The following is a 55,693-nucleotide window of genomic DNA, read 5'->3' on the forward strand; positions in this document are numbered from 1 at the left end:
TGGCCTTCAACGAACTGCTGCCGATCATCCCGCTCTGGGAGCGCTACGGTAACAACCCGGCGCTCGAGGGCAAGCGGGTGGCGAAGTTCCCGGCCGACGACGACCCGATCCTGAAGAACGCGCCGTACGCGGACAACTTCGTGATCATGTACATGTACCAGGGCAAGGTCGCGCCGGTTTAATGGTTGGCGTCTGACCTGCCGGTTTCGGCTAGGGTCGGCCGGGTGATCTGCGTACGTGAGATCGACCCGGCCGACCTGGCCTTGTTCGACGAGTGGTACGACGCCTTCCGGGCCGGCGCGGTCGCCGGACGGGAGGCGCCACTGGTCGAGGCGCGTTCGGCGATGGCGTACGCGCTGCGCAATCCGGGAACGCTGAAGCAGCGGATCGCGGTCGGCGCGTTCGAGGACGACCGGGTGCTCGGCGGGATGCTGTTCGAGTACCGGCTGACCGACAACCTGGACACGGTCGAGGTCGAGATCGACGTACCGCCGGAGCACCGGCGGCGGGGGATCGGCACCGCGTTGTGGCAGTGGGCGGTCACCCGGGCCGCGCAGCTCGGGCGGACCATCGTCCAGACCGAACTCGCCGTACCTTCCGATCCGTGGCCTGGAGCGCTCTTCGCCGAGCGACTCGGCTTCGTGGTCGAGCATGTCGAGGAGCATCTCGTCGTACCGCTGCCGTACGACGATCTGTTGCTCGACGATCTGCGGTCCTCCGTCGGCCGGCTGGAGGGTTATCGGCTGACGTCGTGGGCCGGGGTGTGCCCACCCGAACACCAGCAGGCGTACGCCGACCTGCACAGCGCGATGGACCTCGACGTACCGACCGGCGGCATGACCCGCGAGGTCGTCCCGTGGACAGTCGAAAAACTGCAGGCCAGCGAGGCAAGGGTCGACCGCAACTACCTGGCACTCGTCACGATGGCCCACACCGCGTCCGGCGCCCCGGCCGGCTACACCCTCATCTACTTGCCCAGAGCAAACACCGACCACGCCCAGCAGGACGACACCCTGGTCCTACGAGACCACCGAGGCCACAACCTGGGCACCCACCTGAAACTCGCGAACCTGGTGCAGTTGTCCAAGCACCGCACAACCCAACGCTATCTACACACCTGGACCGCTCTGACCAACTCTCCTATGCGCAGGGTCAACACCCGCTTCGGCTTCCGCCCAGTAGAACAACACCGCGAGCTGGAACTCAGGCTGCCGACGAGGTGATACTTCGGGCCACCTCTTGGGTGGGGTCGGTGCCGCCCGGACCGGTCGCGGCGGTAGGTTCGGCGTATGCGTTCTTCTCAGCTCGGTGACCTGACCGTTTCCAGCCTCGGCCTCGGCTGCATGGGGATGTCCCAGTCGTACGGCGTGCGCGCCGACGACGCGGAGTCGATCGCGACCATCCATGCGGCGATCGACGCCGGCTGCACGTTCATCGACACCGCCGACGTGTACGGCGACGGCGCGAACGAGGAGCTGGTCGGCCGCGCGCTGGCCGGCCGCCGCGACGAGGTCGTGCTCGCGACCAAGTTCGGGTTCAAGCGCCCGGCCTCCGCGGCCGACGTACCGACGGTCGTCGACGGCTCGCCTTCCTACGCACGGCAGGCGCTGGACGCGTCGCTGCGGCGGCTCGGCGTGGACCACGTCGACCTCTGGTACCTGCACCGGCGCGACCCGCAGGTACCGATCGAGGAGACGGTCGGCGCGATGGCTTCGATGGTCGAGGCGGGCAAGGTGCGGTACCTCGGGCTGTCCGAGGTGAACGGCGACACGGTGCGCGCGGCCCACGCCGTACACCCGATCAGCGCCGTCCAGAGCGAGTGGTCGCTGTGGACCCGCGACCCGGAGACCGTCGTACTGCCGACGCTGCGGGAGCTCGGTGTCGGGTTCGTGCCGTTCAGCCCGCTCGGACGTGGGTTCCTGACCGGGCAGATCAAGTCGCCCGCCGACTTCCCTGAGGACGACATGCGGCGCGGGTTGCCGCGGTTCCAGGGCGAGAACTTCCAGCGCAATCTCGACCTGGTCGCGCAGGTGCAGTCGCTGGCCGCGGCGAAGGGCGTGACGCCGGGCCAGCTCGCGCTCGCCTGGTTGCTTGCTCAGGGCAATGACGTGGCGCCGATCCCGGGGACCAAGCGGCGGACGTACCTGGCCGAGAACCTCGGCGCGCTGGACGTCGAGCTGACCGCTTCCGAGCTGGCGGAGCTCGACGCGGCGTTCCCGCCGGACGCGGTGGCCGGGCAGCGGTACCAGCAGGGTGGGATGGACCTGGTGGGCAAGTGATCGGCATCACCGGCGCGACCGGGCAGCTCGGATCGCGGATCGTGTCCCGGCTGGCCGGCGTACCGTTGCGGCTGATCGTCAGGGACCCGGCCCGGGCGCCCTCGGTACCAGGCGCGTCGGTGGCGCGGGCGGCGTACGGGGAACATGCGGCGCTGCTCTCTGCACTGGACGGGGTCGACGTACTGATGTTGCTCAGCGCAACGGAGTCGGCGGACCGGGTCGCGTTGCACAAGGCAACCGTCGACGCGGCGGTGGCCGCCGGGGTGCAGCGGATCGTGTACACCTCGTTCGTCGGGGCGGCGCCGGGTGCGACGTTCACGTTCGCGCGGGACCACTGGCACACCGAGCAGCACATCCGTTCGACCGGGGTGGACTTCACGTTTCTGCGGGACAACCTGTACCTCGACTTCGTGCCCGGGTTCGTCGGCGCGGACGGCGTGATCCGCGGGCCGGCGGGGGACGGGCGAACCGCCGCTGTCACCCGCGACGACGTCGCCGCGGTCGCCGCCGCGGTCCTCCGCACTGCCGGAGCTTCGCCCGCACCCGACCAGCACTCGGGCGCCACCTACGACCTCACTGGTCCCTCGGCGTTCACCCTCGCCGAGGCCGCCGCGCTCCTCACCGACGCCTGGGGCCGCACGATCCGCTACGAGCCGGAGACCCTCGACGAGGCGTATCGCTCCCGGGAGTCGTACGGCGCCCCCGCCTGGGAGGTCGCCGGCTGGGTCACGTCGTACGCCGCCATCGCCAGCGGCGAACTCAGCCACGTGTCCACCGCCGTCCGCGACATCACCGGGGTCGAGCCAACCAGCCTGGAACAGTATGTCCGCGCTCAATGAGACACTGGTGGGGTGCCGCTCTACCGGGATCAGGCGATCGTGCTGCGCACCCAGAAGCTGGGTGAGGCGGACCGGATCGCCACGCTGCTGACCCGCGCCAACGGCAAGGTCCGCGCGGTCGCCAAGGGCGTCCGGCGTACGTCGTCCCGCTTCGGCGCCCGGCTCGAGCCGTTCAGCCACGTCGACCTGCAACTCGCCACCGGCCGTACCCTCGACGTCGTCACCCAGGCCGAATCGATAGCGGCGTACGGCGAGGGAATCGTCGGCGACTACGCTCGGTACACGGCGGGCACCGTGCTCCTGGAGACCGCCGACCGCCTGGTGGTGGAGGAGAAGGAACCCGCCACCCAGCAACACCTCCTGCTGGCCGGCGCCCTCCGGGTCCTCTCGACCGGCGAACGTTCGCCGGCTCTCGTCCTCGACTCGTTCCTGCTGCGCTCGCTCTCGATCTCCGGCTACGCCCCGTCCTTCGATGACTGCGCCCGCTGCGGCGAACCAGGCCCGCACCGAGCTTTCAACCCCGCCGCCGGCGGCATGGTCTGCACCACCTGCCGCCCCCCGGCCTCAGCCATGCCCGCCCAATCCACCGTCACCCACCTGGCCGCCCTCCTCACCGGCGACTGGCCCACCGCCCTACAAGCCGACCCCAGAACCCGCCGAGAAGCCACGGGCTTGATAGCCGCCTTCTTCACCTACCACCAAGAAAACCAACTCCGCTCCCTCCCCCACCTAGACCTGACCACAGGACGGCCCTGATGCCCCCCGCCCGCGCCATCGACCGCCTCAATGCCGACCAGCGCCGTCAACTGGACAACCTGATCGCGTCCTGGCGGATGGAGAACATGCCCCTGAGCGACCCCGAGATCGAGGTCCTGGCTCGCTACGTTCTCGGCGAGATCGACGCCGCCGAACGGCGCCGCCTGCTGGACGACCTGCCCTGATGCCGACGTTCGAGAACTGGGGCGACTACTTCTGGCCCGGGCAGATCGACGACTGCAAGATCAACAAGCTCGGCATCCACGACGCCACTCGCCTGGAGAACGCCGAACGCATCCGGACCGCCGAACGTGCCGCCGAGCTCATCGTGGGCGAGGCCGAGATCCCACGGACGTTCGATCTCGACCATCTGCGGGCGATCCACCGGCACCTGTTCCAGGACGTGTACGACTGGGCCGGCGAACTGCGGACCACCGAACTGGTCCGACCGGCCCAGGACCCGAACGCGCCCCCGAACGAGTTCGTCAAACCGGAGGACATCGAACGCCTCGCACCGGTCGTCTTCTCCCAACTCGGCGACCCGGCCGAGCTACGAAACCGGCCCACCGCCGAGGTCGTCGACGTGCTCGCGAGGACGTACGCCGGGGTCAACGTGCTGCACCCCTTCGTCGAGGGCAACGGCCGAACCCAGCGCATCTTCCTCGACCACGTCGCCGAAGCCGCGGGCTACCGCATCGACTGGACCCGCATCGCCGACCGTCAGAACGAGGTAATGGCCGAGGCCTTCGGCGTCGGCGCGGAACCCGTTCGCGAGGCGCTGTCGGAGTGCATCGAACCAATCTCCGACGCGAAGGCACGCCAGGACACCGAGCACTCCCTCCGCCTGACAACCGAGGGGCTGGTCACTCCCCGAGCTGTCCCAGCCCCGGCATCAACCAACGCGAATCCGTCAGCCGCACGCCGAGCCCCCAACACCCGCGACCACGCCCCGGACGAACGCCACTAACCTAGCCCGGAGTCCTTGCCAGTCCGTCGCTTACTGCACCGACAACCCGTGCTCGTCGCCTCGGCGAGTACCGAACGCCTTCCGCGACCGTCTGGTCGGTCACCACGAGGTCGCCGGCCGCGAGCTCGAGCTGAGGCACCGACAGCGCGTGATGCCCCGGTTGACGCGACCGCCCTTGCGGCCCCGCAGCGCTCACGTCTCCTGCTCGGCGCCTCCGCGCGACATGCCTGCGCAGCACATCCGGAGCCAAGGCGACCGCACCCTCTGCCCGCTCGATGGGCAGCGCCGTCCAGAGCGGGATGACTGTCACCGCCCGCCGGGCTTCCACGGCCTCGAGCATGCGCCGCACCACGGGATACACGGCCACCGCGACATTCTCCAGGTACGCCATCCGACCCGATCCACCTGACCGACCGACCCATCAGCCGTCGGCATCGCCTAGACGAGATCCTCGGCGCGACCCACTTCGAACCGCAGCGCGGTCAACGAATCAGCACTCGCCCGCAGCCGGCGCGACCGTACCGCCCCCGTTCGGATCAACAAGCACCGGCACAGCCTCCCCAATCCGCAGTTGGGTCGCGGCCTGCTGTGTCATCGAGATCTGCCCGTTGTCCCCGAGCGTGCTCTCCCAGGTGATATCCCACTGCGCCACAGCAGTCACCGGGTACTTGCAGTTCGGAAGCTTGTGAGAGGTCTTCACATACCGATGCCCACAAGTAGGCGAGAACTTAACCCCCATCGACTTGTCATACGGCGTCCCCGGCCCCTCACACCGCACAGTCGTACCATCCCCCATCGACCAGTCGATCGCCTTCACCTGAGCAGTCGCCGTAACCGACAACCCAGGAACACTCGCACTACGAACAATCGGCCCCCAGGTGTTCTCGCTCTTCGTCACCCACATCCAAACCGGCATATTCACCAGCCCAATCTGACCAGCCGAGGGCGCAGTCTCAATCTGCGGCGGCGCAAGCTGCATCTCCGCGATCGCCTCATATACCAGCGTCATTGGATCGATAACAACCGTATCGGGCCGCCCCGGCAGCCACACCCACTCGGTCACAATGTGCCTGCCCTGGTCATAACCCTGTTCGCGGGTACAGGCCCAGACACTCCCGTCGGTGTGCCCTTGCCATCGCTCGTCGCCTGGTGGCGGCTGTGGTTCTTCGCGCTTCATGTAGCACTGGTGGCTGTTGGACCAACTCCCGAGTTCCGGATCGACGCAAGGCACCAGCGCACCGCGAAACTTGCATTCAACGCTTGTAGTCTTCCCGTGGGTTCCAGGAGTTCCGGGTTCGGTCGGCTCGGTTGTTGTGGTCTTCTCGCCCACGAGCATCCACTGACAGATGTTGCCGAAACATATCCACTCATAGCCCGGCCCCGGCGGAGGGCCGGTCGGCGGGTACGCCGTTGCGTTACCTGTACAGAGAACAAGGCTCAGCAAGCATCCCGCGGCGACACGCCGGCCGAGCCTCGCCATGTTCAGCATGGTCCCTTGTCCTCATCGGAGATGAGGAACCACAACTTCTTGTTATCAGCGCCTAGTGCAAACCGCAGATGTGAGGTGACCTGTCGGCGCGTTGCGCTGCCAGGGCCGGATGGCACAGGCTTGCCGTTGCTTTTGAATCTCATGACCTGCTTCGAACTGTCGAGGCAGTTCAGGAGAACGACTTCAGGCTGGGCCTGCTTCAGCTTCACCGAAACGACCGTTGTTTTGGCAATCTGTACATTTCCGGTCAGGTACAAGCCGTTCCTTACCAATGTTCTTGCCTGATCAACAATGGTGATGATCCGCTGACCGCTCAGCCCGGCCTTCTCGAGCGCCGGTCGATCTAGCGCCGACGGATTTGTGAATGTCCGATCTATGGCGGCGGTTGCTACGGCATACCGTGACTTGGCGGCGGTGATGGCGGCCTGTTGTTCGGGGGTCCAGGTTGGCGTTGAGGGGGCCGATGGCGTCGGGCTAGGGGTGGTGGAGGTCGAGGGAGGTGCTGTGTTGGGCCGGCCGGCTTCGGGGGAGCCGTTGCAGGCGGTCAGCAGGAGGAGGGTGCTGAGCGTGGTAGCGGCTGCTGCTAGCGGTCGGCGGGGCATGGGATAGGGCTCCGTTCTTGAGTGCTGTTGGTGTAAGGGTTGCATACGGAGGGTGTTCGGAGAGGGGGTTATCCACAGGTTGCAGGTTGTTGCAGCTGGGTGGGATGGAAGACTGCGGGGTATGTCGCCTATTGGTCGTCGTCGGGAGCGGGGTCGGGGATTGGGGTCGCGAGGGGCGGCTTCCGCGGAGGGGCGGCGGGAGAAGGGGGTGGTGGCGCCTGAGGCGCATCCTTCGGGGGCTCGGGTGCCGGAGGTGCCTAAGGAGTTGGTGCCGAAGCACGTGGCGATTGTTATGGATGGGAATGGGCGGTGGGCCAAGCAGCGGGGGTTGGCTCGGACCGAGGGGCATCGGGCGGGGGAGGCGAGCCTGCTGGATGTGATCAAGGGTGGGATCGAGATCGGGGTGAAGTACATCTCGGCGTACGCGTTCTCGACGGAGAACTGGGCGCGGTCGCCGGAAGAGGTGCGGTTCCTGATGGGGTTCAACCGCGAGGTCATCCACCGGCGGCGCGACGAGCTGGACGCGATGGGTGTCCGGGTGGTGTGGTCGGGGCGGCGGCCGCGGTTGTGGAAGAGCGTGATCGACGAGCTCGAGTACGCGCAGGAGCGGACCAAGCACAACGACACGATCACGCTGCAGTTCTGCGTGAACTACGGCGGCCGGGCCGAGCTGGCGGACGCGATGCGGTCGATCGCGCGGGAGGTTGCCGAGGGCAAGCTCAAGCCGGACCGGATCTCCGAGCAGACGATCGCGCGGCACCTGTACGCGCCGGACATCCCCGAGGTCGACCTGTTCGTCCGGTCGTCGGGGGAGCAGCGGACGAGCAATTTCCTGGTGTGGCAGCTGGCGTACGCCGAGATGGTGTTCCTGGACACGCTCTGGCCGGACTTCGACCGGCGGGACCTGTGGCGGGCGATCGAGATCTACGCGCAGCGCGACCGGCGGTACGGCGGCGCCGTACCGAACGAGGTGACCGCCGAACCTGAGGCGCCTCTCAGCTAACACCCTGACAGGGAACGGAAATCGGCCCCGCACCGTCTAGGCTCGTTGCAAGTGTCAACGACATGAACGGGTGATGGACGATGCCGGACCAGCCGGCGGAGGAGACTCCGCAACAGATCGTGGAACGCGAACTACGCGCCGCGCAGGAGCAGGTCCGGAGAGTGGCTGACAGAATGCGCGCCGCACTCGCCGAGGAAGAGGCGAAGGAAGCGACGAAGGAAGCGGCCGAGGAAGAGAACAGCACGAAGGACGAGGGCTGATGGCGAACGAGGCGGAATACGCCGGCTGGACGAACCGGGTCGCGCAGGCGATGTTCGACACGCAGCGGTCGCTGGATTCGTTGTCCGGCCACCTCGGCAACGACCTCGGCCGGGCGCTTGACCGGCGACGGGACGAACTCGACATGCTACGGCCGGGTATCCGGAGTCTGGCTGCGGCCGAGCACGATTACGACCAGGCCCAGGGCGCCGCGAAGGACCCGGCGAGGGAGCGGATCTACTCGACGTACCGGTCGTACCAGAGCGACGCGGGACTGCTGTCGAACCAGCTCGGCGGGATCAAGGCGGAGTTGGCAGGCCACAACGAGGCGTTGGCACAGCGGGCGGAGTCCCTCAAGGACGCCATGAGAGATCTGGACCGGATCAAGGAGTTGCCCGGCCGCGACACGCCGGAGCTCGCGAAGCTCCGCGAGGGAGTCGAGTACTTCCGGGCAGTCGTCAACTCCGTCGGGCCGCGCGTGCAGGCGATGGTGAACGAGATGCAGACCGCTCAGCAGGCGGCGCGCGCGTTCGCCGACGGAGCGGCCTCGGTCGGCACCCAGGCGCATTCTGCCAACATCGGCAGGGTTGTCGGTCAGCTCGAGGACTCGCTCGCCCAGACCGAGGCGCGCGGCGGCGCGCTGCGCAAGGATCTCACCGACAACCGCGCGTCCTTCGGCCTGGTGACGGACTACGGCGTCGGTATCGCCAACCGTGCAACGGACGAGCGCAACCTGGCGGACAAACAGGCTGCCCAGTTGGCCGACTCCATGCGCGCGGGCGTGAATCCGACCCGCCCCGCCGACCAGCGCCCGGTCGCGAACCTGGCGGAGTCCGACCTCAGTCGTCGACTGGACGGACCGGCTCAGGAGACCGGCCGGACCGTCTAACGGCCGGGTGACGGGAGCAGGCCGCGTTCTATTGCGACGGTGACGGCTCGGGTTCGGTCGTCTACGTCTAGTTTGGCGAAGAGGCGTTGTAGGTGGGTTTTGACGGTGGCTTCGCCGATGAAGAGTTCGCGGCCGATTTCGGCGTTGCTGAGGCCGCGGGCCACGGCGGCCAAGACCTCGAGTTCGCGCGGGGAGGGCAAAGCGGCCGCCGGTGCTGCCGGCGTACGGAGCCGGGACATCAGGCGGGCCGCGACCGGTGGGGCCAGGACGGTTTCGCCGCGGGCGGCGGCGCGGATGCCGTTGAGGAGGTCCGCGTGCGGGGTGTCCTTCAGCAGGTAGCCCGCGGCGCCCGCTTCGACCGCGTGCAGGATGTCGGTGTCGGTGTCGTACGTCGTCAGCACCAGCACCCGCGTCGACGGGTACGTGGACACGATCGCCCCGGTCGCCGCCACCCCGTCCATCCGGGGCATCCGCAGATCCATCAGTACGACGTCCGGACCGGTCGACTCGACCAGCGCGAGCGCCTCCGCACCGTCGCCGGCCTCGCCGACCACCGTGATGTCCTCGGTCACCGACAGCATCCCGGACAGGCCGGAGCGCACCACCGGATGGTCGTCGACCACCAGAACCCGAATCACACATCCTCCTGGACCGCTGGGATCAGTACCTGAACTCGTGTCCCCTGGCCGGGAGTGCTCTCGATCTGAACGCTACCGCCGGACTCCTCGACCCGCCCGCGCATCGCGTTCAGGCCGAAACCGCTGGACGCCGACGCGGGCGTGAACCCTGACCCGTCGTCCCGGATCTCGATCCACACGCCGCCGTCCGACAAACCGAGCGTGATCAGCACCTGCGTCGCGGCCGCATGCTTGCGGACGTTGGCCAGCGCCTCCTGGGCCGACCGCAACAGCACGACCTGCTGCGCCTGCGGCAGCGCCGCCACCTCGTCGTCGGGCAGGTCGAGCGACACCTGTACGTCGACACCGGTCTCGGCGGCGAACCGCTCCGCCTGCCGTCGCAGTACTTCGGTCAACGTTGCCCCCGACAACGCCACCGGGGTGAACGCGGCAACCAACGCCCGCGCCTCGGCGAGGTTCTCCCGCGCAGTGTCCTCGATCGCCGCCAACCGCGCCGCCATACCGGCCGCACCGCCCTGGGACAGCTCGGCGGCAGCGGCCTGCGAGAGCATCACGATCGACGTCATCCCCTGCGCGAGCGTGTCGTGGATCTCCCGCGCCATCCGCTCCCGCTCGGCCATCACACCGGCACTGTGGTGCGCCTCGGCGAGCTCGTCCCGGGCCGACTCGAGCTGCTCGATCAGATCGGCCCGCTGCTGACTCTGCGTGATCACCTTCTCGATCCAGATCCCGAACAGCAGGCTGACCACGAGGCTGACCAGCATCCACGGCAGGATGTTCCAGAACGCGGCCCAGCCCCATCCCGCGCTCCACAACTGCGCCGTACCGACGCCGATCACCAGCAGCAGGCTGAGCCCGACCCCTTCGCGGGCGTCCTCGTTGAGCAGCCAGATCTGCGCCGACGCGATGAACATCAGGAACACCGACTGCGGGTAGATCCCGATCAGCACGACCAGTGAGGCGATCAGCACCAGCCGATAGGCGTACGACGGGAGCGCCCGGCCGGACCGGATCGCGGGCAGGCCGACGAACTGGTACGCCGCCCCGAGCACCACGACCGTACCGGTGAAGACGAGCTGCCGGACCGTACCGAGATGGCCGAGGAACGACAGCGCCAGCGTCATGCCGAGCAGCACCCAGAACACGATGTGCCAGCCGACCAGCGTCCGTGACCAGACCGGCTGCCCGGCGCCACCGCGTGTGTTCTGCACGGACCCCATCTTCCTCCACGCGAGGATCCACAGCCGAGGCCCGCTCCACACGGGCTCCTCGGCAGCACGCCGCGCCGGGAGCCCGTTCATCAGCCCGCGTCCCGCCGGGTCCAGCGGAACACCCGCTGCGCGAGGACCAGGCCGACGACCAGCCAGACGCCGAGCACGATCGCGCCGGTGCCCAGCTGCCACGACCCGCCCGGCTCGTGCACCTGGAACCCGTCCGGCAGGAACACCGACCGCATGCCCTGTGCGAGCCACTTGAGCGGGAAGAACTCCGCGACGGTCCGCATCCACGCGGGCAGGCTGCTGTAGACGAAGTACACGCCGGAGATGAATTGCAGCAGCAGGACGACCGGGGTGACGACGGCGGATGCGGCCCGCCCGGACTTCGGTACGACGGAGAACGCGATCCCGAGCACCGAGCCGGACGCGGTACCGAGGACGAAGATCCACAGGAAGTTCAGCCACTTGCCCGGCGCGGTCGGGATGTCGACGCCGAGCAGCAGGCCGGCGATCGCGAGCAGCAGTGCGAACTGCAGGATCGAGGTGATCAGGACCATCCCGATCTTGCCGATGAAGTACGACTGCGGCGACATCGGCGTACCACGGAGCCGTTTCAGCACGTCCTGGTCGCGCTCGATCGCGATCGCGATGGCCAGTGACTGGAAGCTGGTCAGGAAGATGCCGGAGGCAATCATTCCGGGGGTGAAGTACGTCGCCGCGGTGACGCCGCCGGAGAAGTCGGTACCGCTGAACACGGCGGAGAAGATACCCAGGAAGATGATCGGGAAGAAGAACGTGAAGATCAGCTGCTCGCGTTCGCGGAAGAACTCCTTCACCTCGATCCCGGTGCGGGACAGGCCGACCTTCAGCGGCGAGGGCAGTACGGCGCTCACTTCGAGGCTCCTTCCAGTACGCGGGCGGTGCTGACCGACCCGATGAGTTCCAGGTAGATGTCTTCCAGGCTCGGCCGCCGTACTTCGAGCTCCGGCACTTCCGACCCCCCGAACGCCGCCATCAGCCGGGCGACCTCGGCGGTCGGCTCGTCGGTGCGTACTTCGCGCGGGCCGTCGGCGGACAGCCAGGAGACTCGCGCGGTCCGGGCGCCGCGGCCGCCGAGCGTTTCCGGGGTCGCGACCTCGAGCATCCGGCCGTCCGCGATCACGCCGACCCGGTCGGCGAGGTGCTCGGCCTCGTCCAGGTAGTGGGTGGTGAGCAGGATCGTGGTGCCCTCGGTGCGGAGCTCCTCGATCAGGGTCCAGAACTGCCGGCGCGCCTCCGGGTCGAACCCGGTGGTCGGCTCGTCCAGGAACAGCAGTTCCGGGTTGCCGATCACGCCGAGCGCGACGTCCAGGCGACGGCGCTGTCCGCCGGACAGGCTGCGGACCCGGGCCTTGCGCTTGTCCTGCAGGCCGACGGCGGCGATCACCTGCGCCGGGTCGCGCGGGTTCGGGTAGTACCCGGCGAAGTGCGTGACCATCTCGGCGACCGAGAGCACGGCCTCGTCCCGGGTGGTCTGCGCGACGATCCCGATCCGGGACCGCCAGACCCGGTCGGCGCGTGCCGGGTCCGACCCGAGCACGCTGATCTCGCCGGCGTCGGCGTGGCGATACCCCTCCAGGATCTCCACGGTCGTGGTCTTACCGGCCCCGTTCGGGCCGAGCAGGGCGAACACCTCGCCCCGGTGGATGTCCAGATCGACACCGTCGACCGCGACCTTGTCGGGGTACCGCTTGACCAGGCCGCGCACCCTCACTGCGTTGTCGTTCTCCATGCCTCCACTCTCCCGTCGCGGACCGGTCCGCCGGGAGCACCGCCCGGCGGACCGGTTGTCCCCCGACCGGTGGACAGAAGGGTGTACGCCGCAGGGCCGAGGCGGTTAGGTTCGGACGCATGGCTCAGACGGTGCGTGGTGTGGTGGCGGCGACCAAGGGTGCGCCGGTGACGATCGAGCAGATCACGATCCCGGACCCCGGACCGGGCGAAGCGGTCGTGCAGGTGCAGGCGTGCGGCGTCTGCCATACGGACCTGCACTACCGCGAGGGCGGGATCAACGACGACTTCCCGTTCCTGCTCGGGCATGAGGCTGCGGGGATCGTGGAGGCGGTCGGCGACGGCGTCACCGACGTACAGCCGGGTGATTTCGTCGTACTGAACTGGCGGGCGGTCTGCGGCAACTGTCGCGCCTGCCTGCGCGGCCGCCCGTGGTACTGCTTCAACACGCACAACGCCCAACAGAAGATGACGCTCGCGGACGGTACCGAGCTGAGCCCGGCGCTCGGCATCGGGGCGTTCGCGGAGAAGACCCTGGTCGCGGCCGGGCAGTGCACGAAGGTCGACCCGGCGGCCAAGCCCGAGGTCGCGGGCCTGCTCGGCTGCGGCGTGATGGCCGGCCTCGGCGCGGCGCTCAACACCGGGAACGTCGGCCGCGGCGACACGGTCGCGGTGATCGGCTCAGGTGGCGTCGGTACGGCGGCCGTGGTCGGTGCCCGGCTCGCCGGAGCCGCGAAGGTGATCGCGATCGACCTCGACGAACGCAAGCTGACCACCGCCCAGGAGTTGGGCGCCACCAACACGATCAACTCGAAGGACCTCGACCACGAGGGCGTCGTCGCGGCGGTGCAGGAGCTGACCGGTGGGTTCGGCGCCGATGTGGTGATCGACGCCGTCGGGCGGCCGGAAACGTGGAAGCAGGCCTTCTACGCGCGCGACCTCGCGGGCACCGTCGTACTGGTCGGCGTACCGACGCCGGAGATGCGGATCGAGATGCCGTTGCTGGACTTCTTCGGCCGCGGTGGCTCGCTGAAGTCCAGCTGGTACGGCGATTGTCTCCCGACCCGCGACTTCCCGATGCTGATCGACCTGCACCTTCAGGGCCGGTTGCCGCTGGACCGGTTCGTCTCCGAGACGATCGCGCTCGAGGACGTCGAGGACGCGTTCACGAAGATGCACCACGGAGACGTACTGCGGTCGGTCGTGCTGTTCTAGCAAGTGCGCCGGCGGCGACGATGCCGGCCACCGCTGTCAGCGCGACCGCCCGATGCGTCACCGGGAACGAGTGCGTCGACAGGTACACCGTGCCGAAGATCGTGACGCCGCCGACCTGGCTGAGCTGCATCGCGGTGGTGAGGATGCCGCTCGCGTCGGCGGCCCGGGGGAGCGGGACGTTGACCAGGGCCTGGGTGACCAGCGGGCTCGCCGACAGGCCCATGCCCGCGCCGGCCACGACCATGGCGGGCCAGACGAACGTTCCGACGCCCGCATACCCGATGGCGCACAGCGCGAGACCTACCGGTACGACGAGGTGGTGGAACCGGCCGGGGACGGACCGCCAGAAGAATCCGACCAGGCCGAACGTCACCGCGAACGGGAGCCAGGTCAGCCCGGCCCGCATCGCTGACTCACGGAGCTCGACCTGCAGATGCAGGGTGAACGCGAACAGGAACCCACCGAGCGCGAGGATCGTGAACGCCATCGTCGCCAGACCCGTGGGCAGCCCACGAGCGCGCAGAACCTCGAGGTTGAGCAGCGGGTCGACCGTACGACGCTCGTACTGGACGAAGACCGCGGCAAGCACGACGCCGGCTGCCATGCACCCGAACGTCCACAGCGGCCACCCGATCTCGTGACCGACCACCGCCGGCAGCACTAGCAGCAGTACGGCGCACGTCGACAACGCCAACCCGACGAGGTCGAGACGCCGTGCGCACGAAGGACGGTCCGCCGGCATCACGCGCGGTACCAGGATCGCCAGGCAGATGCCGACCGGGACGTTGACCAGGAACACCGGTCGCCAGCCGGAGCCGAGCAGGTTCGCGCCGACGAGCAGGCCGCCCGCGATCAGCCCGGCGACCTGGCCGGCCGACAGCGTCACGCCGTACGCCGACAACGCCTTGGCGCGGGCCGGTCCGGAGAAGTGCGCCTGGATCAGGCTCATGATTTGCGGCACCATGATCGCCGCGGCGACACCCTGGACGAACCGGAACAGCACCAGCGGCAGGATCGCGGGCGCCAGCCCGCAGGCGAGTGAGGCGAGCGTGAACAGGATCGCGCCGGTCAGGAACATCCGGCGGCGGCCGTACAGATCGCCGAGCCGGGCGCCGGTGATCAGGGTCATCGCATACGCGACCAGGTAGCCGCCGACGACCAGTTGCAGCCACGCACCGGAGGCGTGGTAGCCGGCGCCGATGGCGGGCATCGCGACGTTCACGATCGAGGTGTCGAGCAGAGCCATGAACTGGCCGAGCAGGAGCACGGCGAGCATCAGCCCACGCCGGGTATCGGCGGCGCGATCAGTGATAACAGCGGTCATCAGGTTCTCCCTTGTCTGCACCGGACGTGGGGGTATACCTGGCGGGTCCGCAGGATTCATCGGTGCCGGACCGATGATTTTCGCGCGGTCACGCAGTACGTACTCGTGACCTGTGGGAGGGTGACGACGATGGACCGTGACGATTTCGACCGGCTGACCGAGCCGCACCGGCACGAACTGCTGGTGCACTGCTACCGCATGCTCGGATCGATCCACGACGCCGAGGACCTGGTGCAGGAGACCCTGCTGCGGGCGTGGCGCGCCGCCGAGACGTACGACGAGCAGCGGGCGTCGATGCGGACCTGGCTCTACCGGATCGCCACCAACGCCTGCCTGACCGCTCTCAAAGGCAGAGCGCGGCGAGCTCTGCCCTCGGGTCTGGTGAGCGCGAGCGAGGACACCCAGGTACCGATCGAGCTGTCGACCGAGGTGTCCTGGCTGCAGCCGTTCCCGACCGATCCGGCGTCGGCGACGGTCGCGCAGGGCAGTCTGCGGCTGGCGCTGATCGCTGCGATGCAGTACCTCCCGGCCCGGCAGCGCGCGGTCCTGGTCCTGCGCGATGTCCTCGACTGGCCGGTCGCCGACATCGCCGAGGCCCTCGAGACCACCGCGGCGAGCGTGAACAGCGCACTGCAACGCGCGCGGGCCAAGCTCGCCGAGATCGACATCACCGAGGACGACGTCGACGAGCCCGACGACCGGCAGGTCAAGTCCGTCATCGAGGACTACATGCGCGCCTTCGAGGCGGCCGATGTGAAAGGCCTGACCCGGCTGCTCACCGACCAGGTCGTCCTCGAGATGCCGCCCGCGCCGCTGTGGTACGTCGGCCGCGACGCGTACGGCGAATTCATGGAGCGCGTGTACGCGATGCGCGGACCGGATTGGCGACTACTGCCGACCGTGGCGAACGAACAGCCCGCCATCGGCGCGTACGTGCGCGGGGACGACGGACGCTTCCACGCGCACAGCCTGCAGGTGTTCACGGTCACCAGGGCCGGCATCACGCACAACGTGGTCTTCTTCGGCCAGGAGCTCTTCGCGTACTTCGAGCTGCCCTCAGACCTTGAATGAGATCCACACGTCAGGAGTGGCGTCCGGCCGGCCGACGATCGGACGCTCCTCCTGCGTCCACGCGTCGCCGGACACCTCGGTCGCGACCCGCTGCCAGAACCGGACCGCTGTCTCGTTGTTCCGCTGGAAGGCCACGTCGCACGGACCAGAATGATGTGCCAGCACCTGCTGCACCGCCTGTAGCCCGTACCCGTGCCGCCGCGCCGGACGCACCAGGAAGAACGCGTTGAGTACGTGCACCGGTTGCTGCAGCGCGCGCAGGAAGCAGAAGCCGATCGGCACCTCGCCCAGCGAGATCAGGTAGCCGGCCCACTCCGGGTGGCCGGTCAGCACGTTCTCCAGCCACTCGCTGCGGTAGCTGCCGTCAGGACGCGGGAGCTGGCCCTGGAACTCGGACAGGTCGTGCCGGAACATCAGCCACAGCCGCTCCATCAGGACGCGGTCGGACGGCTGCACTCGGCGCACCAGCAGATCGGACATCGGTCTCCTCACCAAAGATGTGTGAACGCAGAAAAGCCTCCCGCCGGAAGTCCGGTGGAAGGCTTACTGCTGAGCAGTTTATCAGTTCTGCGCCGCGGTCTCCCCGGCGACCCAGCTCATGTCGGCGTACCGGGTGCCGACCGGGGTCAGCTTCGACAGCGCCTCGACGTCGTCCGCGGACAGCTGGACGTCGAGCGCCGCCCAGTTCTCCTCCAGGTACTTGCGCCGCTTCGTCCCCGGGATCGGCGCCACATCGTTGCCCTGCGCAAGCACCCACGCGAGCGCGATCTGCCCCGGCGTCGCGTCGTACCGGCTCGCGACCGCGCGGATCTCCTCGACCAGCTTGAGGTTGGCGTCGAGGTTGTCCCCGGAGAACCGCGGCAGGGTACGGCGGAAGTCGTCGGCCGCCAGCTCCGTCGGCAGCGCGCCGGTGAGCATGCCGCGGCCGAGCGGCGAGTACGGCACCAGGCCGATGCCGAGCTCGCGGAGCACCGGCAGCACCGACTCCTCGATGTCCCGGCTGAACAGCGACCACTCGCTCTGGACGGCGGTGATCGGGTGCACGACGTGCGCCCGGCGGATCGTCTCCGCCGACGCCTCGGACAGCCCGAGGTACCGGACCTTGCCGGCCTGGACGAGCTCGGCCATCGCGCCGACCGTCTCCTCGATCGGCACGTTCGGGTCCATCCGGTGCTGGTAGTACAGGTCCACGTGGTCGACGCCGAGCCGCTGCAGCGACGCGTCGATCGCGGACCGGACGTACTCGGGCGAACCGTTCACGTCGCGCGCCGCAGGATTCCGCGGATCGCCGACGATGCCGAACTTCGTCGCCAGGAACACCTCGTCGCGGCGGTCCGCGATCGTCCGGCCGACCAGCTCCTCGTTCGCGCCGAAGCCGTACATGTCGGCGGTGTCGAGGAACGTGATGCCGAGGTCCAGGGCGCGGCGCAGGGTCGCGACCGACTCGTTCTCGTCGGCGGCGCCGTACGCGAAGCTCATTCCCATACAGCCGAGTCCGAGCCGGCTGACCTCGGCGCCTTGGTTACCCAGTTTCATCTGTTTTCTCCCATCACAAACCGGCCGAGCCGTGCGTGACGGTCGGCTGGATCGAGTTGTTGTTTACGGAGCGGCAGTGCCGCCGTAGACGGCGATCTTGTAGTCGGTCACCGCAAGGGCGAGCTGCAGGTCCCGCAGCTGCCGCTGGATCCGGTCGCGGTGCTCCTGCATCAGGGCGAGCCGCTGCGGTTCGGTGTGGTCGCCCTCGGACACCAGCTCCAGGTAGTGGCTGATCGCGCCGATCGACATCCCGGAGGCGCGCAACCGGCTGATGAACACGATTCGCGACATCGCCCGCCGGTCGTAGCTGCGGTAGCCGGCCGCGTCCCGGCGGACGTCGACCAGGCCGATCCGCTCGTAGTACCGCAGGGTGTGAGCGGTCAGGCCGGTGAGCTCGGCGGCCTCGGCGATCGAGAGGTCGTCGGGCAGGTCCTCCGGCAGCTCCAGCAGACAGAGCAGGTCGGGGTCCACCGGTTCCGGCTCGGGGTGGTACGCCGCGATCGCAGTGCGGCGGTCCACCAGCTCGGTCGTGTTCATGACTACGACCGTATGCCTTCGAGTGCGCTCAAAGGCAAAGGTGAGCTAGATCACTTGACTGTCACTTCGACTGGCAGTCGGCGCAGGTGCCGAAGATCTCCAGGGTGTGGCTGATGTCGGCGTAGCCGTGCTCGGCGGCGACCTTGTCGGCCCAGCGCTCCACGGCCGGGCCTTCCACCTCCACGGTGCGCCCGCAGTTGCGGCAGACCAGGTGGTGGTGATGCCCCTTCGAGCAGCGCCGGTACGCCGTCTCTCCGTCGGCGGTGCGCAGTACGTCGACCTCACGCGAGTCCGCGAGCGCCTGCAGCGTGCGGTACACCGTGGTCAGGCCGACGGCCTCACCGGCGGACCGGAGCTCCAGGTGGATCTCCTGGGCGGTCCGGAATTCGTCGATCTTGTCGAGCGCGTGCGCGACCGCCGCGCGCTGACGGGTCGAGCGTGTTCCGATGGCCACCGTTCCTCCTGTCGTCTCCATAGCGCCCTCCAGTCTCTCAGAAGTCAGCAAGCTAGTGCTCGTCCCAGTGATCGCCGTGTGCCGCGTGCAGATGCCCGTCGTGCACGTAGTCGACATGGTCTCCGTGGTCGACCTTCTTGTGACCACAGTCCTGGCTGTGCGCATGCGGGTGTCCAGCACTCACCACATGCGGCTCCGGCGCCGGTACGCCGACCTCCGGCTCCTCGTCCGCCAGCGGACGCCCGGCGCGGCGGCGGAGCAACGTCCCGACGGTCGCAGCCACGACGAACCCGGCCAGCGCCAGGACGACGATGGTGGCGCCCGGTGCGACGTTGGCGTTGTACGACGTCACGATGCCGGCCAGACACGCCAGTACGCCGATGATGCACGCGGTGACGAACGTACTGCGGAAGGACCGCGTGATCTGCTGCGCGGTCGCCACGGGGACCACCATGAGCGCGCTGACGAGCAGGAGTCCCACAGTACGCATCGCTACCGTCACGGTGACCGCGGCCATCACGGCGATCACCAGGTTGAGCAGCTGAACCCGGAGTCCCGTCGTACGGGCGAACTCCTCGTCCTGGCAGACCGCGAACAGCTGCGGGCCCAGGCCGATCGCTACGACCAGTACGGCGACGGCCAGGCCGACGACGACGTACAGGTCGCTCTGGGAGACCGTCGTGAGTGAACCGAACAGGTACGTGTTCAGTGTGGCTGCGCCTTGACCTGCCAGTCCGATGAGCAGCACACCGCCCGCGATGCCGCCGTAGAACAGCAGGGCGAGCGCTACGTCGCCGGTGGCCTTGCCGCGGGCGCGCACGAGTTCGATGGCAGTCGCGCCGGCGATCGACACGATCACCGCGGTCAGCACCGGAGCACTCCCGGTCAGCAGACCGAGCGCGACACCGGTGATCGCGATGTGGCCGATCCCGTCGCCCATCAGCGACAGGCGGCGCTGCACCAGATACGTCCCGATCGCCGGCGCGGACAGTCCGGTGAGCAGACCCGCGATCAGTGCGCGCTGCATGAACTCGAGCTCGAACATGGTCATGAGGGCAGCCACCCCGGTTCGTCGTCGGCGGTGTGCGAGTGGTGGACGTGGGCGTGCGTCTGGGAGGCGTGCGGTGGGCCGTCGTACACGATCCGGCCGCGGCGCATCACCACCGAGCGGTCGATCAGCGCGTCCATCGGGCCGAGGTCGTGGCTCACCATCACCACGGTCGTGCCGCGTTCGACCCGCTCGCGGATCGCGTCGGCGAAGATCTGCTGGCTGGCCAGGTCGACCCCGGCGGTCGGCTCGTCGAGGATCAGCAGCTCCGGATCGGACACCAGTGCCCGCGCGATCAGCACCCGCTGCTGCTGCCCGCCGGACAGCTCGGCGACCGCGTCCTTGCGCCGGTCGGCCATGTCCACGACCTGCAACGCGTCCTCGATCGCTTGCTTGCCCACGGCACCGAGTGGCGCGAACAGCCGCCGCTTGGAGAGCAGCCCGGACGAGACCACCTCGTACACGGTCGCCGGTACGCCGCCGGCCGCGGTGATCCGCTGCGGTACGTACCCGACGCGGCGCCAGTCGCGGAAGCGGGGGACCGCCGTACCGAACAGGCGGACCTCGCCGCGGGCCGCGGGCAACAGACCGACGACGGTCTTGATCAGCGTGGACTTGCCGGACCCGTTGGTACCGAGCACGGCGACAACCTCGCCCTGCCGGACCCGCAGGTCGATTCCCCGGAGCACCAGGCGGCCGCCCAGATCGACGGACAGGTCGTCGACCTGGACAGCCAGGGTGTTGTCAGTTGTCACGAGCAACCATTCGCGGTCCGGAGCTCCTGCAGGTTCTCCTGCATGAGCGTCAGGTAGGTTTCCTTGGAGTTGGCGTCGGACAGCCCCTCGATCGGGCTCAGTACGGCGGTCTTGACGCCGACGTCGTGGGCGATCGTCTCGGCCACCTTCGGGCTGACCAGCTCCTCGTAGAAGATCGTGGTCACGTGCTGGGCCTTCACGATGTCCTGGACCTCCTTGATCCGGGTCGGTGTCGGCTCGGCGTCCGGCGTGAACCCGGCGATCCCGACCATCGTCAGACCGTATCGCTTGGCCATGTACGCGAACGCCTCGTGGCTGGTCACGAACGTCTTCAGCTTGCAGTTCGCCAGACCGGTCTTGTACTCGGTGTCGAGCTTGCCGACCTGGGCGAGCAGCGCCTGCGCGCGCTCGTGGTAGCCGGCCGCGTTCTTGCTGTCGACGCTTGCGAGCTTCTCCTCGACCGCCTTGACGACCGCCGCGTACCGCACCGGATCGAGCCAGAAGTGCGGGTCGAGCGCGTTGTCCTTGTGCGCGGCCTCGGCGGCGCCGTCCTGGTGCTCCTCGAAGTTCGCGCCGGTGTCCTCGAGCTGGGCGGCCGGGGCGACGTCGAACCCGGCGTCCTTCGCGTTCTGCGCGACGGCCTCGTCGACGGCCGGCTGCAGGGTCTTCTCGTACACGACGACCTTGGCCTCGGCGATCGTGGCGACCTGCTTCGGGGTCAGCTCGAGGTCGTGCGGCTCGACGCCGGGCGCGGTCAGGGTGGTCACGTGCACCGCGTCGCCGCCGATTGACCGGGCGATGAACTCGAGCGGGTAGAACGAGGCGACGACGTCGAGCTTCCCGTCGGCGGTGCCGTCGGCGGCCGGACCACCGCACCCGGCCAGGGCGACGGTGGCCACCGCGGCGGCACCGGCGATAATTGCTCGAAGACCAGTTCTCATGACAATCATTTTCATCTTAGTTGGAACTGATTGTCAAAACAGGGAGTTCGCGATGGCCAGCCGCAACGTCGGGCGACGGCGTGCCGACCGTAGACCCAACCGCCGCCGCGCGGTCGAAATTCCGCGCGGTCATGGGCACGGCCACGGTCATGCGCACGGTCATGGGCACGGCGATCACGTGGTCGACACCTCGGTGGTGAACTCGGACGCGATCGTCGCGCGGCGCGTCCGGATCGTCGTCGCCGCCGTCCTCGTCCCGCTGATCGTGGCCGCGGTGGTTTCGCTGATCGTGTTGTGGCCGGGCGGTGACGTGAAGGTCGCGTCCTATCAGACGAGCAGCGCGCGTGGTCAGATCACTGCGCTGAAGCCCTGCGCGGACGCCAGGGACAAGTGCAACCTCGCCACGGTGAAGCTGAGCAACGGCGCGGACAAGGGGAAGGCCGTGCCGGTCCAGGTACCCAAGGCCGGCGGGGCGCCGATCCCGGTCAAGGTCGGCCAGGAGGTGATGCTCGCCGTCCAGAAGGACGCGCCGCCGGACCAGAAGTACCAGTATGTCGACCACGACCGGATCAAGCCGCTGTTGATCCTCGCGGTGATCTTCGCGGTCGCGGTGGTCGCGCTGTCCCGGTGGCGCGGGTTCGCGGCCCTGATCGCGCTCGCGGTGACGGCTGTGATGCTGACCCAGTTCATCCTGCCGGCGATCCTGCGGGGCTCGAACCCGCTGCTCGTCGCGGTAGTCGGCGGCGCGGTGATCATGACGATCGCGGTCTTCCTGACCCACGGGATCAATGCCGAGTCCTCGATCGCGCTCGCCGGGACGATCGCCGCGCTCGGCCTGACCGTACTCCTCGGCTGGTTCTTCACCGGGTTCTCGCAGTTGAGTGGCCTGGCGGCCGAGGGGGCGTCCACCGCGCAGCAGTTCTCACCGCACCTCGATCTGGCCGGATTGCTGGTGGCCGGGATGGTGATCGGCGCGCTCGGAGTTCTCGACGACGTCACGGTCACCCAGGCAGCCGCGGTGTGGGAGCTGTCCGCGGCCAACCCCGCTGCGAGCCGGCGTGAGCTGATGTCGGCCGGTCTGCGGATCGGCCGGACGCACGTCGCGTCGGTGGTGAACACGCTGGTTCTCGCATACGCCGGTGCCGCGATGCCGGTGCTGCTCGTGTTCGCGATCCAGGACCTGCCAGTGGTGACGGTGATCTCTACCGAGGCGGTCGCGATGGAGGTTGTCCGCGGTCTGGTCGGCAGCCTCGGCATCATCGCAGCCGTTCCGCTGACGACCGCGCTGGCCGCGATGGCGGTCGCGGACCGCTCGCGTGACCTGGTCGGCACGCCAGAACCTGTCGCATAACCCCCACACCTCTTACCCTGCAGATAAGTCACGGAAAGTCCGTCAGCAATCACCTTCCGTGGCCTCACGGGGTGAGGAGTTGTTGATGAGGTTCCGTCATCGGGACGGGTCGACCGTCCATCTGGGGTACTGCGCGACCGTGCATCCGGCAGCCGAGCTGGACGAGCTCGTCGCGGAGCTCGACGGCTGTGCAAGCCCGGTCCGGTCGGCTCTCGACGTACCCCTGCTCGGCGTCGGGCTGTGGTTCCCGCACCGGCTGGCCGATCGGCTGGCGAACTCGCCCGCGTCGCTGAGCAAGCTGCGCCGCGCGCTGCATCGCAACCGGCTCGAGGTCGTCACCCTGAACGGCATCGCGCATGCGAACGATCTGACCGGGACGAGCGTGTACTGCCCGGACTGGACCGAGCCCGAGCGGCTGCGGTACACCCTCGACCTGATCGACGTACTCGCGGACCTGCTGCCGGACGATGCGACGTACGGCTCGATCTCGACGGTGCCGCTCGGGTGGCGGGTTCCGTGGTCGAAGGCGCGCAACCTGGCCGCGCGGGAGGCGTTCGACCGGGTCGAGCAGCACCTGGCCCGGACCGAGGCCCGTACCGGCCGGCGGATCCGCGTGGCCGTCGAGACCGAGCCTGGGTGTGTCCTTGAGATGGTCGGGCAGGCCGCGGCTTGGCTGGATCGCTACTCGAGCCCGTACGGCGGTATGTCGCTGGTCGGGCTGGGGCTCGACACGTGTCATCTCGCCGTGCAGTTCGAGGACCCTGCCCAGTCGTTCGAGCTGCTGTGGCGGGCGGGCGTCGACGTGGTCAAGGCGCAGCTCTCGGTGGCTCCGACGCTGGTGGACCCGGGGGATGCGTCGGGGCGGTACGTGCTCGGCCAGCTCGGCGTACCTCGGTATCTGAGGCAAGTGCGCGAGTGGGGTGGGCCAGGGGTGGACGACGTCGCGCAGTCATCGCAGCTGTCGGGTCATGCGGCGTGGCGGATGCATGCGCATCTGGCGGCGCACGCTGCGCCACCAGATCCGCTCAGTGCGACGACCGGGGTGCTGGACGACTGCCTGGCTCGTCTGGTCGGTGGTGGGCATCCGCTGACGCACCACTTGGAGTCAGAGGTGTACGTGTGGCCACGGACGCCCAAAACCCAGCAGGCGTTGGCGAAACGGATCACCAAGGAGCTGTCGTGGCTCCGCGACCGGCTGACCGCTCTCGGGCTGGACGAGGTCTGAGCCTCGGTTCAGCCGTTGGCGATCCGGGAGACCGCGAAGAGCAGGATCAGCACGATCGAGAAGATGCGCAGGAACTTCGGTCCGCCGGTCACCGCGGGCCATGACAGGAACGCCAGCCAGCCCAGTAGGAGCGCCAGCAGCACCAGCGCGGGCACACCTACCGGAAGCGGCGCGAACACCCCCGCCAGCGCCAGCACCAGGGTGATGCCTGGCAGAGTCAGCTTGGGCGCGGCGTGCAGCTTGGCGACGTACGGATAACTCACTTTGGTAATCCGCTGCCGCATCGGGCTGCTGGGGGTGCTCATGCGCCTATTGTTCCAGGTGGTTCCAGGTCGTTTCAGGGGGTCAGCTCGTAGAACCTCCAGAACGGGTGGTCGATCGGTAGTACGTCGACCTTGGTGAAGCCCGCGTGCTCTGCCAGGTGGCGTAGCTGGTGCGGTCGCATGATGGCGCCGACGATGTCGGAGTCCTCGTCCACGCGGCCTTGCGGCGTACACCAGATGGTGCTGGCCGCGGCGAGGAACCGTTGTACTTCGTCACCAGGTGCCTGCAGCTGCTCGTCGGCCCGCTCGTCCATCACGAGCACGCGGCCGCCTGGTGCGAGCGCGGTACGGGCTGCGACGAGTGCTTCGACGGGATGGGCGAAGTCGTGGACGCATTCGAAGAACGTGATCAGGTCGTACTGCGTGCCGCCCGCAAGGACCTCGGTGATGTCGCGTACCTCGAAGCCGACGCGGTCCGCGACGCCTTGCTCGGCGGCGTTCCGGCGCGCCCGGGTGATCGAGTCCTCGTCGTTGTCGTAGCCGTCGACGTGGACCGCCGGGTAGGCCTTCGCCAGTTCGATCGCCGACCAGCCGGCGCCGGTACCGAGGTCCGCGACGCGTGCACCCTTGGTGAGCAGGTCGTGCAGCCCGGGTACGTTCGGGATCCACTCGGCCGCCAACGAGTTCACGTACGCGGGGCGGTTCAGCATCTCCTGTGCGGCCACGGCCTCTTCGCCGTACGCCGCGTAGGGCACGCCCGCCCCACTCTTGAACGCGGCGACCACCTGCGGGAACGACCGCCCGACCGCAGGCACGATGGCCGCCAGGCCACCGGCGTACACCGGACTCGTCGGCTCCAGCAGTGCCACCCGCACGCCCGGCGCCAGGTCGAACCTGTCCGTCCAGACGTCCGATCCGTCGATGGTCAACAACCCACTGATCGCCTGCGACTGCAGCCATTCGACCAGGTACCGATGGTCCAGCCCGGTCCGCTCCGCCAACTCGCTCGCGGTGATCGGCCCGGCCTCGTCGATCGCCCGGTAAATCCCGTGCACCTCCCCGAGATAGACCGTGAACAACTCCGCCGCCCCCAACGCCGCCCCGAACAACCGCCCCATCAACGCCCCCGCGGCCTCCGCCGCCGTGCCGTCCGCCGCCGTGCTCGGACCCGCCGCGTTTGCGGCGTCGCCGGTTGTGTCTGTGCCGGGGATGTTTGTCGTGGTCATCGTGCCCCTCCTCGTGTAGTTGCTTTCACCCCTCAGGCGCCAGGTGTGGACTGGCAATGCCAGGTGACGTCGTTCTCCGGCTCGTACCGGCACTGGCGGCCGGTGCGGATGGACGCGCGGAGGTGCCGGCCGAGCGCCGGATGTACCCGCTCGATCGCCTTCACCGCAACGCCGATCCGCATCGACACCGCCTTCCGGCTCCGTTCCACCGGATCACCCGCCACCCGCGCCCGCCCACCGAGCCCGAGCGCCCCCGCCAACTCCCGCACCAGGAACTCCCGCTCCACCCGGAGCTTCTCCAGCCGCCCGAGGTCGTTCCCGTCCTCCGCCTCGGCGAGCTCCTCCTCCAACTCCCGCACCCGCTCGCGGTAAGCCGCCCGCGCCTGCCCGTCGATCACCGGTCCGAGATCCCCGCCCAGCACCTGCCCGGAGAGCTCCACGACACTCACGTCCTGCCGCGGCCGCCCCAGCAACACCGCAAGATCCCGAACCCCTTTGCCATCAGCCACCTGCGCAGTGACCCCTCGCCAAGTCACCTCCCACGCCATGCCCACCAACCGCAGAACCCCCACCTCAGAGGCCGTCTCGAGCCCACCCGCCCGGCTCGACCGTTCCGGGTCGAGTTCGGCCAGCGCCTTCTCCGCCTCGGCGACCAACGTCTCCGCCCCGGCCGCGCGGTGTGCTTCGAGCGCGTCCTCCAGGAGCCGGCGGGCCTCGGCCCGGCCGAGCTGAGCGGCGAGGCGCCCCAAGAACAGCGACACCTTGCCCAGACAAGCCCCACCGATCCCATCGATCACCCAGAGATCGGTGTACGGCGTGAGTACGTCGTACACGATCCGCGCGACCGCGTCCTCACCCAGCACCCGCCCCGCCTCACCGAGAAAGGCCACCGACTCCAGCCACTCGGCATCCCGCGGGATCGCGTCCAGACCGTCCTGCACCCGGCGTCGCGCGATCCGCCGCGCCGGCTCAGCGGACCCGGTCCGCGCGAAGTAGTACGCCGACGGGCCATCAGCCATCGGATTGCCCGCGAACGGACGCATCACACTTTCGACGTACGTGCGCAGCTCCGCGATCACCCCAGCCGCATCCGCATGTGCCGCCCGCAACGCGAACACCATCAACCGCCCGTTAGGACTGTCCGGATCGTCCGCGAGCTGCGTCGCCTCCTCGACACACCTGGCCGCCTCATCCAGCCGGCCCGACATCAACGCTCGCATGCCCTGCCAGATCGGCACCAACCAGCCGTACAGCGGAAGCCGCAGCGGCACGACCGCCCGCGCATACGCAGCGATCTGCACATCAGCCTCCACGAACCGCCCCTGTTCGAGCAGTCCGACCACCAGCAACCGCCGAGCCAACAGGACTGATCCAAGATCACCGACCGCGAGAGTGAGCATGCGCCGGGCAGCCGCCACCCGCTCTGCGACGTAGTCAGGCCCAGAGAAGACGTCGCACCACACCGCCAACGCAGCGACCTCAGCTGCGGCATCTCCTGCCTCCGAGGCGAGCCGCACTGCCTCGTCGGCCAGCTGACGCGGCTCATCGCCCTGGTCTGTCTGCAACCGCCCAAGAGCCAGCCGTGCAACAGCAGCAGCCTTCAGCGCACCATCGGGCAACTGCGGCACTGCCTGTCCCAACAGCGCCGTCGACTCCTCATCCCCGAGATCGACCTCGAACCCACCGACCCCACCTCCCATTGCCAGCACAGCCCGCGCCACGGTCTCCGGATCACCCGCAGTACGAGCGACAGCCCGCAGCGTGTCCCGGCCAGCCGTCAACTCACCAGCCAGTACCTGTGCCGCCCCAAGCTCCACCTGCACCACGGGATCGTCCAGCTCAGCCCACCCGTAGAAGCGAACGGCCTGCTCATACCCCGACTGGTCCCGCGCAGCCCGTGCTGCTACCAGCGCGAACTCCCGCGACTTCTCGACAACCCCAGCACTCCGGTAGTGCGCAGCAACCTGCCCAGCATCGTTCTGACCGGCCAACAACTCAGCCGCCCGCAAATGGAGCTCGGACCTCCGGTGGACACCAAGACCGTCATAAACGACCTCACGCACCAGGGAGTGGGCAAACCGCAGACGGTCCTCCGACACGGCTGCCAACCGAGCCGCCACAGCATCACCAAGTACAGCAAGCACATCTCCCGTATCCGCTACTGCAGCAAGCACCCGCAGGTCCACGTCCTCACCCAGCACAGCCGCCACCGCGAGCACGTCGTACGTGTGCTGTCCAAGACGAGCAAGGCGCCTCTCCAGCACCTGACGCACGCCGGTAGGCGTCTCCGTGGAAGTAGTACCGCGCGCCGCGTGCCACCGCGCGAGCTCCTGCACGAAGAACGGGTTCCCACCGGTCCTTGCATGTACGGCGTCCGCATAGCCGCTGTCCGTACTCCCGAGGACCTGTGTGACCAGCTCGCCCGTAGCGGCGCGGTCCAGCCCAGCAAGAGGCACCCGTACGAACGAAGGCGGCAGGGCGCGAAACGCATCCGCCGCCGGCTCGGGTACGTCGACCGCGTTGTCACGGCTGGTGACGAGCAGGAGACACCGCAGCTCGGGCAGCAGACCGACAACGAACCGCAACAGTGCGAGGGTCGACCCGTCCGCGAGGTGGATGTCCTCGACGATGATCACCGCCGGTTGCGCGGCCGTCGCCGTACCGAGCTGGTCGGCGACCGCGGCGAACATGCTCGTCCGCGCGCCGTCACCCGGCTCGATCGACAACCCCAGCGAGCGGAACACCTGCCGCCAGGGCCAGTACGGCAGGGTCTCGGTCTCGGGGCAGCGGCCCCACGCGACGGCGTACCGCCGACTCCGCGCCGTGTCCGCGAGTACCGCCGCTGTGGTCGACTTGCCGATCCCGGCGTCGCCGATCAGGAGCGCGCCCTGGCCGCGGCCGCGCTCGACCTCGTCCAGCAGGCCGGTCAGGGTGCTGAGCTCCCGGGTCCGGCCGACCACACGCTCGGGCATACCGCCACTGTGCGGCGACCGCTGCCGCCGGGGGAAGTGCTGGTCGCTTACCGTAAGGTGACCCGGGTGTTCGTGGTGATCAGGTTCCGGGTGGGGGAGTCCGAGCAGGCCGGGTTCGGAGAGCGGTTGCAGGCCGCTGTCGACGTGCTCGCGCAGCAGAAGGGGTTCGTCGCGGCCCGGACCGGGCGCAACGTTGACGACCCGGAACTGCTCGCGCTGACGCTCGAGTTCGAGAACATCGGCAGCTATCGACGAGCGCTGTCGCCGTACGAGGTGAAGCTGACCGCGGTACCGCTGCTGTCGGAGGCGATCGACGAGCCGACGGCGTACGAAGATTTGCTGAATCAGCACGGATTCGATAGCGGCGCTCGGGACCGATAGCCTGGTTCCTTCCAAAGATCTGTCTGTACCTGTTCTGGAGTCCAAAAGTGCCCGTGGAAACCGTCGATGCCGTCGTCAGCCTCAGCAAGCGGAGAGGCTTCGTGTACCCGTGCGGCGAGATCTACGGCGGTACCAAGTCGGCCTGGGACTACGGTCCGCTCGGCGTCGAGCTGAAGAACAACGTCCGCACCCAGTGGTGGCGGACGATGGTGACCGGCCGCGACGACATCGTCGGCCTGGACTCCTCGGTGATCCTGCCGACCCAGGTCTGGGAGGCCTCCGGCCACCTGGCCGAGTTCGTCGACCCGCTGACCGAGTGCCAGTCCTGCCACAAGCGGTTCCGCGACGACCACCTCCGGGAGGACTTCGCGCGCCGGAAGAACAAGGACCCCGAGACCGTCCAGCTGGCCGAGATCGCCTGCCCGAACTGCGGCAACAAGGGCACGTTCACCGAGCCGCGGATGTTCAACGGGCTGCTGAAGACCTACCTCGGCCCGGTCGAGTCCGAGGAGGGCCTGCACTACCTCCGCCCGGAGACCGCGCAGGGCATCTTCATCAACTTCGCGAACGTGATGGGCACCGCGCGGAAGAAGCCGCCGTTCGGGATCGCCCAGGTCGGCAAGAGCTTCCGCAACGAGATCACCCCCGGCAACTTCATCTTCCGGACCCGCGAGTTCGAGCAGATGGAGATGGAGTTCTTCGTCGAGCCCGGCACCGACGAGGACTGGCACGAGTACTGGCTGAAGGCGCGCTGGGACTGGTACACCGGCCTCGGGCTGAACCCGGACAACATGCGGTTCTACGAGCACCCGAAGGAGAAGCTTTCGCACTACTCGAAGCGGACCGTGGACATCGAGTACCGGTTCAACTTCGGTGGTAAGGAGTTCGACGAGCTCGAGGGGATCGCGAACCGGACCGACTTCGACCTGACCACGCACTCCAAGCACTCCGGCGCCGACCTGTCGTACTTCGACCAGGAGAAGGGCGAGCGCTGGACGCCGTACGTGATCGAGCCGGCGGCCGGCCTGACCCGCAATGTGCTCGCGTTCCTGCTCGACGCGTACACCGAGGACGAAGCGCCGAACGCGAAGGGCGGCGTCGACAAGCGCACGGTCCTGCGCTTCGACCCGCGGCTCGCGCCGGTCAAGGCCGCCGTGCTCCCGCTGTCGCGCAACGCCGACCTCTCGCCGAAGGCGCGCGACCTGGCCGGCGAGCTGCGGAAGAACTGGAACGTCGACTTCGACGACGCCGGTGCGATCGGCCGCCGGTACCGCCGCCAGGACGAGATCGGTACGCCGTACTGCATCACCGTCGACTTCGACACGCTCGAGGACCACGCGGTCACGATCCGCGAGCGGGACTCGATGAAGCAGGAGCGGGTCGCGCTCACCGAGGTCACCGGATACCTGGCCCAGCACCTGGTGGGCTGCTGACCATGCTCTTGACCGGGGACCGCCGGCGCTCCGGGCTGGCCGCCTTTGGCGTATTGGTGCTCGGGGTGTTGCTGCTGTCGGCCTGTTCGGACAGCCAGCCGGACGCGTCTCCGTCGACCTCTGCCGGCTCGAGTGGCCCGTCCAGCCCGGCGGTCGGCTCGCCGATCCCCACCGCTTCGACACCCGTGCTCACCCCGCTGCCGACGCCGTCGAAGCCGTGGCCGATGCCGGCGGTCACCGGTGCGCCGGCCGACGACGCTGCGTTGGCCGAGCGGATCACGTTCGCGATCTCCAAGCAGACCCAGATCGCGGCCGGGCGGGCGGCGAAGACGACCGTGAAGTGCCCGGGCATCGACACGGTCGAGACCGCCGGACAGCACTCGTTGGACTGCACCGTCACGTACTCCGGGAAGTCCTTCACCGGGAAGCTGACCGTCGACGCGAAGCAGTACAGCGCGTCGTACAAGTTCACTTCGGCGCAGGTTGCGATCGTCCGCGCCAAGGTGATCGATGCGGTGCTCCGGACCGCGGCCGGTGCCTCGAAGGTGACCTGCGACATGGACGAGATCGGTATCGTCGTACCCGACGGACCGCCGATCGGGTGCGACGTGACCACGACCGCGAACGCGGTCCAGCCGTACAAGGCTTCGGTCACCGGCAACGGCCAGGTCCACGTGGAGAAGGCGTGACGTGCTGAAACTGGGCAATCTGACCATCGAGACGCCGGTGGTGCTGGCGCCGATGGCCGGCATCACGAACGCGGCGTACCGCCGGCTGTGCGCGGAGCAGGGCGCCGGGCTGTACGTGTGCGAGATGATCACCTCGCGCGGCATCGTCGAGGGTGACCAGAAGTCGCTCGACATGCTGACGTTCGACCCGCGCGAGACCGTGCGGTCGGTGCAGCTGTACGGCGTCGACCCGACGTACATCGGGCGTGCTGTTCAGATCCTCTGTGATTCGTACGGGGTTGCGCACGTCGACCTCAACTTCGGGTGCCCGGTGCCGAAGGTGACCCGCAAGGGCGGTGGCGCCGCACTGCCATGGAAGCGCAACCTGCTCGGCGCGATCCTGCAGTCCGCGGTGCGGGCCGCGACACCGTACGGCGTACCGGTGACGATGAAGACGCGGATCGGGATCGACGCGTCGCACCAGACGTACCTGGACGCGGGCCGGATCGCGGAGGAGTCGGGTGCGGCGGCGATCGGGCTGCACGGGCGTACGGCCGCGCAGGCGTACTCTGGTCAGGCGGACTGGTCGACCATCGCCGAGTTGGTCTCGCACGTCTCTATCCCCGTGCTCGGGAACGGCGACATCTGGGAGGCGGGCGACGCTCTGCGGATGGTCGCGGAGACTGGATGCGCCGGGGTGATCGTCGGGCGCGGGTGCCTCGGGCGGCCGTGGTTGTTCCGCGATCTCGCTGCCGCCTTCGCCGGCGAGGAGGTCCTGGAGCTGCCGACCCTCGGCGAAGTCGCTGCGGTGATGCGCCGGCACGGCGAGCTGCTGGCCGAACTGATGGGCGAACAGCGCGGGCTGCGCGACTTCCGCAAGCACGTCTCGTGGTACCTGAAGGGCTTCCCGGCCGGCGGCGAACTCCGCGCCGCCCTGGGCATGGTCGACACCCTCGCCCACCTCGACGAACTGCTGTCCCAACTGGACCCCACAGTCCCGTTCCCGGTAGCCGAACTGGGCGCCCCCCGCGGCCGCCAAGGCAGCCCCCGCGACCACATCATCCTCCCCCAAGGCTGGCTCGACGACACGGACGGCCTAACCGCCAACCTCGCCGAAGCCGAACTAGGCGTCTCCGGCGGCTGACCCCACCACCGCCCAAACGACACCGCCTGCGGCGGCGACTGTCCATTGGCCGCCTCCGGCGGCGTGCTACCGCCACGCGCGCGAAGCACCTGCGTAGGGGACCTGTCATGCTGGCGGGGTGGAGGATGGACTGATCGCGGAGCTTCGATTGCCGTCGCCGGTTGTCGAGATTGAGGACGACCGGTTGGCGGCGGCGGGAGTGCGGGTTGTGCTGAAGCGGGACGACCTGATTCATCCGGAAGTGCCTGGGAACAAGTGGCGGAAGTTGAAGTACAACATCGCGACTGCTCGGGAGCTCGGGTTCGAGACTTTACTGACCTTCGGCGGCGCGTACTCGAACCACATCAGGGCCACAGCCGCGGTAGGGGCGTACTGCGGTTTCACGACGATCGGGGTGATCCGCGGTGAGGAACACCTGCCGTTGAATCCGTCGCTTCGGTACGCCGTGTCGCGTGGCATGCGGCTGACATATCTGGATCGCACGATGTACCGAGCGAAGACGTCGAATGCTGCGATCGATGCGCTGCATGAGGAGTTCGGCGAGTTCTACCTGATTCCGGAGGGCGGCAGTAACGCCGATGCGGTCCGGGGATGTGCGGAGTTGCCGGCGGAGTTGGATGCGTCCGTCGATGTCGTGTTCTGCGCGGTCGGGACCGGAGGAACGCTCGCTGGTGTAGCCGCTGGTCTGCGGCCGGATCAGTCGGCGGTGGGGGTGCCGGTACTGAAGGGTGGCGCGTTCCTGGAAGGCGAGATCGTTCAGCTGCAGGAGCAGGTGTACGGCGCGCGTGCAGGGTCGTGGCGACTGGAGTGCGATTACCACTTCGGGGGTTACGCGAAGCGGACGTCTGAGCTCGATGAGTTCATCGAGGGCTTCGAGATGCGGCACGGTGTGCGGTTGGACCGGGTGTACGAGGCGAAGATGATGTACGCGCTGTTCGACCAGGTCGCGCGTGGCGCATTCCCGCGTGGTGCGAGGATCGTGGCGGTGATCAGCGGGTCCGGCGAGGTGCCGGACGTCGCCTAGGCTTCCAGCCACTCCAGGTGCCAGTCGCCCGAGTTGACGACAAAGTTCTTGCCGAAGCCGAGCCAGCGGCCGTTCATGTTTCGGGCGTGGGGGCTGACGACCAGTTGGATGGTGCCGTGGTAGACGGCGCCGCGATAGTAGCCGGTGGGGGCTGTTCGTTCTTTCCAGGTTCCGGTGGCTATGGCTCCGGCGACAGACAGATCGAGTGTGAGTCGTGATTCGCCGTCGGCGTGATCGTTGGTGCCGTGGAGCCTGCTGCCGGTGTGGTGGAGGCGAATGCTGTGTTCGCCTTCCAGATTGGCGTCGCGGCCGGACGAGAAGTAGCTGTACCGCGAGAGCCACAGACCGCCGAGATTGCCGCTCGTGGCACGCGCTGTGTCGAGGTTCGAGTGGTCGGCCAGGTCGATCACGAGGTCGGCGACAACAGACAAGTGCTCGCTACCGCCCGATAGCTCGTATCTGTTCAACAGACAGGGCCCCTTCATCCGCCGCAGGGGGTTCGAAGGTGGAGAGGTGGTGGTTCAGGACGGTGTCGGTTACGTCGCGGCGTGAGTGAGTGATTCGGTTCTGGTCTCGGCGGGCGCGGACTGTTGTCTCGTCCGTCTCGACGTACACCAGGATGAATTCAGCCCCGACCCCGGCTGCCAGCTCACGCCAGGCGTCGCGGAGGAATCGTGGGGAGCTTGTGTCGTCCACGATCACCGGCGTGCCGGACGAAAGCAGCTCGAGGGCCTCGGTCTGCGCCTGCTGAAACGTCCGGCTCCATTCTTCCAGCGGGATGCCGGCTCCGCCCCACAGGCCGCGGCGGTCGTTGATTTCGTCCATGCTGACGACTTGCGCCGGCAATCGGCGGGCCAACTCCCGGGCAACCGTGCTCTTCCCGGAGAACGACGTTCCGCACAACACGATCAGTCTGGCCGCCACCGTTACATCCAAGCACCAGAAGGGTCAGCTCATGCCGACCCTCTGGACGGTGGGGTCGATGACGTAGACGGTGCGCGGGTCGTCGTGGGGGTACGGCTGGTCGGTGTACTTGGCGGCGATGGTGTCGATGATCTCCCAGGCGGCGTCGCCTTCGATCTGATCGACGACCTGGCCGCGGATCACGATCGGCTCGAACCACTTGGCGGCTGGGACGATCGAGAGCGCGACGCGTGGATCGCGTCGGATGTTGCGGCCCTTGCGGGTCTGCGGGCCGGTGAAGAAGACGACCTGTTCGCCGCGGGCCGCAACGTAGACGGGAGCGCTGTGCGGAGCGCCGTCCGGGCCGATGGTGGCGAGATGACCGAAGGACGCGGCATCGAGGGCTTCGCGTACGGCGGGTTCCAGCATGGTGCGGTCTCCTCAGCGGGGATTGGTGGTACGCCAGGTGATGTAGTCGGCGACGGCTCTGGTGATGTCGAAGGCAGGAGTGAACCCGGTGTCGGCCGTCAGACGGCTGATGTCCAAGTGCGGATTCTGCTGACCACCCGGTACGACGGCCAGCGCAGCGTCGGGACGCGCAGCCCGAACCGCCTCGGCGAACGCACGGTGGGTCACGGGCTGTCCGCTGGACACGTTGTAAATGGTGTGCGGCAGTGACGAAGCCGTTGTCAGCAACGCGATCGCACGCCCGGCGTCCGGGGCATAGCAGCAGTCGCCGCCGTCGTCGGCGTTCAGCGGACCGGGAGTTTCGCCACGCAGGACCGCGCTCACGTACGGCGGCATCGGGCTGAACGCGGACTCCGGATCCATCAGCGGTCCCCACGTACTCCCGATCCGGAGCAGCACGGGCTCGGTACCTGTGCCCTGCAGGCTGTGGGTGGTGATCGGCTCGACGGCTTTCTTGAACGCGATGATCAGGTGCGGCAGGTCCACGGCTGGGAGCGGAAGGCCTTCGTGCCAAGGAGTTTCCGGCTGACCGATGTAGTTGCCGATGCTGCTGGCGACAGCGAAACGCCGTACGCCCCAGGTCCGGGCCGCGTCCAGCGCGTTCAGCAGGCCGGTCAGGTCGGTCCGGAAGAACGAGACCGGATCCTCGCCGGGGATGGTGCCGGCCAGGTGCACGATGTCGCTCACCGGGTACCGCTTGCCCAAGGCAAAGAATTCCTCGCGATCGGTGACGTCCAGAGTCTCCACGGCCACGCGGCCCGCGAGGAACGACGGTACGTCGGTACGCCGGTACGCCGTGACGACGACCTCCTGGCCGAGATCCACCAGGGCACGTGCGGTATGGGCGCCGATCATGCCGAGACCGCCGGTGACGACGATCATCGGACCGCCTCATAACGCAGGTGCGTCAGTACTATCTCGTCGCCGAGCCCGGCCCCCGACGCGACGGTGACCGCGCCGTCTCCAGGCGTGGCGAGCGCTACTTCTGCCTTGCTCATGAGATGTCTCCTTCAGAGTGCTTGCGGGAAGTCGAAGAAGCGATCCGGGTCGTAGGCCTGTTTCACCGCGCGCAACCGGGAGAGATTCACACCGTGGTAAGCCGAAGGCCCGTCGGCCAGCGCTGGATCCGGGAAGTTCGGGTAGACCCGCCCGGAGCCGTCCCGGTGTGCGACGGCCCACGAGGCGTCGACCCAGTCCGGCGTACCGGCATGTTCGAGCAGAAACCGTACGCCGCGATGCGCGAACGCCGTCGCGTCGGAGGAGACCCGGTTGTACGCCCCACCCATCGCAGTGAACGACAACCGCCCCGACGCCCGCCCTTTCAACCGCTGGAGCAACTCGGCCAGCACGGGGTCCGACAGCGAGCGGTCGAAGAACTCCGATCGGATTCGGGCATCATCGGCCGGACCGTTGAAGCTCTGCTTGAGCTCCGGGAGCCGCATCCCGCCACGCACCTCGAACGGGATGTCGTCGCCGGCCAGCTCAGCCAGTTCCCGCACCAGCCCGCGAGTCGCACGTTCTCCGAGGAGAGAAGCACCCACGACAACCGCCTGGAGCGGTCGGGGGGAAGCGGGCGACTGCGGCCCACCGCCGCCAAGCGACGCTTGCGGGCGGCCGGGTGGATTGACGGCGGTGATGGTGAGGTTGATGGTCAGTTCGTCCGGGGTTTCGGGGGACCAGGCTTGCCAGGCGGCGACCAGTTGCTCGGCGTCGTCGACCGCCCAGCTGGCTGTGACGCGGGTCAGCTCGGGAGCCGGCACAGTCTCGAAGCGGAGAGCGGTGACGATGCCGAACTGACCGCCGCCGGCGCCGCGGAGAGCCCAGAACAGGTCCGGCTCGTGCGAGTCGTCGCAGTCGACCACGGTTCCGTCCGCGAGAACGACCTGCGCCCCCAGCAGACGATCGCACGTGAGGCCGTACATCCGGCCGAGGAGGCCGATTCCACCGCCCAGGGTCAGGCCGGCGATCCCCACTGTGGGACCGCAACCGGCCGGGATCGCGCGCCCGGCCGCCTCGAGCGCCGGGTACAGCGTGCCGAGAACGACGCCGGCGCCGAGCTCTACAACGCCGTTCGAGGCGACCGTGATCGCGTCGAGGGCCTTCAGTTCGAGGATGACGTCTGCGGTCGACACGCGATCGGCAAAGCAATGTCCGCCCCCGCGCGGTACCAGACGGGCGTTCGAACGGCGGGCATTCCTGACAGCTGCGACAACCTCCGCGACCGTCCGAGGTCGCCGGACCTGCTGCGGGAGGTGCATCGAACGCGGAATCATGCCGCGAGACTAGGAGCGAGCCACCACCGGGTTCTTGAACGAATCGTGCATCCCGGCCAGGAACGGCACGTACGACCCGGAGTGGTCGTGGTCGCAGCCGCACCGGTCGAGGTTCTCGCCGAGCAACTGGGTAGGCGTCAGCCCGGTCAGTCGCAGGCACTCCCGGCTGAGGTGCGCCTGATCGGCGTACCCGGCATCGATCGCCAGCCCTGCGGTACCGTCCACCCCGCGCCGTCCGGACGGTGTCGCACCGGCCTGCGCCAAAGCGAGAAAGCCCTGGAAGCGCAGGGTCCGCTGCAGCACCTTGGGCGTGGTCCCTACCGCGTGCAGGCAGCGGCGCCGCAGCTGGCTCGACGACAGCGCCAGCGTCGCGGCGAGCGAGTCGATCGACACCGGCCGCCAAGGCATCAGGGCTCGCACGGCCGCCCGTACCAGCGGGTCCGACCGCTCCGATCGGCGGAACTCGTTCAGTAGTTGAGCCTGGAGGTAGAGCAACGCCCGCTCCGGCGACGTCGCCCGCGCGAGTCCGTCGACGAGACGGTCCGCGGTGTGTCCCCACAGGTCCGTCAGCCCCAGATGCTGATCCACCAACTCGTCCAGCGCAGCCGGCAGCGGCGGCGCGGTGCCCGGACGGAAACGTACGCCGACCAGCGTCGTCCCGGCCGGGATGACCTCGTGCGCCGGCCTGGTCAACGGGCCGAGCAGCCGCGGCCGTCCGCCGATCGGGAAGTGGATCTCGACGCCGCCGCTGGGCAGATGCCGATGGACGTGATCGGTCCCGCCGATCCGCTGGATCCACACCGTCCGTACGACGCCGCGCAGCCCCGGAACGGGCAGGCGTTCGAGGTACGACTCGGGCGTGGCCACCCCTGAACTCCTATCGTCGCCGCTCCCGGGTGTCAATGCGATTCGGCGTGAATCGAAAGGCAGAGAAACTCGCCGGATCCCGGGCGGGGAACGGGGAGGGTTCTAAGCTCGGGGGATGGCGAGCAAGCCGGATGAGACGCGCGACGGGGTTGATCTGACCAATCTGGATCAGCCGTTGTTCGACGGGGCGGAGGCGACCAAGCGGGACCTGGTCGACTATCTGGATGCGGTGCACGGACGGATCCTGCCTGAGTTGCGGGAGCGGCCGTTGTCGGTGGTGCGGATTCGGCCGGGGCAGCCGAAGTTCATGCAGAAGAACGTTCCGAAGTACACGCCTGAATGGGTGAAGACCGTGCAGGTGTGGGCGGAGGCGTCCAAGCGCGAGGTGTCGTACGCCTTGTGCGACGACCGGCGGACGTTGCTGTGGTTCGCGAATCAGCGCGCGGTCGAGTACCACCCGACGCTGATGCGCGCCGGCCGGTGGGATCGCGTGACGCATCTGGTGCTCGATCTCGACCCGCCCGAGGGCGAGACCTTCGCGATGGCCGTGCAGGCGGTGTTGCTGGTACGGCAGGCGTTGACCGACTCCGGGTTGGCCGGCGCGGTGAAGACCAGTGGTGCGAAGGGTGTGCACGTCATCGTTCCGATTGCCGACACGGTGACGATCGAGGACGCGGCGGCGGCGACGCGGGCGATCGCGGCGCGGGCGGAGAAGCTGGATCCGTCGGTCGCGACGACGGCGTACATCAAGGAGGATCGGCACGGGAAGGTGTTCGTCGACTCGACACGGTCGGGTGGGGCGACGGTGGTAGCGGCGTACAGCCCGCGCGTCCGGCCCGGTACGACGGTGTCGTTCCCGGTGAGCTGGGACGACTTGGAGAGCGTGTCGCCGCGGGACTTCACCGTACGTACGGCGCCTGGTCTGCTCGGCGACCGCGATCCATGGGCCGACGCGCTGCCGGCGCCGCAGCAGATCCCCGAGGACGTACTGGAGGAAGGTCGCGCGATCCCGGTGGCCCGAGTCGCCGCCATGCACGAAGGCAAACGCCGCAAACGCGCCCGCGAGGCGCAAGCCGAAACCGACGCGGCCCCGCAGGACAAGCCAGCGACGTAGGGTCTGGTGTCAGCGCGGCGCTGCGCAAGGCGATCAACCAGCTCGGCTGACCCGTTCCAGCTCCGCGAACGCCTCGGCGAGCTTCGGCAACGTGTAGTGGGCATTCAGGCCGCTCGGGTTCGGTAGCACCCAGACGCGGGTCGTTCCGATGGTGCGAGCCTGCTTGCCCACTGCCGCCGTACGGTCGCCGAAAGCATCTCGGTACGCCGTGACGCCGAGCACCGCCAGCCACTCCGGCTGAACGTCGAGCACCTTCTTCACCAGGTTCTCCCCGCCGGCGAGGAACTCGGCGCGCGACAACTCGGCGGCCTTCGCGGACGGCCGGTCGACGACGTTGGTGATCCCGAGCCGGTAGTCCAGCAGTTCCTGCTGTTCGGCCGGCTTGAGCTGTCGGGGCGTGAAACCGCTGAGGTACAGCGCCGGCCAGAACCGGTTCCCGGGCCGCGCGAAGTGATGCCCGGTCGCCGCCGACATCAGCCCCGGGTTGATGCCGCAGAACAACACCCGCAAGCCTGGCGCGATCACGTCCGGAATGCCGTCCATGGCGACACCCTAGCCCGTCAACCCAGGGTTGACGAAGCCCGATCGTCAACCTAAGGTTGACGACATGACTCCTGGACCTGACTTGCAGCAGCTCATCAACACGATCAAGGCCGACGCCGGTAGTGACGACGAGCTCGCGCAGCTCGCGACCGCGGCAGCAACGATCAACGACCTGACCACCACGAGCGACGCAGCCCTCGGTTTCTTCGTCGACCGCGCCCGCGGTGCCGGGAAGTCCTGGGTGGAGATCAGCGCCGTCCTCGGCGTCAGCAAACAGGCCGCCCACAAACGCTTCGCCGACTCCTGGACCGCGCGCCCGGCCTTCGAGCGGTACACCCAGCGAGCGATGGCCGTCGTACAAGCGGCCGCCGGGGTCGCCGCCGAGCGCAACCACGATTTCGTCGGCACGGAGCACCTGCTCCTCGCGCTGTACAAGGAACCCGACTCGATCGCGACCAAGATCCTGGTCGCCCACGGCATCACCGAGGACTCGGTCCGTGCCGCCGTCGACACTCAGAGCCCCGCCCGTGAGCGGACCGGCGAGCCGCTGACCCTCGACGCCGAGAACCCGCCGTACACCCGCCGCGCCGCCCACGTCCTCCAGGGCGCCGCCGGCGAGGCCCTCACCCTCGGCCACAACTACGTCGGCACCGAGCACCTCCTGTTGGCCTTCTACCGAGACCAGGCCGGCATCGCAACCAAAATCCTCCTCGACCAGGGCCTCGACGAAACGACCGCCTGGAAAGACATCCGCACAGCCCTGGAGTCCTTCGGCAAGTAACCGCTTGCCACCCTCCGCACCAGTCGGAAGTAGGTTGGGCGCATGTCTGACTGGTCTGCGCGGTTGCAAGAGTTGGCGGTGGCGGCTGACGTCACCGGTGCGGTGCTCGGGATCTGGTACGACGGCGACACGACGATCGCGCCGTACGGCGTCCTGAACCGCACCACCCAAACAGCGGTCACCGCCGACTCGCTGTTCCAGCTCGGCTCGATCAGCAAGTCGTGGACCGCGTCGATGATCGTCCAACTGGCTGCGGAGGGCCGCCTCGGCCTGGACGACCCGATCGTGAAACTGTTGCCTGAGGCACCGGTCGACCCGCGGGTCACGATCCGTCAGCTGCTCACGCACACCAGCGGCATCGACGGCGACCTGTTCACCGACACCGGCCGCGGCGACGACTGCCTGCAGCGGTACGTCGCACTGCTCGCGGACGTCGACCAGCTCTTCGAACCAGGTACGGCGTACTCGTACTGCAACGCCGGGTTCGTCCTGCTCGGTCGCCTGATCGAAGTACTCGACGGCCACACCTGGGACGAGTCGCTCAGGGCCCGTCTGATCGAGCCGCTCGGTCTGCAACACACCGTGACTCTCCCGGAAGAGGCGATCCTGCTCAACGCCGCGGTCGGTCACACCGCCGCTGACGGGTCCCGGGTGAAGACCTGGCAGCTCCCGCGCAGCATCGGCCCCGCCGGGACGATCACGGCGAGCGCCGCGGACCTGCTGGAGTACGCCAAACTGCACCTGACCGACGAGCATTATGCCGCGATGCAGGAGCCGCAGGTACCGTACGCGGCCGGCATCGGTGGGTTCGTCGACCTCGGACTGACCTGGCGCATCTACGACTGGAGCGGCAGGCGGCTGTTCGGGCACGACGGGTCGACGATCTCGCAGCTCGCGTTCCTCCGGATCGACCCGGAAGCCCGGCTGATCATGTGTCTGCTGACGAACTCCGGCAACGGCACCCGCCTGTTCGAACCGCTCGCCTCCGAGGTGTTCACGGAGTACGCCGGGGTCGCGCACCCCGCGGCGCCGCAGCCGGCCGACGCACCGGTCGACGACCGCCACACCGGCCGGTACGAGCGGGCAAGTGTCCGGATGGACGTCAACCTCCGCGACGACCGCCTGATCATGGTGGAGAGCGCGACGGGGGACCGGCTCGCATTCGCCGAGGAGCCGGTGCACGAGTACGAACTGCTGCCCACCGAACCGCTGGACGGGAACCATTTCGTCACCCGCTACTCCCCGGACGACCCGTGGGTTCCGGTCACCTTCACGCCGACCTACGTCTTCACCTCCGGCCGAGTGACGCCCAGGCGGTGACAGAAACTGAGATAAACAAGGTGCACATTGGGGTGACCGAGCTAACGTCGTCAAAGTGACTAGTGCACCTGCTGAACTTCCGCGTAAGGCCGGTGACCTCCGGGCCGCCGGATACCTTCCTCGGTCGATCAAGGCCGAGATCCGTGACAACCTGCTGAAAGAACTCCGCGCCGGGCGGGATCCGTGGCCCGGCATCGTCGGATTCACCCGGACGGTGATTCCGCAACTCGAACGCGCCCTGCTCGCGGGCCACGACGTCGTACTGCTCGGTGAGCGCGGTCAGGGCAAGACCCGCCTCCTCCGCACCCTGGTCGGCCTGCTCGACGAGTGGACCCCGGTGATCGAGGGCGCCGAACTCCCCGAGCACCCGCTCGACCCCATCACGCCTGCCTCGCGCCGACGCGCCGCCGAACTCGGCGACGACCTCCCGGTCGCGTGGCTGCACCGCGACCTGCGGTACGCCGAGAAGCTCGCGACGCCGGACACGAGTGTCGGCGACCTGATCGGCGACGTCGACCCGGTGAAGGTTGCCGAGGGCCGCAGTCTCGGCGACCCGGAGACCATCCACTTCGGGCTGGTACCGCGGGCGCACCGCGGCATCGTCGCGATCAACGAGCTCCCGGACCTGGCCGAGCGGATCCAGGTCGCGTTGCTGAACGTGATGGAGGAGCGCGACATCCAGGTCCGCGGGTACACGCTCCGGCTGCCGCTCGACGTGTTGCTGGTGGCAACGGCCAACCCCGAGGACTACACCAACCGCGGCCGGATCATCACCCCGCTGAAGGACCGGTTCGGCGCCGAGGTCCGGACCCACTACCCGCTCGACATCGACGCCGAGGTGGACGTGATCCGGCAGGAGGCCGAGTTCACCGCCGAGGTCGGCGAGCCGTTGCTGGAGGTACTGGCCCGGTTCGTCCGGCACCTGCGCGAGTCGACGTCGATCGACCAGCGGTCCGGCGTCTCCGCCCGGTTCGCGGTCGCCGCGGCCGAGACGATCGCCGCCGCCGCATTACGCCGTTCCGCGATCACCGGCGAGGAGCCGGCCGTCGCTCGACCGGTCGACCTCGAGGCCGTGCCCGCCGTCCTGCGGGGCAAGCTCGAGTTCGAGCCGGGTGAGGAAGGCCGCGAGATCGAGCTGCTCGAGTACCTGCTGCGGCGTTCGGTGGCCGACACCGCGCGCGAGCGGTTCGCCGGGCTCGACCTGACCCCGCTCGCCCATGCGGTTGCCGACGGCAACCTTGTGACGACCGGGGAGCGGGTACCCGGTCGTGAGGTGCTGTCGGCGCTGCCCGAGCTGCCGGTACTGCACGACGTCGCCGCCCGGGCCGGCGTGGACGCCGACGACTCACCGGGCCGGATCGCCGCCGCCGTCGAACTCGCCCTGGAGATGCTCTACCTGTCGAAACGGGTGGCCAAGGACGCCGACGACGACACCACGGTGTACGGAGCCTGACCATGACTGTACTGAGGCCGCGACTCCGTCGCGGCGGGTCATGGGGCTCGAACTCCCGGTCTTCCCTCGTCGCTCCGGTCGCTGCGCTCCCTCCGCTCCTCAGTCCAGACCGGGAGGCCCCATGACCGGCATCCCTGAAGGCTGGTCGTACGGGCCGTGGCACGACGGGCCGGATCCGCTCCGGCCGCCCGCGGACCTGCGGGACGCGCTGGACGAGATCGGCCGGGACGTGATGAACGGGTCGTCGCCGCGGTCCGCGCTGGAGGAACTGCTCCGGCGCGGCACCCGGAACACCCAGGGGCTGGACGACCTGACCCGCCGGTTGTGGGAGCGCCGCCGCGAGATCCAGCGGCGGCACAACCTCGACGGCACGCTCCAGGACGTCCAGCGGCTGCTCGACGAAGCACTCGAGGCCGAGCGGCGCGAGCTGTTCCCGAACCCGTCCGACGACGCCCGCTTCAAGGAGGCCGAGCTCGACGCGCTGCCGTCCGGTACGGCGGCCGCCGTCCGGGAGCTGGCCAACTACCAGTGGGAGTCGTCGGAGGCCCGGCAGAAGTACGAGGAGATCCGCGAACTGCTCGGGCGCGAGCTGCTCGGGTCGCGGTTCGAGGGCATGAAGGAGGCGCTGCAGCAGACCACGCCCGAGGACGTCGAGCGGATCAACGAGATGCTCACGGACCTGAACGCGCTGCTCGCGGCGCACGCGCAAGGGCGACCCGACGTACCGCAGCTGTTCGACGAGTTCATGGCCAAGCACGGCGAGTTCTTCCCGGAGAATCCGCAGAACGTCGCGGAACTCATCGACGCGCTCGCGCAGCGGGCCGCCGCGGCGCAGCGGATGCTGAACTCGATGACTCCCGAGCAGCGCGCCGAGCTGATGGAGCTCTCGCAGCAGGCGTTCGGCAACGCGCAGTTGTCCCAGCAGCTGTCCCAGCTCGACGCGCAACTGCAGGCATTGCGGCCGGGAGAGGACTGGTACTCCTCGGAGCGGATGAGCGGTGACGATCCGCTCGGGCTCGCCGAGGGCGCGCAGGCGATGTCCGATCTGGCCGAGCTGGATGCGCTGGCCGAGCAACTCGCGCAGTCCTATCCCGGGGCGCGGCTGGAGGACATCGACCTGGACGCACTCACCCGTCAGCTCGGCGACGAGGCGACGGTCGACGCACGCCGGCTGTCCGAACTGGAACGGCAACTGCGTGATCAGGGCCTGATCGAGCGGGCGCCGGACGGCTCGCTGCAGCTGTCGCCGAAGGCGCTCCGGCAGCTCGGTCAGACGGCGTTGGCCGACGTACTGCGGACCGCGCGCGGATCCGGTGAGCGGGACGCCGCCAATGCCGGTGCGGCCGGGGAGCTGAGCGGTTCGAGCCGGCCGTGGCAGTTCGGGGACACCCAGCCGTGGGACGTTCCGCGGACGGTACGCAACGCCGTACTGCGGACCGCTCACCGCGGCGGTGGCGGCGTGAAGCTCGACGTGGCCGATGTGGAGATCGCGGAGACCGAGCACCGGGCCCGGGCCGCGGTCGCGCTGCTCGTCGACACGTCCTGGTCGATGGTGCAGGAGGGCCGCTGGCTGCCGATGAAGCGGACGGCGCTCGCACTGCACCAGCTGATCTCGACCCGGTACCGCAACGACGCGCTGCAGCTGATCACCTTCGGCCGGTACGCCGGGGTCGTGGAGCTGCCGCAGCTGATCGGCATGGAAGGCACCTGGGAGCAGGGCACCAACGCGCACCACGCGCTGCTGCTCGCGGGCCGGCACCTGCGGCGGCACCCGGACGCGCAACCCGTCGTACTGATGGTCACCGACGGCGAGCCGACCGCCCACCTGGAGCCGGACGGCACGGCGGAGTTCTCGTACCCGCCGGAGCCGGCCACGCTGCGCAAGACGATCTTCGAGGTCGACCGGCTGGCCAAGCTCGGTGCCTCGCTGACCGTCTTCCGGCTCGGCGACGATCCGCGGCTGAACGCGTTCGTCGACCTGCTCGCCCGGCGCAGCGGCGGGCGGGTCGTGGCACCGGACGCGGATGGCCTCGGAGCCGCCGTTGTCGGCGACTACCTGCGGACCAGACGAAAGCTGTAGCAGTCTGAGAAGGAGGGTGTTATCCGTCGAAAAGGCGGGTAACACCCTCCTTCTGCGTTTCGGTGGGAAACCGGACGATTGTCTCGCGTTGTCAATGCTGTAAGGGTTTTCCGGCCTTCTGGTTGTGGGGAGGGTCACGTCGGCATAGTGAGACCAGTGTTCAACTGGACTGGTTTTCTGGCTTACTCTGAAAGCAAGCCCCCGCCGCCGATGTCGATGGGCCAGCGGGTCACCTTCCCGCGCCTGAGAACACCCGCCTGCACCCCAGGGAGTGACCGTGCCGAAACTCGTGTACGACTTCGCCGAAGGCAACAAGGACATGAAAGAGCTCCTCGGCGGCAAGGGGGCGAACCTGGCCGAGATGACCAATCTCGGCCTGCCGGTACCACCCGGATTCACCATCACCGCCGACGCCTGCCGTGCGTACCTCGAGACCGGCGCGGTGCCGGCCGAGCTGGCCGACGAGATCGACCACCACGTGCACCTGCTCGAGCGGAAGATGGGCAAGAAGCTCGGTCAGGCGGATGACCCGCTGCTCGTCTCGGTCCGTTCCGGCGCCGCCGTGTCGATGCCCGGGATGATGGAGACGGTGCTGAACGTAGGCCTGAACGACGACTCGGTGAACGGGCTCGCGCACCAGTCGGGCAACCCGCGGTTCGCCTGGGACGCGTACCGCCGGCTGATCCAGATGTTCGGCAAGACCGTGCTCGGCATGGACGGCGACGTCTTCGAGGACGCGATCGAGGCATCGAAACAGGCGAAGGGCACGCGCAACGACCTCGACCTGGACGCGGACGACCTGCGCGCGCTCGTCGAGACCTTCAAGCAGGCGGTGCTGGAGCACACCGGAGGCGAGTTCCCGCAGGACCCGCGGACCCAGATGGACCTCGCGATGGAGGCCGTGTTCCGGTCCTGGAACGCGGACCGCGCGATCCTGTACCGCCGCCAGGAACGGATCCCCGCCGACCTCGGCACGGCGGTCAACATCTGCTCGATGGTGTTCGGCAACCTCGGCATGGACTCCGGGACCGGCGTCGCGTTCACCCGCGATCCGTCCACCGGCCAGCCCGGCGTGTACGGCGACTACCTGCAGAACGCGCAGGGCGAGGACGTCGTCGCGGGCATCCGCAACACGGTCCCGCTCGCGGATCTCGAGCAGCTCGACAAGACGTCGTACGACGACCTGATGAACATCATGGACACGCTCGAAGGGCACTACCGCGACCTGTGCGACATCGAGTTCACGGTCGAACGCGGAAAGCTGTGGATGCTGCAGACCCGGGTGGGCAAGCGGACCGCGGCGGCGGCGTTCCGGATCGCGACCAGCCTGGTCGACGAGGGCGTGATCGACACCGACGAGGCGCTCAAGCGGGTCAAGGGTGCGCAGCTCGCGCAGCTGATGTTCCCGCGGTTCGACGCGGACGCCTCGAAGGACTTGATCACCAAGGCGATCGGTGCCTCGCCGGGCGCGGCGTCAGGGCAGGTCGTGTTCACGTCGGCGGCCGCGGTCGAGGCCGCCGAGCGCGGCGAGAAGGTGATCCTGGTACGGCGGGAGACGAACCCGGACGACCTGCACGGGATGATCGCCGCGCAGGGCATCCTGACCAGCCGCGGCGGCAAGACCTCGCACGCGGCGGTGGTTGCCCGCGGCATGGGCAAGACCTGTGTCTGCGGCGCCGAAGAGCTCGACGTGAACGTTGTCCAGGGCACCATCAAGGTGAACGGCACGGTGATCGAGGCGGGTGAGACGATCTCGATCGACGGCACCACCGGCGAGGTGTTCCGGGGTGAGGTACCGGTCGTACCGTCGCCGGTCGTGCAGTACTTCGAGGGCACGCTCGCTCCGGACGCGGGCGATGAGCTGGTCGCGTCGGTGCACCGGTTGATCACGCGCGCGGACGACGTACGGCGGCTCGGCGTACGGACCAATGCCGACACCGCGGACGACGCGGCCCGGGCGCGGCGGTTCGGGGCCGAGGGGATCGGGCTGTGCCGCACCGAACACATGTTCCTCGGCGAGCGGCGGGAGTCGGTGGAGCGGTTGATCCTCGCGGACAACGACGCGGACCGGGAAGCGGCGCTCGCTGAGCTGGAACCGTTGCAGCGTGGGGATTTCCTGGAGCTGCTGGACGCGATGGACGGGCTGCCGGTGACGATCCGGCTGATCGACCCGCCGCTGCACGAGTTCCTGCCGTCGATGGAGGAGCTCGCGGTGAAGGTCGCGGTGGCGCGCGAGCGCGGTTCGTCGTCGAATCACGACGAGAAGCTGCTCGCGGCGGTCGAACGGCTGCACGAGCAGAACCCGATGCTCGGGTTGCGCGGGGTGCGGCTCGGGCTGGTGATTCCCGGGCTGTTCGCGATGCAGGTGCGGGCGATCGCTTCGGCGGCCGTCGAGTTGCGGGAACAGGGGAAGGACCCGCGGCCGGAGATCATGATTCCGCTGGTCGGCGCCGTACAGGAGTTGCATCTGGCGCGGGACGAGGTGACTCGGGTGCTCGCGGAAGTCGGGCTCGACGGGGAGATTCCGATCGGCACGATGATCGAGTTGCCGCGGGCCGCGGTGATCGCGGACCAGATCGCGGAGGCCGCCGACTTCTTCTCGTTCGGTACCAACGACCTGACCCAGACCACGTGGGGCTTCAGCCGCGACGACGTCGAGGGGGCGTTCTTCTCCCGGTACCTGGAGAAGGGGATCTTCGCGGTGTCGCCGTTCGAGTCGATCGACCGTGAGGGCGTCGGCTCCTTGGTTCGTACTGGTGTCGAACGCGGCCGCGCGACCAAGCCCGACCTCAAGGTAGGCGTCTGCGGCGAACACGGCGGCGACCCCGACAGCATCCACTTCTTCCACGAGGCAGGTCTCGACTACGTCTCCTGCTCGCCGTTCCGTATTCCAGTAGCCCGCCTGGAAGCCGGCCGGGCAGCATTGGACGGGTGACCCGACAGACCCTGAGACACACCTTCGGCGAGGACGCCGAACTCTACGACCGCGTCCGCCCGACCTACCCGCGCGAGCTCTTCCAAGATCTCGCGCGGCAGGTCGGGTCCCCTCAACGCGTGCTCGAAATCGGCCCCGGCACCGGCCAGGCGACTGGCGCCATGGTCGAACGGGGGTGGGGCGTCACCGCTCTTGAACTCAGTCCCGGGCTCGCGGAGGTTCTCCGGCGGAAGTACCCGACGGTCGAGGTGATCGCCGCGGACTTCGACACCTGGGAGTTGCCGACAGCGGAGTACGACCTGGTCGTCTCCGCCACGGCGTTCCACTGGCTCGACCCCGCGACCCGCGTCGCACGATGCGTGCAGCTACTGAAGCCGGGCGGCGCACTGGCGGTGGTCTCCACCCGCCACGTCGCCGGTGGCTCGGAGCAGCTCTTCGCCGACGTCCAGGCCTGCTACGACAAGTTCACCGACGACCCTGCGGCGGACCGGATGATGGCGGCGGACGACGTACCACCAGACCCGGAAGGGCTGGCGAAGACCGGTCTGTTCGAGTCCGTGCAGTTCGGCAAATATGTCTGGGACGCGACCTACACCACCGCCGAATACCTCGAACTTCTGTCGTCGTACTCAGGCCACCGGGCCTTGACAACCGACCGGCGTGACCGTCTGTACGACTGCATCGCCGCGCACATCGACCGCAGCGGAGGTTCGATCACCAAGCGTTATCTCAATCAACTGTCTGTAGGAATTTGTCTTCACCAACCCTTGCATAGCAGCGCCTGGGTTGGTCAGAATAACCGGGCGGGAAGGGAGTTCACTGTCGACTTTCGGGTCTGACCTGAACCAGCCGCTGTGGCGGCTCGTGACTCCCTTACCCGCACCAAATCTCTTGTTTCCAAGGCCGATGTAGGCTTCTGGCCATGGCCCAATTTGTCGTCCAGCTGCGCTTCGACGTGTCCGAGACCGACCGCCGCCTGGAGGTCCGCCCGGCGCACCGCGAGTACCTCGCGAGCCTCCGCGAAGCCGGCAAGCTCGTCGCCGCCGGCCCCTTCACCGACGGCACCGGCGCACTGCTGGTCTACGACGTGGCCGACGAAGCCGAGCTCCGCGACATCCTCGCCAAGGACCCGTACACCCCGGCCGACGTCTACGAGATCGCCACTCTCGCCGAATGGCAGACACTCTTCCCGTTCAGCTGACGGTCAGGCGTCGGCGCCTTCCAGGTTCAGGTAGTCGACGTAGGCCCACAGCCAGACCAGCGGAGCGAGGACCAGTTCGGGTTCGTTGTCCTCGTCGGCGATGAACAGCATCGATCCCTCGCCGTTGGTGATGTCCTCGCAGACCGCCTCGCACATTTCCAGCGCGAGCTCGAACGAGACCAGCCGCGGACCGTTCTCCCAACGCGGCGCGGGCAGTGGGAGCACCGGCGCCTCGTCGGTCCCGTCCAGCTCGACCGAGACCTTCTGCAGCTCCTCGTAGAGATCGAAGGAGATCAGTCCCGCGAGCGGCCGCCCGTCCAGGCCGACCAGGTACGGGTCGTCGGTGCCGTCGCGGAAGGCGTCGCGGATCTCCGGCAGCGCCGCCTTCAGATCGGTCGCCTCGAGGTACGGCGCCTCGTCGAGCTGCTCCTCCTCCTCGGCCTGGATGAGCCCGCTGCGCATCTGGTCGAACTGGTGGAGCAGATCGTTCAGCTCGTCGTACGCGCCGCCGCCGGGTGCCTTCTGCGCGCGGGCCTCCAGGTCGCGGAGGTGTTCGACCAGGTCGTCCTCGAAGTGCAGTTCGTACCGCGGCAGGCCGGGTTCGCGGCCGGCGTTGATCTGCGCGACGAGTTGGGTCGACACCGGCCCGATCCGCTCCGCGAGCACCTCGAGCGGCGTGGTCGGCTTCTCCTCGTCGTCGTGCGCGCAGGAGTCGTCGTCGTTCTTCCCGTCGCCCTCCATCGCGAGCAGCACCTGGAACGCCTGGAACGAGACCAGCGCGGCAGTCGCCATCGTGCCGTCGCCGATCAGCATCAGCGGGTTCCCGCCGGCCTCGGTACGGCGTACGTGGTCCTGCATCAGCGTCGCGGCCTGCTCGACGTTGACCTGGCTGGCCAGCGACGACAGCCCGTGGTCGGTGTCCACGCCGAGCAGCTCGACCAGCCGCTCGGAGCTCATGTCGAAGTTCGAGCGCAGGTAGTACCGCAGCCAGCCGGCGTCGACCGGGTTGCCGAGCAGCTCCGCGATCCGGGCCCGGAAGTCGGCGAGGTCGGCGATCGCGAGCACCACCAGCACCGGCTGGTCGCCGTCGCCGATCACCAGCGGCCGGGTGTCGCCGTTGTAGAACCCGTCGATGACCTGGTGCAGGCTGTCCGCGGCCGCGTCCAGCGGCCAGGACTCCGCCTCGAACTCGTTGACCACCGCGGCGGAGGTGTCGTCGGGCATCTGCTGGGTCCTCTCCGGGTGGCGGCGGGAGTGTGGAGTAACTCTAGGCTGCGGGCGTTTCAGCAGGTCGGGTGGGTCCTTCGGAGTTCGCGCGTGACGTTCGCTACGCTCGTACCGGCGGGTCGGTGCAGTGATATCTCACATGTGAGATATGGTCCGGGACATGACCGATGACTACCTGAGCCGGATCGGAAACCTCATCCGGGACGCCCGCAAGCACCGCGGCTGGACGCAGACGCAGCTCGCGGAAGTACTGAACACCAGCCAGAGCGCGGTGAACAGGATCGAGAAGGGTCATCAGAACCTCACCCTCGAGATGCTCGCCCGGATCGGCGAGGCGCTCGACTCCGAAATTGTCTCTCTCGGTGGCGGCCCGGTCCACCTCCGTGTGGTCGGCGGCCGGCAACTTTCCGGTGCGATCGACGTCAAGTCCAGCAAGAACGCCGGCGTCGCGCTGCTCTGCGCGTCGTTGCTCAACAAGGGCCGTACGACGCTGCGCAAGGTCGCCCGGATCGAAGAGGTCAACCGGCTGCTCGAGGTGCTGAACTCGATCGGCGTGAAGACCACCTGGCTGAACGATGCCGGTGACCTGGAGATCGTTCCGCCGGCGCGGCTCGACCTGACCTCGATGGACGCCGACGCGGCCCGCCGTACCCGCTCCATCATCATGTTCCTCGGCCCGCTGCTGCACCGCGAGGACGCGTTCGAGCTGCCGTACGCCGGTGGCTGTGACCTCGGTACCCGTACCGTCGAACCGCACATGACCGCGCTGCGGCCGTTCGGCCTCGAGGTGAAGGCGACCGGCGGTCAGTACCACGCGCTGGTCAACCGGGCGATCACGCCGGGCAAGCCGATCGTGCTGACCGAGCGCGGCGACACCGTGACCGAGAACGCGATCATGGCCGCGGCCCGTTTCGACGGCGTCACCGTGATCCGCAACGCCAGCCCGAACTACATGGTCCAGGACCTGTGCTTCTACCTCGACCTGCTCGGCGTGAAGATCGACGGCATCGGGACCACCACGCTGACCGTGCACGGCAAGGCCGACATCGACGTGGACGTCGACTACGCGCCGTCCGAGGACCCGATCGAGGCGATGAGCCTGCTCACCGCGGCGATCGTGACCAAGTCCGAGATCACCATCCGCCGGGCGCCGGTGGAGTTCCTCGAGATCGAGCTCGCACTGCTCGAGGAGATGGGTCTGGACTACGACCGCAGCACCGAGTACCTGGCCGAGAACGGCCGGACCCGGCTGGTCGACCTGACCACCCGGCCGTCGAAGCTGCACGCGCCGATCGACAAGATCCACCCGATGCCGTTCCCGGGCCTGAACATCGACAACCTGCCGTTCTTCGCGGTGATCGCGGCGACCGCGACCGGGCAGACGCTGATCCACGACTGGGTCTACGAGAACCGCGCGATCTACCTGGCCGACCTGAACAAGCTCGGCGGCCGGGTCAAGCTGCTCGACCCGCACCGGGTGATGGTCGAGGGCCCGACGCACTTCTCCGGCGCCGAGATGATGTGCCCGCCGGCGCTCCGCCCGGCCGTGGTCGCGCTGATCGCGATGCTGGCCGCGAAGGGTACGTCGGTGTTGCGCAGCATCTACGTGATCAACCGCGGGTACGAGGACCTGGCCACCCGGCTGAACTCGCTAGGCGCTCAGATCGAAACCTTCCGGGACATCTGAGTCTGCGTCCTGGAGGAAAGCCACTGCCTCGGCGATCACCGCGGGGTCCGAGAGGATCTTGCGGTGGCCGAGGCCGGTCGTCGGCAGGAAGTGCGCGTGCTCGCCGTACTTGCGCAGTAGCACCTGTGCCTGCGCGGGGTCGACGACGTCGTCCTCGTCGTTGTGGATCACCAGGAGTTCGGTCTTGCCGGTGCTGACCGAGAACCGGGTCCACACGTCGGGGTCGCCGTCGAAGTACCCGCGCTCGATCGACCGCCGGAGCGCGCGGTTGAGCTTCGGGCCGAGGCCGAGTTCGGCGCAGAACGTGTCGGCGAGGTACCCGAAGTCCGCGACCCCGCTGATCATCACCATCCGTTTGGCCGCGACGCCCTCGCGGACCGCATAGAGCGCGAACGGTACGCCGAGCGAGTGCGCGATCACGCCCTCGAACGGACCGTGCCGCTCCTCCAGCGCCTGGATGATCCGCTGGTGCCCGAGGATCGACGTGACCTCGCCGTCGGAGTCGCCGTGCGCGGGAGCGTCGTACGAGACCGGGCTGTACCCGAGCTCGAGCAGCCGCGTGATGAACCCCGCGTACCGCGAAGCCCGCGACCGCCACCCGTGCACCAGCAACACCGGCCGCCGCCCATCGCCCCACGAATACGTCCGCACCCCCACCCCGGCCGGTGTCCGCGCGCGGCCGCCGGCCGCTGAGCCGGGGCCGACGGCATCGTGGATGATCTCGACCTTCGCCGCGGCGTGAACCATCTGCTCGTCGGCGCGGACCCGCCCGCGGGCGAGCGGCCGGCGCCACAGGTTGAATGCGAGCCGCCCACCGAGCCGCGGCGACACGGCTCCGATTGTCTGCAGTCCGGTACTGACGAGCTTCTGCATGGCTACCCCTTCAGCAAACTATACGAACGGTCGTATTATTAGTTTGTCAGGTGAGCGACGTCAACACCATTAGGATCTGGAGCCGTGGAGAAGGTCGACGGACGGTTGGTGCGCGGTGACCAGACCCGGCGTGCGGTGCTGCGCCGGTCGGTCGACATCGCCTCGGTCGACGGGCTCGAGGGCTTGTCGATCGGCCGGCTCGCGGCCGACCTCGGGATCAGCAAGAGCGGCCTGTTCGCACACTTCGGCTCCAAGGAGGAGCTGCAGCTCGCCACCATCCGCGCCGCCCGGCGGATCTACGCGGACACGGTCGTCACACCGGCGTTCGAGGTCGAGCCTGGGTTGGGACGCGTCTGGGCGCTGAGCGCCTGCTGGCTGGAGTACTCACGGCAGCGCGTGTTCCCCGGCGGCTGCTTCTTCCAGAAGGTCTCCCACGAGTACGCCGGCCGCGAAGGCGCCGTCCACGACGCGCTGCTCGAGGTGCATTGGGAGTGGATGAAGCTCCTCGAGGACGTCGTACAAGCGGCCATCGACCGCGGCGAGCTCACCGGCGACGCCAAACAACTGGCCTTCGATCTGAACGCATACTACGAAGCCGCGAACTTTGCCTCACTCCTGCAAGGTGACCTGGCGGGGTACGACCAGGCGCGCCAGGCCATCCGCACGCGACTGGAGTCGGCTGTCGTTCCGGGTACGCCGACGCCCTGGTGAGCCCGCAGATTTCTGTCGGTGGGCGTCCCTAGGTTGGGGCTATGCGGCCTCATGTGGTGGCTCAGTTGGCCATCTCGCTGGACGGGGCGACGTCGGGGTTCGACGTCGATCTCGCGCGGTTCTATGCGCTGGCGACCCTGTGGCAGGAGGATGTGACGCTGGTCGACGCGGCCACGATCGTTGCCCAGGAGAACGAAGTCCGCGCCGCGCCCCGCCGCGGCACCCGCGCCGACGGCCCGCTGCTCGCTGTCGTCGACGACCGCGCCCGCATCCAGACGTGGGACGCACTCCGCGAGCTCGGCTACTGGTCCGACGTACTGGCCCTGTACGCCGACCGCACTCCGCCGCGCCCACCGGACGCGACGACCCGCGAACTGGTCACCGGGTACGAAGACGTCGACCTGCTGGAAGCCCTCACAGCCCTGGGTCGCCGGGGCGTACGGACCGTGCGCGTAGAGTCGCCGACTCTGACCAGCACCTGTCTGGACCAAGAGCTCGTGGACGAGCTCGCCCTGCTCATCCACCCGGTGCTGACCGGCGGAGAACCCTGGTACGACACCCGTCGCCTCAACCTGCAGCACGCCGGCACCGAGGTCTTCAAGGACGGCGTCATCTGGATCCGGTACTGCGTTCACCCGGAATGTCGGTAGCCGTCGCTACTGTGGGCGGTGATGAGGAAGCAGCATGACGGGTACGACGAGCACGACGCGGAGCGGTGGGTCGCGGAGCCGGTGAAGCGGCCGGGGCGGACGGCGTTCGCGCGTGATCGCGCGCGGGTGCTGCACAGCGCGGCGCTGCGCCGGTTGGCGGCGAAGACGCAGGTCGTGATGGCCGGCAGCGACGACTTCGTCCGGAACCGGTTGACCCACAGCCTCGAGGTCGCGCAGATCGGGCGTGAGCTCGCGGCGACGCTCGGCTGCGATCCCGACATCGTCGACGCGGCCTGCCTGGCGCATGATCTCGGGCATCCGCCGTTCGGCCACAACGGCGAACGGGCGCTGGATCAGGTGGCCGCTGACATCGGCGGCTTCGAGGGCAACGCGCAGACGCTGCGGTTGCTGACTCGCCTCGAGTCCAAGACGTTCGACGCCGCCGGCCGCAGCGTCGGGCTGAACCTCAGCCGCGCAACGCTCGACGCCGCGACGAAGTACCCATGGGCACGGCGTCCTGGTGAGCGGAAGTTCGGCGTGTACGACGACGACCTCGCGGTGTTCACATGGTTGCGTCCGGGCGTGGGGGAGCGGCGCTGCCTCGAGGCGCAGGTGATGGACTTCGCCGACGACGTCGCGTACTCCGTCCACGACGTCGAGGACGGGATCGTCGCCCACCACATCGACCTGGCCGCGGTCGACACGGTGCGCGAGCCGTACTGGGAGACGGTCCGGCAGATGTACTTGCCAGAGGCAAGCGATGCCGAGTTGGACGAAGGCTGGGCGCGGCTCCGGGCGCTGCGGTATTGGCCGGCCGCCCCGTTCGACGACAGCCGGCGGGCTCTCGCCGGACTGAAGGATCTGACCAGCGAACTGATCGGACGGTTCGCCACGGCCGCGGAGCAGGCGACACACGCGGTGTTCGGCAACTCGCGCCTGATCCGGTACGAGGCGGACCTGGTGGTGCCGCCCGGGATCCGCACCGAGATCGGGTTGCTGAAGGGCATCGGGATGTACCACGTCCTCAAGTCGCCGGAACGCCAGGCCCGCCGGGCCTCTCAGCGCGAGCTCCTCACCGAGTTGGTGGAAACCCTCTGGACGACGGCCCCGCGGCACCTGGACATCCCGTTCCAGTCGGACTTCGCGGAGGCAACCGACGACAACAGCCGCCTCCGCGTCGTCATCGACCAGGTAGCGAGCCTGACCGACCCCTCAGCCCTGGCCTGGCACGAGCACTTGGTCAAGCGGTAGGTCGAGGCCGAGCCGGTTGTTGTTGGGTGTGTTGTGCAGGCGGATCTCCTCCAGTTCGTCCGTGGAGAGTGCCCGGCGGTA

59 protein-coding genes (2 of these 59 only partly in view) are annotated in these 55,693 nt (G+C 68.4%); 31 read left to right on the plus strand and 28 right to left on the minus strand.

Annotated features, from left to right (window positions below; translation table 11 throughout):
• The 7 genes from FB475_RS27360 to FB475_RS27390 all read left to right on the plus strand — a co-directional run.
• A protein-coding gene (locus tag FB475_RS27360; protein WP_141859436.1) for an ABC transporter substrate-binding protein crosses the window boundary here: on the plus strand, positions 1–182 show its 3' portion. The gene continues 1,681 nt to the left of window position 1, outside the view; only the last 182 of its 1,863 coding nucleotides appear in the window; its start codon lies off the left edge, out of view; it ends in the stop codon at positions 180–182.
• Positions 183–224: 42 nt separating this feature from the next.
• Positions 225–1,223, plus strand: a complete 999-nt coding sequence (locus tag FB475_RS27365) for a GNAT family N-acetyltransferase (RefSeq protein ID WP_141859438.1) — start codon at positions 225–227, stop codon at positions 1,221–1,223.
• 66 nt (positions 1,224–1,289) lie between these two features.
• Positions 1,290–2,279 carry an aldo/keto reductase gene (locus FB475_RS27370; protein WP_141859440.1) on the plus strand — a complete coding sequence of 330 codons (990 nt, stop codon included), beginning with the start codon at positions 1,290–1,292 and terminating at the stop codon, positions 2,277–2,279.
• The gene (locus FB475_RS27375; protein WP_141859442.1) at positions 2,276–3,118 is read left to right on the plus strand and encodes an SDR family oxidoreductase; all 843 of its coding nucleotides are present in this window, start codon (positions 2,276–2,278) and stop codon (positions 3,116–3,118) included. The genes FB475_RS27370 and FB475_RS27375 overlap by 4 nt, the downstream gene beginning before the upstream one ends.
• A 12-nt stretch (positions 3,119–3,130) precedes the next feature.
• A complete protein-coding gene (gene recO / locus FB475_RS27380) occupies positions 3,131–3,874 on the plus strand; it encodes a DNA repair protein RecO (RefSeq protein ID WP_141859444.1) in 744 nt (247 codons plus the stop codon).
• Positions 3,874–4,059 carry an antitoxin VbhA family protein gene (locus FB475_RS27385; protein ID WP_141859446.1) on the plus strand — a complete coding sequence of 62 codons (186 nt, stop codon included), beginning with the start codon at positions 3,874–3,876 and terminating at the stop codon, positions 4,057–4,059. The genes recO and FB475_RS27385 overlap by 1 nt, the downstream gene beginning before the upstream one ends.
• Entirely contained in the window at positions 4,059–4,841 is a 783-nt protein-coding gene (locus tag FB475_RS27390; protein ID WP_141859448.1) for a Fic/DOC family protein, read from the plus strand. Before FB475_RS27385 ends, FB475_RS27390 begins: the two co-directional genes overlap by 1 nt.
• A 1-nt stretch (position 4,842) precedes the next feature.
• On the opposite strand, the gene FB475_RS27395 is transcribed toward FB475_RS27390, so the two are convergent.
• The 3 genes from FB475_RS27395 to FB475_RS27405 form a co-directional block, all read right to left on the minus strand.
• Positions 4,843–5,232: a hypothetical protein gene (locus FB475_RS27395; RefSeq protein ID WP_141859450.1), complete on the minus strand. Its 390-nt coding sequence runs from the start codon at positions 5,230–5,232 to the stop codon at positions 4,843–4,845.
• 99 nt (positions 5,233–5,331) lie between these two features.
• Positions 5,332–6,018 carry an ATP/GTP-binding protein gene (locus FB475_RS27400; RefSeq protein ID WP_141859452.1) on the minus strand — a complete coding sequence of 229 codons (687 nt, stop codon included), beginning with the start codon at positions 6,016–6,018 and terminating at the stop codon, positions 5,332–5,334.
• 305 nt (positions 6,019–6,323) lie between these two features.
• Positions 6,324–6,932 (minus strand): hypothetical protein, encoded by a 609-nt coding sequence (locus FB475_RS27405; protein ID WP_141859454.1) that lies wholly within the window; start codon positions 6,930–6,932, stop codon positions 6,324–6,326.
• Between the two features lie 208 nt (positions 6,933–7,140).
• Here FB475_RS27405 and FB475_RS27410 point away from each other — a divergent pair, with 208 nt between their 5' ends.
• The 3 genes from FB475_RS27410 to FB475_RS27420 all read left to right on the plus strand — a co-directional run bounded on the left by FB475_RS27410 (position 7,141) and on the right by FB475_RS27420 (position 9,082).
• Complete coding sequence (locus tag FB475_RS27410; RefSeq protein ID WP_141859456.1) at positions 7,141–7,935, plus strand: isoprenyl transferase; 795 nt, start codon at positions 7,141–7,143, stop codon at positions 7,933–7,935.
• Between the two features lie 80 nt (positions 7,936–8,015).
• Positions 8,016–8,195, plus strand: a complete 180-nt coding sequence (locus tag FB475_RS27415) for a hypothetical protein (protein ID WP_141859458.1) — start codon at positions 8,016–8,018, stop codon at positions 8,193–8,195.
• Positions 8,195–9,082, plus strand: a complete 888-nt coding sequence (locus FB475_RS27420) for a hypothetical protein (RefSeq protein ID WP_141859460.1) — start codon at positions 8,195–8,197, stop codon at positions 9,080–9,082. The genes FB475_RS27415 and FB475_RS27420 overlap by 1 nt, the downstream gene beginning before the upstream one ends.
• Here the strand turns inward: FB475_RS27420 and FB475_RS27425 are convergent.
• The 4 genes from FB475_RS27425 to FB475_RS27440 form a co-directional block, all read right to left on the minus strand.
• Positions 9,079–9,720 (minus strand): response regulator, encoded by a 642-nt coding sequence (locus tag FB475_RS27425; protein ID WP_141859462.1) that lies wholly within the window; start codon positions 9,718–9,720, stop codon positions 9,079–9,081. The genes FB475_RS27420 and FB475_RS27425 overlap by 4 nt on opposite strands.
• On the minus strand, positions 9,717–10,940 hold the full coding sequence (locus FB475_RS27430) for a sensor histidine kinase (RefSeq protein WP_141859464.1): 1,224 nt from the start codon (positions 10,938–10,940) through the stop codon (positions 9,717–9,719). The genes FB475_RS27425 and FB475_RS27430 overlap by 4 nt, the downstream gene beginning before the upstream one ends.
• Before the next feature lie 80 nt (positions 10,941–11,020).
• Complete coding sequence (locus FB475_RS27435; protein WP_185759453.1) at positions 11,021–11,830, minus strand: ABC transporter permease; 810 nt, start codon at positions 11,828–11,830, stop codon at positions 11,021–11,023.
• The gene (locus FB475_RS27440; protein WP_141859466.1) at positions 11,827–12,708 is read right to left on the minus strand and encodes an ABC transporter ATP-binding protein; all 882 of its coding nucleotides are present in this window, start codon (positions 12,706–12,708) and stop codon (positions 11,827–11,829) included. The genes FB475_RS27435 and FB475_RS27440 overlap by 4 nt, the downstream gene beginning before the upstream one ends.
• 119 nt (positions 12,709–12,827) lie before the next feature.
• Between FB475_RS27440 and FB475_RS27445 the strand changes: the two genes are divergently transcribed.
• A complete protein-coding gene (locus FB475_RS27445; protein WP_141859468.1) occupies positions 12,828–13,922 on the plus strand; it encodes an S-(hydroxymethyl)mycothiol dehydrogenase in 1,095 nt (364 codons plus the stop codon).
• On the opposite strand, the gene FB475_RS27450 is transcribed toward FB475_RS27445, so the two are convergent.
• Positions 13,873–15,246 carry an MFS transporter gene (locus tag FB475_RS27450; RefSeq protein WP_141859470.1) on the minus strand — a complete coding sequence of 458 codons (1,374 nt, stop codon included), beginning with the start codon at positions 15,244–15,246 and terminating at the stop codon, positions 13,873–13,875. The genes FB475_RS27445 and FB475_RS27450 overlap by 50 nt on opposite strands.
• Positions 15,247–15,375: 129 nt before the next feature.
• Between FB475_RS27450 and FB475_RS27455 the strand changes: the two genes are divergently transcribed.
• Positions 15,376–16,317: a sigma-70 family RNA polymerase sigma factor gene (locus tag FB475_RS27455; RefSeq protein ID WP_141859472.1), complete on the plus strand. Its 942-nt coding sequence runs from the start codon at positions 15,376–15,378 to the stop codon at positions 16,315–16,317.
• On the opposite strand, the gene FB475_RS27460 is transcribed toward FB475_RS27455, so the two are convergent.
• From FB475_RS27460 to FB475_RS27490, 7 genes are all read right to left on the minus strand, one after another.
• Complete coding sequence (locus FB475_RS27460; protein ID WP_141859474.1) at positions 16,303–16,797, minus strand: GNAT family N-acetyltransferase; 495 nt, start codon at positions 16,795–16,797, stop codon at positions 16,303–16,305. The genes FB475_RS27455 and FB475_RS27460 overlap by 15 nt on opposite strands.
• A gap of 81 nt (positions 16,798–16,878) precedes the next feature.
• Complete coding sequence (locus FB475_RS27465) at positions 16,879–17,853, minus strand: aldo/keto reductase (protein ID WP_141859476.1); 975 nt, start codon at positions 17,851–17,853, stop codon at positions 16,879–16,881.
• 63 nt (positions 17,854–17,916) lie between these two features.
• Entirely contained in the window at positions 17,917–18,390 is a 474-nt protein-coding gene (locus tag FB475_RS27470) for a MerR family transcriptional regulator (protein ID WP_141859478.1), read from the minus strand.
• A gap of 61 nt (positions 18,391–18,451) precedes the next feature.
• Positions 18,452–18,844, minus strand: a complete 393-nt coding sequence (locus FB475_RS27475; protein WP_272952106.1) for a Fur family transcriptional regulator — start codon at positions 18,842–18,844, stop codon at positions 18,452–18,454.
• 52 nt (positions 18,845–18,896) lie between these two features.
• Entirely contained in the window at positions 18,897–19,895 is a 999-nt protein-coding gene (locus FB475_RS27480) for a metal ABC transporter permease (RefSeq protein ID WP_141859482.1), read from the minus strand.
• Complete coding sequence (locus FB475_RS27485; RefSeq protein WP_238332447.1) at positions 19,892–20,647, minus strand: metal ABC transporter ATP-binding protein; 756 nt, start codon at positions 20,645–20,647, stop codon at positions 19,892–19,894. The genes FB475_RS27480 and FB475_RS27485 overlap by 4 nt, the downstream gene beginning before the upstream one ends.
• Positions 20,644–21,588: a metal ABC transporter substrate-binding protein gene (locus FB475_RS27490; protein WP_141859486.1), complete on the minus strand. Its 945-nt coding sequence runs from the start codon at positions 21,586–21,588 to the stop codon at positions 20,644–20,646. Before FB475_RS27490 ends, FB475_RS27485 begins: the two co-directional genes overlap by 4 nt.
• Before the next feature lie 52 nt (positions 21,589–21,640).
• Between FB475_RS27490 and FB475_RS27495 the strand changes: the two genes are divergently transcribed.
• Positions 21,641–22,939 (plus strand): YibE/F family protein, encoded by a 1,299-nt coding sequence (locus tag FB475_RS27495; protein ID WP_141859488.1) that lies wholly within the window; start codon positions 21,641–21,643, stop codon positions 22,937–22,939.
• Positions 22,940–23,024: 85 nt separating this feature from the next.
• Positions 23,025–24,164 (plus strand): metabolite traffic protein EboE, encoded by a 1,140-nt coding sequence (eboE, locus tag FB475_RS27500; RefSeq protein ID WP_141859489.1) that lies wholly within the window; start codon positions 23,025–23,027, stop codon positions 24,162–24,164.
• Positions 24,165–24,172: 8 nt separating this feature from the next.
• On the opposite strand, the gene FB475_RS27505 is transcribed toward eboE, so the two are convergent.
• Genes FB475_RS27505 through FB475_RS27515 form a run of 3 tightly spaced genes read right to left on the minus strand, consistent with a single transcriptional unit; the run spans position 24,173 to position 28,625 of the window.
• On the minus strand, positions 24,173–24,469 hold the full coding sequence (locus tag FB475_RS27505; RefSeq protein ID WP_141859491.1) for a DUF6703 family protein: 297 nt from the start codon (positions 24,467–24,469) through the stop codon (positions 24,173–24,175).
• 32 nt (positions 24,470–24,501) lie between these two features.
• Entirely contained in the window at positions 24,502–25,653 is a 1,152-nt protein-coding gene (locus tag FB475_RS27510; RefSeq protein ID WP_141859493.1) for a class I SAM-dependent methyltransferase, read from the minus strand.
• A 32-nt stretch (positions 25,654–25,685) separates the two neighbouring features.
• Complete coding sequence (locus tag FB475_RS27515) at positions 25,686–28,625, minus strand: ATP-binding protein (protein ID WP_141859495.1); 2,940 nt, start codon at positions 28,623–28,625, stop codon at positions 25,686–25,688.
• Positions 28,626–28,691: 66 nt separating this feature from the next.
• On the opposite strand from FB475_RS27515, the gene FB475_RS27520 reads away from it, so the two are divergent.
• The 5 genes from FB475_RS27520 (at position 28,692) to FB475_RS27540 (ending at position 33,275) form a co-directional block, all read left to right on the plus strand.
• Positions 28,692–29,006: an antibiotic biosynthesis monooxygenase family protein gene (locus tag FB475_RS27520; RefSeq protein WP_185759454.1), complete on the plus strand. Its 315-nt coding sequence runs from the start codon at positions 28,692–28,694 to the stop codon at positions 29,004–29,006.
• 47 nt (positions 29,007–29,053) lie between these two features.
• Positions 29,054–30,439: a glycine--tRNA ligase gene (locus FB475_RS27525; protein WP_141859497.1), complete on the plus strand. Its 1,386-nt coding sequence runs from the start codon at positions 29,054–29,056 to the stop codon at positions 30,437–30,439.
• A gap of 2 nt (positions 30,440–30,441) precedes the next feature.
• Positions 30,442–31,128, plus strand: coding sequence for a hypothetical protein (locus tag FB475_RS27530; protein WP_238332448.1), 687 nt, complete (start codon positions 30,442–30,444; stop codon positions 31,126–31,128).
• 1 nt (position 31,129) lies between these two features.
• Complete coding sequence (gene dusB / locus FB475_RS27535) at positions 31,130–32,251, plus strand: tRNA dihydrouridine synthase DusB (protein ID WP_141859501.1); 1,122 nt, start codon at positions 31,130–31,132, stop codon at positions 32,249–32,251.
• 118 nt (positions 32,252–32,369) lie between these two features.
• Positions 32,370–33,275 carry a 1-aminocyclopropane-1-carboxylate deaminase/D-cysteine desulfhydrase gene (locus FB475_RS27540; protein ID WP_141859503.1) on the plus strand — a complete coding sequence of 302 codons (906 nt, stop codon included), beginning with the start codon at positions 32,370–32,372 and terminating at the stop codon, positions 33,273–33,275.
• Here the strand turns inward: FB475_RS27540 and FB475_RS27545 are convergent.
• The 6 genes from FB475_RS27545 to FB475_RS27570 all read right to left on the minus strand — a co-directional run bounded on the left by FB475_RS27545 (position 33,272) and on the right by FB475_RS27570 (position 37,786).
• A complete protein-coding gene (locus tag FB475_RS27545) occupies positions 33,272–33,742 on the minus strand; it encodes a hypothetical protein (protein WP_141859505.1) in 471 nt (156 codons plus the stop codon). The genes FB475_RS27540 and FB475_RS27545 overlap by 4 nt on opposite strands.
• Positions 33,714–34,199 carry an ATP-binding protein gene (locus tag FB475_RS27550; RefSeq protein ID WP_141859507.1) on the minus strand — a complete coding sequence of 162 codons (486 nt, stop codon included), beginning with the start codon at positions 34,197–34,199 and terminating at the stop codon, positions 33,714–33,716. Before FB475_RS27550 ends, FB475_RS27545 begins: the two co-directional genes overlap by 29 nt.
• 24 nt (positions 34,200–34,223) lie before the next feature.
• Positions 34,224–34,607 (minus strand): PPOX class F420-dependent oxidoreductase, encoded by a 384-nt coding sequence (locus tag FB475_RS27555; protein WP_141859509.1) that lies wholly within the window; start codon positions 34,605–34,607, stop codon positions 34,224–34,226.
• 12 nt (positions 34,608–34,619) lie between these two features.
• Positions 34,620–35,528: an NAD-dependent epimerase/dehydratase family protein gene (locus FB475_RS27560; protein ID WP_141859511.1), complete on the minus strand. Its 909-nt coding sequence runs from the start codon at positions 35,526–35,528 to the stop codon at positions 34,620–34,622.
• 128 nt (positions 35,529–35,656) lie between these two features.
• Positions 35,657–36,919 (minus strand): FAD-binding protein, encoded by a 1,263-nt coding sequence (locus FB475_RS27565; protein WP_141859513.1) that lies wholly within the window; start codon positions 36,917–36,919, stop codon positions 35,657–35,659.
• Between the two features lie 9 nt (positions 36,920–36,928).
• Positions 36,929–37,786: a helix-turn-helix domain-containing protein gene (locus tag FB475_RS27570; protein WP_141859515.1), complete on the minus strand. Its 858-nt coding sequence runs from the start codon at positions 37,784–37,786 to the stop codon at positions 36,929–36,931.
• 115 nt (positions 37,787–37,901) lie between these two features.
• Between FB475_RS27570 and ligD the strand changes: the two genes are divergently transcribed.
• The gene (ligD, locus tag FB475_RS27575) at positions 37,902–38,900 is read left to right on the plus strand and encodes a non-homologous end-joining DNA ligase (RefSeq protein ID WP_141859517.1); all 999 of its coding nucleotides are present in this window, start codon (positions 37,902–37,904) and stop codon (positions 38,898–38,900) included.
• Positions 38,901–38,933: 33 nt separating this feature from the next.
• On the opposite strand, the gene mug is transcribed toward ligD, so the two are convergent.
• Positions 38,934–39,443 (minus strand): G/U mismatch-specific DNA glycosylase, encoded by a 510-nt coding sequence (mug, locus tag FB475_RS27580; RefSeq protein ID WP_141859519.1) that lies wholly within the window; start codon positions 39,441–39,443, stop codon positions 38,934–38,936.
• A 64-nt stretch (positions 39,444–39,507) separates the two neighbouring features.
• Between mug and FB475_RS27585 the strand changes: the two genes are divergently transcribed.
• The 7 genes from FB475_RS27585 (at position 39,508) to FB475_RS27615 (ending at position 49,213) form a co-directional block, all read left to right on the plus strand.
• Positions 39,508–40,224, plus strand: a complete 717-nt coding sequence (locus FB475_RS27585) for a Clp protease N-terminal domain-containing protein (RefSeq protein WP_141859521.1) — start codon at positions 39,508–39,510, stop codon at positions 40,222–40,224.
• Between the two features lie 42 nt (positions 40,225–40,266).
• Positions 40,267–41,544, plus strand: coding sequence for a serine hydrolase domain-containing protein (locus tag FB475_RS27590; RefSeq protein WP_141859523.1), 1,278 nt, complete (start codon positions 40,267–40,269; stop codon positions 41,542–41,544).
• Positions 41,545–41,599: 55 nt separating this feature from the next.
• Complete coding sequence (locus tag FB475_RS27595) at positions 41,600–42,997, plus strand: ATP-binding protein (protein ID WP_141859526.1); 1,398 nt, start codon at positions 41,600–41,602, stop codon at positions 42,995–42,997.
• Positions 42,998–43,118: 121 nt separating this feature from the next.
• Positions 43,119–45,077 carry a vWA domain-containing protein gene (locus FB475_RS27600; RefSeq protein WP_141859528.1) on the plus strand — a complete coding sequence of 653 codons (1,959 nt, stop codon included), beginning with the start codon at positions 43,119–43,121 and terminating at the stop codon, positions 45,075–45,077.
• Positions 45,078–45,354: 277 nt separating this feature from the next.
• Positions 45,355–48,012, plus strand: a complete 2,658-nt coding sequence (ppdK, locus tag FB475_RS27605) for a pyruvate, phosphate dikinase (RefSeq protein ID WP_141859530.1) — start codon at positions 45,355–45,357, stop codon at positions 48,010–48,012.
• Positions 48,009–48,851, plus strand: a complete 843-nt coding sequence (locus FB475_RS27610) for a class I SAM-dependent methyltransferase (RefSeq protein WP_202878523.1) — start codon at positions 48,009–48,011, stop codon at positions 48,849–48,851. The genes ppdK and FB475_RS27610 overlap by 4 nt, the downstream gene beginning before the upstream one ends.
• 83 nt (positions 48,852–48,934) lie before the next feature.
• On the plus strand, positions 48,935–49,213 hold the full coding sequence (locus tag FB475_RS27615) for a YciI family protein (protein ID WP_141859534.1): 279 nt from the start codon (positions 48,935–48,937) through the stop codon (positions 49,211–49,213).
• A 3-nt stretch (positions 49,214–49,216) separates the two neighbouring features.
• Here the strand turns inward: FB475_RS27615 and FB475_RS27620 are convergent, their stop codons facing one another.
• On the minus strand, positions 49,217–50,437 hold the full coding sequence (locus FB475_RS27620) for a type II toxin-antitoxin system Phd/YefM family antitoxin (protein WP_141859536.1): 1,221 nt from the start codon (positions 50,435–50,437) through the stop codon (positions 49,217–49,219).
• A gap of 163 nt (positions 50,438–50,600) precedes the next feature.
• Between FB475_RS27620 and FB475_RS27625 the strand changes: the two genes are divergently transcribed.
• The gene (locus tag FB475_RS27625) at positions 50,601–52,127 is read left to right on the plus strand and encodes a helix-turn-helix domain-containing protein (RefSeq protein ID WP_141859538.1); all 1,527 of its coding nucleotides are present in this window, start codon (positions 50,601–50,603) and stop codon (positions 52,125–52,127) included.
• Here the strand turns inward: FB475_RS27625 and FB475_RS27630 are convergent.
• On the minus strand, positions 52,092–53,000 hold the full coding sequence (locus FB475_RS27630; RefSeq protein ID WP_141859540.1) for an alpha/beta hydrolase: 909 nt from the start codon (positions 52,998–53,000) through the stop codon (positions 52,092–52,094). The two genes, FB475_RS27625 and FB475_RS27630, sit on opposite strands and share 36 nt — an antisense overlap.
• Positions 53,001–53,084: 84 nt before the next feature.
• On the opposite strand from FB475_RS27630, the gene FB475_RS27635 reads away from it, so the two are divergent.
• Genes FB475_RS27635 through FB475_RS27645 form a run of 3 tightly spaced genes read left to right on the plus strand, consistent with a single transcriptional unit; the run spans position 53,085 to position 55,612 of the window.
• The gene (locus FB475_RS27635) at positions 53,085–53,711 is read left to right on the plus strand and encodes a TetR/AcrR family transcriptional regulator (protein WP_141859542.1); all 627 of its coding nucleotides are present in this window, start codon (positions 53,085–53,087) and stop codon (positions 53,709–53,711) included.
• Positions 53,712–53,752: 41 nt separating this feature from the next.
• Positions 53,753–54,361 (plus strand): dihydrofolate reductase family protein, encoded by a 609-nt coding sequence (locus tag FB475_RS27640; RefSeq protein ID WP_141859544.1) that lies wholly within the window; start codon positions 53,753–53,755, stop codon positions 54,359–54,361.
• Between the two features lie 21 nt (positions 54,362–54,382).
• A complete protein-coding gene (locus tag FB475_RS27645; protein ID WP_141859546.1) occupies positions 54,383–55,612 on the plus strand; it encodes a deoxyguanosinetriphosphate triphosphohydrolase in 1,230 nt (409 codons plus the stop codon).
• Here FB475_RS27645 and FB475_RS27650 read toward each other — a convergent pair.
• Positions 55,574–55,693, minus strand: partial view of a sialidase family protein gene (locus FB475_RS27650; RefSeq protein ID WP_238332449.1) — the final stretch only. 1,743 nt of this gene lie beyond the right edge of the window; 120 of the gene's 1,863 nt are visible here — the last part of the coding sequence; its start codon lies off the right edge, out of view — the gene reads right to left on this strand; its stop codon occupies positions 55,574–55,576. The two genes, FB475_RS27645 and FB475_RS27650, sit on opposite strands and share 39 nt — an antisense overlap.

It is taken from the genome of Kribbella jejuensis (assembly GCF_006715085.1).
GTDB classification, from domain to species: domain Bacteria; phylum Actinomycetota; class Actinomycetes; order Propionibacteriales; family Kribbellaceae; genus Kribbella; species Kribbella jejuensis.

Excerpts from the sequence above, each read along its gene's own strand:
- FB475_RS27530 (WP_238332448.1), top strand. The coding sequence starts at position 30,442 with ATGCTCTTGACCGGGGACCGCCGGCGCTCCGGGCTGGCCGCCTTTGGC.
- FB475_RS27450 (WP_141859470.1), bottom strand. The coding sequence starts at position 15,246 with ATGACCGCTGTTATCACTGATCGCGCCGCCGATACCCGGCGTGGGCTG.
- FB475_RS27390 (WP_141859448.1), top strand. The coding sequence starts at position 4,059 with ATGCCGACGTTCGAGAACTGGGGCGACTACTTCTGGCCCGGGCAGATC.
- FB475_RS27385 (WP_141859446.1), top strand. The coding sequence starts at position 3,874 with ATGCCCCCCGCCCGCGCCATCGACCGCCTCAATGCCGACCAGCGCCGT.
- FB475_RS27585 (WP_141859521.1), top strand. The coding sequence starts at position 39,508 with ATGACTCCTGGACCTGACTTGCAGCAGCTCATCAACACGATCAAGGCC.
- FB475_RS27495 (WP_141859488.1), top strand. The coding sequence starts at position 21,641 with ATGGCCAGCCGCAACGTCGGGCGACGGCGTGCCGACCGTAGACCCAAC.
- FB475_RS27625 (WP_141859538.1), top strand. The coding sequence starts at position 50,601 with ATGACCGATGACTACCTGAGCCGGATCGGAAACCTCATCCGGGACGCC.
- FB475_RS27630 (WP_141859540.1), bottom strand. The coding sequence starts at position 53,000 with ATGCAGAAGCTCGTCAGTACCGGACTGCAGACAATCGGAGCCGTGTCG.
- FB475_RS27460 (WP_141859474.1), bottom strand. The coding sequence starts at position 16,797 with ATGTCCGATCTGCTGGTGCGCCGAGTGCAGCCGTCCGACCGCGTCCTG.
- FB475_RS27430 (WP_141859464.1), bottom strand. The coding sequence starts at position 10,940 with ATGGGGTCCGTGCAGAACACACGCGGTGGCGCCGGGCAGCCGGTCTGG.
- FB475_RS27370 (WP_141859440.1), top strand. The coding sequence starts at position 1,290 with ATGCGTTCTTCTCAGCTCGGTGACCTGACCGTTTCCAGCCTCGGCCTC.
- FB475_RS27640 (WP_141859544.1), top strand. The coding sequence starts at position 53,753 with ATGCGGCCTCATGTGGTGGCTCAGTTGGCCATCTCGCTGGACGGGGCG.
- FB475_RS27490 (WP_141859486.1), bottom strand. The coding sequence starts at position 21,588 with ATGAGAACTGGTCTTCGAGCAATTATCGCCGGTGCCGCCGCGGTGGCC.
- FB475_RS27400 (WP_141859452.1), bottom strand. The coding sequence starts at position 6,018 with ATGAAGCGCGAAGAACCACAGCCGCCACCAGGCGACGAGCGATGGCAA.
- FB475_RS27555 (WP_141859509.1), bottom strand. The coding sequence starts at position 34,607 with ATGCTGGAACCCGCCGTACGCGAAGCCCTCGATGCCGCGTCCTTCGGT.
- FB475_RS27510 (WP_141859493.1), bottom strand. The coding sequence starts at position 25,653 with ATGACCACGACAAACATCCCCGGCACAGACACAACCGGCGACGCCGCA.
- FB475_RS27420 (WP_141859460.1), top strand. The coding sequence starts at position 8,195 with ATGGCGAACGAGGCGGAATACGCCGGCTGGACGAACCGGGTCGCGCAG.
- FB475_RS27465 (WP_141859476.1), bottom strand. The coding sequence starts at position 17,853 with ATGAAACTGGGTAACCAAGGCGCCGAGGTCAGCCGGCTCGGACTCGGC.
- FB475_RS27415 (WP_141859458.1), top strand. The coding sequence starts at position 8,016 with ATGCCGGACCAGCCGGCGGAGGAGACTCCGCAACAGATCGTGGAACGC.
- mug (WP_141859519.1), bottom strand. The coding sequence starts at position 39,443 with ATGGACGGCATTCCGGACGTGATCGCGCCAGGCTTGCGGGTGTTGTTC.
- FB475_RS27395 (WP_141859450.1), bottom strand. The coding sequence starts at position 5,232 with ATGGCGTACCTGGAGAATGTCGCGGTGGCCGTGTATCCCGTGGTGCGG.
- FB475_RS27620 (WP_141859536.1), bottom strand. The coding sequence starts at position 50,437 with ATGCCCGACGACACCTCCGCCGCGGTGGTCAACGAGTTCGAGGCGGAG.
- FB475_RS27480 (WP_141859482.1), bottom strand. The coding sequence starts at position 19,895 with ATGACCATGTTCGAGCTCGAGTTCATGCAGCGCGCACTGATCGCGGGT.
- FB475_RS27505 (WP_141859491.1), bottom strand. The coding sequence starts at position 24,469 with ATGAGCACCCCCAGCAGCCCGATGCGGCAGCGGATTACCAAAGTGAGT.
- FB475_RS27440 (WP_141859466.1), bottom strand. The coding sequence starts at position 12,708 with ATGGAGAACGACAACGCAGTGAGGGTGCGCGGCCTGGTCAAGCGGTAC.
- FB475_RS27445 (WP_141859468.1), top strand. The coding sequence starts at position 12,828 with ATGGCTCAGACGGTGCGTGGTGTGGTGGCGGCGACCAAGGGTGCGCCG.
- FB475_RS27600 (WP_141859528.1), top strand. The coding sequence starts at position 43,119 with ATGACCGGCATCCCTGAAGGCTGGTCGTACGGGCCGTGGCACGACGGG.
- ligD (WP_141859517.1), top strand. The coding sequence starts at position 37,902 with ATGGCGAGCAAGCCGGATGAGACGCGCGACGGGGTTGATCTGACCAAT.
- FB475_RS27590 (WP_141859523.1), top strand. The coding sequence starts at position 40,267 with ATGTCTGACTGGTCTGCGCGGTTGCAAGAGTTGGCGGTGGCGGCTGAC.
- FB475_RS27645 (WP_141859546.1), top strand. The coding sequence starts at position 54,383 with ATGAGGAAGCAGCATGACGGGTACGACGAGCACGACGCGGAGCGGTGG.
- FB475_RS27515 (WP_141859495.1), bottom strand. The coding sequence starts at position 28,625 with ATGCCCGAGCGTGTGGTCGGCCGGACCCGGGAGCTCAGCACCCTGACC.
- FB475_RS27470 (WP_141859478.1), bottom strand. The coding sequence starts at position 18,390 with ATGAACACGACCGAGCTGGTGGACCGCCGCACTGCGATCGCGGCGTAC.
- FB475_RS27565 (WP_141859513.1), bottom strand. The coding sequence starts at position 36,919 with ATGATTCCGCGTTCGATGCACCTCCCGCAGCAGGTCCGGCGACCTCGG.
- FB475_RS27615 (WP_141859534.1), top strand. The coding sequence starts at position 48,935 with ATGGCCCAATTTGTCGTCCAGCTGCGCTTCGACGTGTCCGAGACCGAC.
- FB475_RS27455 (WP_141859472.1), top strand. The coding sequence starts at position 15,376 with ATGGACCGTGACGATTTCGACCGGCTGACCGAGCCGCACCGGCACGAA.
- FB475_RS27405 (WP_141859454.1), bottom strand. The coding sequence starts at position 6,932 with ATGCCCCGCCGACCGCTAGCAGCAGCCGCTACCACGCTCAGCACCCTC.
- FB475_RS27560 (WP_141859511.1), bottom strand. The coding sequence starts at position 35,528 with ATGATCGTCGTCACCGGCGGTCTCGGCATGATCGGCGCCCATACCGCA.
- eboE (WP_141859489.1), top strand. The coding sequence starts at position 23,025 with ATGAGGTTCCGTCATCGGGACGGGTCGACCGTCCATCTGGGGTACTGC.